This window comes from Methylobacterium oryzihabitans (assembly GCF_004004555.2).
GTDB lineage: Bacteria > Pseudomonadota > Alphaproteobacteria > Rhizobiales > Beijerinckiaceae > Methylobacterium > Methylobacterium oryzihabitans.
The window spans coordinates 447,553-501,355 of sequence record NZ_SACP01000001.1 but is presented as its reverse complement, the minus strand read 5'-3'; the positions used below and the strand labels follow the sequence as shown (position 1 = coordinate 501,355).

General features: G+C 72.1%; 55 protein-coding genes, 1 tRNA gene and 1 pseudogene (2 of these 57 running past the window's edge). 24 read left to right on the top strand and 33 right to left on the bottom strand.

Annotated features, from left to right (window positions below; translation table 11 throughout):
* Both EOE48_RS02360 and EOE48_RS02355 read left to right on the top strand, forming a co-directional pair.
* A protein-coding gene (locus EOE48_RS02360) for an Orn/Lys/Arg family decarboxylase (protein WP_127727150.1) crosses the window boundary here: on the top strand, positions 1-1,275 show its 3' portion. The gene continues 1,071 nt to the left of window position 1, outside the view; 1,275 of the gene's 2,346 nt are visible here — the last part of the coding sequence; the start codon falls outside the window, past its left edge; its stop codon occupies positions 1,273-1,275.
* Positions 1,275-1,880, top strand: coding sequence for a GNAT family N-acetyltransferase (locus EOE48_RS02355; RefSeq protein ID WP_127727149.1), 606 nt, complete (start codon positions 1,275-1,277; stop codon positions 1,878-1,880). Before EOE48_RS02360 ends, EOE48_RS02355 begins: the two co-directional genes overlap by 1 nt.
* A gap of 20 nt (positions 1,881-1,900) precedes the next feature.
* Here the strand turns inward: EOE48_RS02355 and EOE48_RS02350 are convergent, their stop codons facing one another.
* The gene (locus tag EOE48_RS02350) at positions 1,901-2,788 is read right to left on the bottom strand and encodes a LysR substrate-binding domain-containing protein (protein ID WP_127727148.1); all 888 of its coding nucleotides are present in this window, start codon (positions 2,786-2,788) and stop codon (positions 1,901-1,903) included.
* Positions 2,789-2,889: 101 nt separating this feature from the next.
* Between EOE48_RS02350 and EOE48_RS02345 the strand changes: the two genes are divergently transcribed.
* From EOE48_RS02345 to EOE48_RS02330, 4 genes are all read left to right on the top strand, one after another.
* Positions 2,890-3,180: a DUF1127 domain-containing protein gene (locus EOE48_RS02345; protein WP_127727147.1), complete on the top strand. Its 291-nt coding sequence runs from the start codon at positions 2,890-2,892 to the stop codon at positions 3,178-3,180.
* A 75-nt stretch (positions 3,181-3,255) separates the two neighbouring features.
* Entirely contained in the window at positions 3,256-4,380 is a 1,125-nt protein-coding gene (locus EOE48_RS02340; RefSeq protein ID WP_127727146.1) for a zinc-dependent alcohol dehydrogenase family protein, read from the top strand.
* A gap of 161 nt (positions 4,381-4,541) precedes the next feature.
* Positions 4,542-4,979 (top strand): tellurite resistance TerB family protein, encoded by a 438-nt coding sequence (locus EOE48_RS02335; protein ID WP_127727145.1) that lies wholly within the window; start codon positions 4,542-4,544, stop codon positions 4,977-4,979.
* Between the two features lie 51 nt (positions 4,980-5,030).
* Positions 5,031-5,906 carry an NAD(P)-dependent oxidoreductase gene (locus EOE48_RS02330; protein WP_127727144.1) on the top strand — a complete coding sequence of 292 codons (876 nt, stop codon included), beginning with the start codon at positions 5,031-5,033 and terminating at the stop codon, positions 5,904-5,906.
* Positions 5,907-6,073: 167 nt separating this feature from the next.
* Here the strand turns inward: EOE48_RS02330 and EOE48_RS02325 are convergent, their stop codons facing one another.
* The 6 genes from EOE48_RS02325 to EOE48_RS02300 all read right to left on the bottom strand — a co-directional run bounded on the left by EOE48_RS02325 (position 6,074) and on the right by EOE48_RS02300 (position 10,022).
* A complete protein-coding gene (locus EOE48_RS02325; RefSeq protein WP_246153899.1) occupies positions 6,074-6,388 on the bottom strand; it encodes an MliC family protein in 315 nt (104 codons plus the stop codon).
* Between the two features lie 31 nt (positions 6,389-6,419).
* On the bottom strand, positions 6,420-8,075 hold the full coding sequence (locus EOE48_RS02320) for a Na/Pi cotransporter family protein (RefSeq protein WP_127727142.1): 1,656 nt from the start codon (positions 8,073-8,075) through the stop codon (positions 6,420-6,422).
* 119 nt (positions 8,076-8,194) lie between these two features.
* Positions 8,195-8,449, bottom strand: a complete 255-nt coding sequence (locus tag EOE48_RS02315; protein WP_127727141.1) for a DUF6894 family protein — start codon at positions 8,447-8,449, stop codon at positions 8,195-8,197.
* A gap of 96 nt (positions 8,450-8,545) precedes the next feature.
* Positions 8,546-9,433 carry a cation diffusion facilitator family transporter gene (locus EOE48_RS02310; RefSeq protein ID WP_127727140.1) on the bottom strand — a complete coding sequence of 296 codons (888 nt, stop codon included), beginning with the start codon at positions 9,431-9,433 and terminating at the stop codon, positions 8,546-8,548.
* 113 nt (positions 9,434-9,546) lie between these two features.
* Positions 9,547-9,768: a hypothetical protein gene (locus EOE48_RS02305; RefSeq protein WP_127727139.1), complete on the bottom strand. Its 222-nt coding sequence runs from the start codon at positions 9,766-9,768 to the stop codon at positions 9,547-9,549.
* On the bottom strand, positions 9,765-10,022 hold the full coding sequence (locus EOE48_RS02300; RefSeq protein ID WP_127727138.1) for a hypothetical protein: 258 nt from the start codon (positions 10,020-10,022) through the stop codon (positions 9,765-9,767). The genes EOE48_RS02305 and EOE48_RS02300 overlap by 4 nt, the downstream gene beginning before the upstream one ends.
* A gap of 139 nt (positions 10,023-10,161) precedes the next feature.
* Here EOE48_RS02300 and queA point away from each other — a divergent pair, with 139 nt between their 5' ends.
* The 3 genes from queA (at position 10,162) to EOE48_RS02285 (ending at position 12,570) form a co-directional block, all read left to right on the top strand.
* Positions 10,162-11,277 carry a tRNA preQ1(34) S-adenosylmethionine ribosyltransferase-isomerase QueA gene (queA, locus tag EOE48_RS02295; protein WP_127727137.1) on the top strand — a complete coding sequence of 372 codons (1,116 nt, stop codon included), beginning with the start codon at positions 10,162-10,164 and terminating at the stop codon, positions 11,275-11,277.
* On the top strand, positions 11,274-12,407 hold the full coding sequence (gene tgt / locus EOE48_RS02290; protein WP_127727136.1) for a tRNA guanosine(34) transglycosylase Tgt: 1,134 nt from the start codon (positions 11,274-11,276) through the stop codon (positions 12,405-12,407). Before queA ends, tgt begins: the two co-directional genes overlap by 4 nt.
* An 87-nt stretch (positions 12,408-12,494) precedes the next feature.
* Positions 12,495-12,570, top strand: a tRNA-Lys gene (locus EOE48_RS02285).
* Between the two features lie 254 nt (positions 12,571-12,824).
* Here the strand turns inward: EOE48_RS02285 and EOE48_RS02280 are convergent.
* Both EOE48_RS02280 and EOE48_RS02275 read right to left on the bottom strand, forming a co-directional pair.
* Positions 12,825-14,384, bottom strand: a complete 1,560-nt coding sequence (locus EOE48_RS02280; protein ID WP_127727135.1) for a serine hydrolase — start codon at positions 14,382-14,384, stop codon at positions 12,825-12,827.
* 219 nt (positions 14,385-14,603) lie between these two features.
* Positions 14,604-15,605 (bottom strand): helix-turn-helix domain-containing protein, encoded by a 1,002-nt coding sequence (locus EOE48_RS02275; RefSeq protein WP_127727134.1) that lies wholly within the window; start codon positions 15,603-15,605, stop codon positions 14,604-14,606.
* A 788-nt stretch (positions 15,606-16,393) separates the two neighbouring features.
* Here EOE48_RS02275 and EOE48_RS02270 point away from each other — a divergent pair.
* The 3 genes and pseudogenes from EOE48_RS02270 to EOE48_RS29690 all read left to right on the top strand — a co-directional run bounded on the left by EOE48_RS02270 (position 16,394) and on the right by EOE48_RS29690 (position 19,124).
* Positions 16,394-17,245, top strand: coding sequence for a phosphogluconate dehydrogenase C-terminal domain-containing protein (locus EOE48_RS02270; RefSeq protein ID WP_127727133.1), 852 nt, complete (start codon positions 16,394-16,396; stop codon positions 17,243-17,245).
* Between the two features lie 600 nt (positions 17,246-17,845).
* Positions 17,846-18,382, top strand: a pseudogene (locus tag EOE48_RS29695) (group II intron reverse transcriptase/maturase); the annotation flags it as partial.
* 109 nt (positions 18,383-18,491) lie between these two features.
* Positions 18,492-19,124 carry a group II intron maturase-specific domain-containing protein gene (locus EOE48_RS29690; protein WP_342791808.1) on the top strand — a complete coding sequence of 211 codons (633 nt, stop codon included), beginning with the start codon at positions 18,492-18,494 and terminating at the stop codon, positions 19,122-19,124.
* Positions 19,125-19,590: 466 nt separating this feature from the next.
* Here the strand turns inward: EOE48_RS29690 and EOE48_RS02255 are convergent, their stop codons facing one another.
* The 4 genes from EOE48_RS02255 to hflK all read right to left on the bottom strand — a co-directional run bounded on the left by EOE48_RS02255 (position 19,591) and on the right by hflK (position 23,525).
* Positions 19,591-21,108, bottom strand: a complete 1,518-nt coding sequence (locus EOE48_RS02255; protein ID WP_127727132.1) for a Do family serine endopeptidase — start codon at positions 21,106-21,108, stop codon at positions 19,591-19,593.
* A 140-nt stretch (positions 21,109-21,248) separates the two neighbouring features.
* Positions 21,249-21,443 carry a DUF2065 family protein gene (locus EOE48_RS02250; protein ID WP_127727131.1) on the bottom strand — a complete coding sequence of 65 codons (195 nt, stop codon included), beginning with the start codon at positions 21,441-21,443 and terminating at the stop codon, positions 21,249-21,251.
* A 10-nt stretch (positions 21,444-21,453) separates the two neighbouring features.
* Complete coding sequence (gene hflC / locus EOE48_RS02245) at positions 21,454-22,380, bottom strand: protease modulator HflC (RefSeq protein WP_127727130.1); 927 nt, start codon at positions 22,378-22,380, stop codon at positions 21,454-21,456.
* Positions 22,377-23,525 (bottom strand): FtsH protease activity modulator HflK, encoded by a 1,149-nt coding sequence (gene hflK / locus EOE48_RS02240; RefSeq protein WP_127727129.1) that lies wholly within the window; start codon positions 23,523-23,525, stop codon positions 22,377-22,379. The genes hflC and hflK overlap by 4 nt, the downstream gene beginning before the upstream one ends.
* A 337-nt stretch (positions 23,526-23,862) precedes the next feature.
* Between hflK and EOE48_RS02235 the strand changes: the two genes are divergently transcribed.
* Entirely contained in the window at positions 23,863-24,540 is a 678-nt protein-coding gene (locus EOE48_RS02235; protein WP_127727128.1) for a dihydrofolate reductase, read from the top strand.
* 161 nt (positions 24,541-24,701) lie between these two features.
* Here the strand turns inward: EOE48_RS02235 and EOE48_RS02230 are convergent, their stop codons facing one another.
* Complete coding sequence (locus tag EOE48_RS02230) at positions 24,702-25,349, bottom strand: glutathione S-transferase family protein (protein ID WP_127727127.1); 648 nt, start codon at positions 25,347-25,349, stop codon at positions 24,702-24,704.
* Positions 25,350-25,529: 180 nt separating this feature from the next.
* On the opposite strand from EOE48_RS02230, the gene EOE48_RS02225 reads away from it, so the two are divergent.
* Together EOE48_RS02225 and EOE48_RS02220 are read left to right on the top strand one after the other, a co-directional pair.
* Positions 25,530-26,297, top strand: coding sequence for a glucose 1-dehydrogenase (locus tag EOE48_RS02225; RefSeq protein WP_127727126.1), 768 nt, complete (start codon positions 25,530-25,532; stop codon positions 26,295-26,297).
* A gap of 96 nt (positions 26,298-26,393) precedes the next feature.
* The gene (locus EOE48_RS02220) at positions 26,394-26,642 is read left to right on the top strand and encodes a hypothetical protein (RefSeq protein ID WP_127727125.1); all 249 of its coding nucleotides are present in this window, start codon (positions 26,394-26,396) and stop codon (positions 26,640-26,642) included.
* On the opposite strand, the gene EOE48_RS02215 is transcribed toward EOE48_RS02220, so the two are convergent.
* The 3 genes from EOE48_RS02215 to EOE48_RS02205 all read right to left on the bottom strand — a co-directional run bounded on the left by EOE48_RS02215 (position 26,643) and on the right by EOE48_RS02205 (position 31,335).
* Complete coding sequence (locus EOE48_RS02215) at positions 26,643-27,521, bottom strand: 4-(cytidine 5'-diphospho)-2-C-methyl-D-erythritol kinase (protein ID WP_127727124.1); 879 nt, start codon at positions 27,519-27,521, stop codon at positions 26,643-26,645.
* 162 nt (positions 27,522-27,683) lie between these two features.
* On the bottom strand, positions 27,684-29,543 hold the full coding sequence (locus EOE48_RS02210; protein WP_246153898.1) for a tetratricopeptide repeat protein: 1,860 nt from the start codon (positions 29,541-29,543) through the stop codon (positions 27,684-27,686).
* 130 nt (positions 29,544-29,673) lie between these two features.
* A complete protein-coding gene (locus tag EOE48_RS02205) occupies positions 29,674-31,335 on the bottom strand; it encodes an electron transfer flavoprotein-ubiquinone oxidoreductase (RefSeq protein WP_127727123.1) in 1,662 nt (553 codons plus the stop codon).
* A gap of 207 nt (positions 31,336-31,542) precedes the next feature.
* On the opposite strand from EOE48_RS02205, the gene EOE48_RS02200 reads away from it, so the two are divergent.
* The 3 genes from EOE48_RS02200 (at position 31,543) to moaB (ending at position 33,998) form a co-directional block, all read left to right on the top strand.
* The gene (locus tag EOE48_RS02200; RefSeq protein WP_127727122.1) at positions 31,543-32,409 is read left to right on the top strand and encodes a uracil-DNA glycosylase; all 867 of its coding nucleotides are present in this window, start codon (positions 31,543-31,545) and stop codon (positions 32,407-32,409) included.
* 126 nt (positions 32,410-32,535) lie between these two features.
* A complete protein-coding gene (ypfJ, locus tag EOE48_RS02195) occupies positions 32,536-33,450 on the top strand; it encodes a KPN_02809 family neutral zinc metallopeptidase (RefSeq protein ID WP_127727121.1) in 915 nt (304 codons plus the stop codon).
* Between the two features lie 2 nt (positions 33,451-33,452).
* Positions 33,453-33,998 (top strand): molybdenum cofactor biosynthesis protein B, encoded by a 546-nt coding sequence (moaB, locus tag EOE48_RS02190; protein WP_127727120.1) that lies wholly within the window; start codon positions 33,453-33,455, stop codon positions 33,996-33,998.
* Positions 33,999-34,016: 18 nt separating this feature from the next.
* On the opposite strand, the gene EOE48_RS02185 is transcribed toward moaB, so the two are convergent.
* Both EOE48_RS02185 and EOE48_RS02180 read right to left on the bottom strand, forming a co-directional pair.
* A complete protein-coding gene (locus tag EOE48_RS02185; RefSeq protein WP_127727119.1) occupies positions 34,017-35,336 on the bottom strand; it encodes a tetratricopeptide repeat protein in 1,320 nt (439 codons plus the stop codon).
* Between the two features lie 79 nt (positions 35,337-35,415).
* The gene (locus EOE48_RS02180) at positions 35,416-35,931 is read right to left on the bottom strand and encodes a hypothetical protein (protein ID WP_127727118.1); all 516 of its coding nucleotides are present in this window, start codon (positions 35,929-35,931) and stop codon (positions 35,416-35,418) included.
* Positions 35,932-36,007: 76 nt separating this feature from the next.
* Between EOE48_RS02180 and EOE48_RS02175 the strand changes: the two genes are divergently transcribed.
* Entirely contained in the window at positions 36,008-37,162 is a 1,155-nt protein-coding gene (locus tag EOE48_RS02175; protein WP_127727209.1) for a PA0069 family radical SAM protein, read from the top strand.
* Positions 37,163-37,256: 94 nt separating this feature from the next.
* Here the strand turns inward: EOE48_RS02175 and EOE48_RS02170 are convergent, their stop codons facing one another.
* The 3 genes from EOE48_RS02170 to EOE48_RS02160 form a co-directional block, all read right to left on the bottom strand.
* Positions 37,257-38,576 (bottom strand): cystathionine gamma-synthase family protein, encoded by a 1,320-nt coding sequence (locus EOE48_RS02170; protein ID WP_127727117.1) that lies wholly within the window; start codon positions 38,574-38,576, stop codon positions 37,257-37,259.
* A 518-nt stretch (positions 38,577-39,094) separates the two neighbouring features.
* Positions 39,095-40,237 carry a tRNA epoxyqueuosine(34) reductase QueG gene (queG, locus tag EOE48_RS02165; RefSeq protein ID WP_425463614.1) on the bottom strand — a complete coding sequence of 381 codons (1,143 nt, stop codon included), beginning with the start codon at positions 40,235-40,237 and terminating at the stop codon, positions 39,095-39,097.
* Positions 40,234-40,926, bottom strand: a complete 693-nt coding sequence (locus tag EOE48_RS02160) for a glutathione S-transferase family protein (RefSeq protein ID WP_127727116.1) — start codon at positions 40,924-40,926, stop codon at positions 40,234-40,236. The genes queG and EOE48_RS02160 overlap by 4 nt, the downstream gene beginning before the upstream one ends.
* A 327-nt stretch (positions 40,927-41,253) precedes the next feature.
* Here EOE48_RS02160 and EOE48_RS02155 point away from each other — a divergent pair, with 327 nt between their 5' ends.
* The 4 genes from EOE48_RS02155 (at position 41,254) to EOE48_RS02140 (ending at position 45,738) form a co-directional block, all read left to right on the top strand.
* Positions 41,254-42,057: an undecaprenyl-diphosphate phosphatase gene (locus tag EOE48_RS02155; protein ID WP_127727115.1), complete on the top strand. Its 804-nt coding sequence runs from the start codon at positions 41,254-41,256 to the stop codon at positions 42,055-42,057.
* Positions 42,058-42,131: 74 nt separating this feature from the next.
* Positions 42,132-43,349, top strand: coding sequence for a pyridoxal phosphate-dependent aminotransferase (locus EOE48_RS02150; RefSeq protein WP_127727114.1), 1,218 nt, complete (start codon positions 42,132-42,134; stop codon positions 43,347-43,349).
* Between the two features lie 80 nt (positions 43,350-43,429).
* Positions 43,430-44,593, top strand: coding sequence for an ATP-binding protein (locus tag EOE48_RS02145; RefSeq protein WP_127727113.1), 1,164 nt, complete (start codon positions 43,430-43,432; stop codon positions 44,591-44,593).
* A gap of 188 nt (positions 44,594-44,781) precedes the next feature.
* The gene (locus EOE48_RS02140; RefSeq protein ID WP_127727112.1) at positions 44,782-45,738 is read left to right on the top strand and encodes a TIM44-like domain-containing protein; all 957 of its coding nucleotides are present in this window, start codon (positions 44,782-44,784) and stop codon (positions 45,736-45,738) included.
* A gap of 90 nt (positions 45,739-45,828) precedes the next feature.
* Here EOE48_RS02140 and EOE48_RS02135 read toward each other — a convergent pair whose 3' ends face one another.
* From EOE48_RS02135 to ureC, 9 genes are all read right to left on the bottom strand, one after another.
* Positions 45,829-46,230: a hypothetical protein gene (locus tag EOE48_RS02135; protein ID WP_127727111.1), complete on the bottom strand. Its 402-nt coding sequence runs from the start codon at positions 46,228-46,230 to the stop codon at positions 45,829-45,831.
* A gap of 94 nt (positions 46,231-46,324) precedes the next feature.
* Entirely contained in the window at positions 46,325-46,936 is a 612-nt protein-coding gene (gene ureG, locus EOE48_RS02130; protein WP_127727110.1) for an urease accessory protein UreG, read from the bottom strand.
* 12 nt (positions 46,937-46,948) lie between these two features.
* Entirely contained in the window at positions 46,949-47,308 is a 360-nt protein-coding gene (locus EOE48_RS02125; RefSeq protein ID WP_127727109.1) for a tRNA-binding protein, read from the bottom strand.
* A gap of 16 nt (positions 47,309-47,324) precedes the next feature.
* The gene (locus tag EOE48_RS02120) at positions 47,325-48,062 is read right to left on the bottom strand and encodes an urease accessory protein UreF (protein ID WP_246153896.1); all 738 of its coding nucleotides are present in this window, start codon (positions 48,060-48,062) and stop codon (positions 47,325-47,327) included.
* Positions 48,004-48,519 (bottom strand): urease accessory protein UreE, encoded by a 516-nt coding sequence (locus tag EOE48_RS02115; RefSeq protein WP_127727108.1) that lies wholly within the window; start codon positions 48,517-48,519, stop codon positions 48,004-48,006. Before EOE48_RS02115 ends, EOE48_RS02120 begins: the two co-directional genes overlap by 59 nt.
* Positions 48,516-49,007 carry a DUF29 domain-containing protein gene (locus tag EOE48_RS02110; RefSeq protein WP_127727107.1) on the bottom strand — a complete coding sequence of 164 codons (492 nt, stop codon included), beginning with the start codon at positions 49,005-49,007 and terminating at the stop codon, positions 48,516-48,518. The genes EOE48_RS02115 and EOE48_RS02110 overlap by 4 nt, the downstream gene beginning before the upstream one ends.
* Complete coding sequence (locus tag EOE48_RS02105) at positions 49,004-49,480, bottom strand: DUF29 domain-containing protein (RefSeq protein WP_127727106.1); 477 nt, start codon at positions 49,478-49,480, stop codon at positions 49,004-49,006. The genes EOE48_RS02110 and EOE48_RS02105 overlap by 4 nt, the downstream gene beginning before the upstream one ends.
* Complete coding sequence (locus EOE48_RS02100; protein ID WP_127727105.1) at positions 49,480-49,962, bottom strand: DUF29 domain-containing protein; 483 nt, start codon at positions 49,960-49,962, stop codon at positions 49,480-49,482. The genes EOE48_RS02105 and EOE48_RS02100 overlap by 1 nt, the downstream gene beginning before the upstream one ends.
* Positions 49,963-49,988: 26 nt before the next feature.
* Positions 49,989-51,716 (bottom strand): urease subunit alpha, encoded by a 1,728-nt coding sequence (gene ureC / locus EOE48_RS02095; RefSeq protein ID WP_127727104.1) that lies wholly within the window; start codon positions 51,714-51,716, stop codon positions 49,989-49,991.
* Positions 51,717-51,854: 138 nt separating this feature from the next.
* On the opposite strand from ureC, the gene EOE48_RS02090 reads away from it, so the two are divergent.
* Positions 51,855-52,988, top strand: a complete 1,134-nt coding sequence (locus tag EOE48_RS02090) for an RNA ligase (RefSeq protein WP_187371287.1) — start codon at positions 51,855-51,857, stop codon at positions 52,986-52,988.
* Positions 52,989-53,056: 68 nt separating this feature from the next.
* Here EOE48_RS02090 and EOE48_RS02085 read toward each other — a convergent pair whose 3' ends face one another.
* Both EOE48_RS02085 and EOE48_RS02080 read right to left on the bottom strand, forming a co-directional pair.
* Complete coding sequence (locus tag EOE48_RS02085; RefSeq protein WP_127727102.1) at positions 53,057-53,677, bottom strand: urease subunit gamma; 621 nt, start codon at positions 53,675-53,677, stop codon at positions 53,057-53,059.
* An 86-nt stretch (positions 53,678-53,763) separates the two neighbouring features.
* A protein-coding gene (locus EOE48_RS02080) for an urease accessory protein UreD (RefSeq protein ID WP_127727101.1) crosses the window boundary here: on the bottom strand, positions 53,764-53,803 show its final stretch. 749 nt of this gene lie beyond the right edge of the window; 40 of the gene's 789 nt are visible here — the last part of the coding sequence; its start codon lies off the right edge, out of view; it ends in the stop codon at positions 53,764-53,766.

Here is a 53,803-nt window from a genome sequence, read left to right as displayed (position 1 = left end):
GCGGGCTTCATGAAGTTCCACCCGCTGTTCGCCGGCCGCTACGCCATGGGGCTGAAGGGGCTCGACGAGACCTCGCCCGGCATCATCGCGACGCAATCGACCCACAAGCAACTCGCGAGCTTCAGCCAGGCCTCGCAGATCCACACCAAGGACGGCCACATCCGCGGCCAGACCCGCCGGGTCGAGCATCGCCGCCTCAACGAGAGCTTTCTGGTCCACGCCTCGACCTCGCCGTTCTATCCGCTGTTCGCCTCCCTCGACGTCGGCGCCCAGATGATGAAGGGGCGCTCGGGCATGATCCTGTGGGACGACACGATCCGGCTCGGGATCGAGTGGCGCAAGAAGGTGCGGGCGATCCGCCGCGAGTTCGAGGAGCGCGAGAAGGACCCGAAGCGGCGCTGGTTCTTCGAGCCGTTCGTGCCGGACGTGGTCCGGAACGCCGACGGGGCCGAGGTGCCCTGGGAGAGCCTGCCGACCGACGAGCTGGCGGGCAACCCGCGCCACTGGGAACTGGCGCCCGGGGCGCGCTGGCACGGCTTCACCCATGTCGCGCCGGGCTACGCGATCACCGATCCGAACAAGCTCACGGTGCTCACCCCCGGGTTCGACCGGGCGACGGGATCTTACGCCGAGCACGGCGTGCCGGCGCCGATCGTCGCGCAGTACCTGCGCGAGAACCGGATTGTGCCGGAGAAGAACGACCTCAACTCGCTGCTCTTCCTGCTGACGCCGGGCGTCGAATCGTCGAAGGCCGGCACCCTCATCTCGGGCCTCGTGGCGTTCAAGCGCCTGCACGACGACAACGTGCCGTTGGAGGAGGCGATGCCGGACTTCGTCCGGCGCCGGCCGCAGCGCTACGGCGGGGTGCGCCTGCGCGACCTCTGCGCCGACTACCATGCCTTCCACCGCGAGGCCGGCACCTCGCGGCTCCAGCGCCTGCAATTCGCCCCCGAGCATCTTCCCGAGATGGTGATGGCGCCGAAGGCCGCCGCCCAGATGCTGACCCGCAACCACGTCGACTTCGTGCCGATCGCCGAGGCCGAGGGGCGCATCGCCTCGACCCTGATGCTGGTCTACCCGCCGGGCATCGGCACCGTGCTGCCGGGCGAGCGGCTGGACGAGCGGGCCAAGCCCATGCTCGACTACTTCAAGATGTTCGAGGCCGCCGCCAACCTGTTCCCGGGCTTCGAGGCCGAGATCCAGGGCGTCTACCGGCAGGTCGAGCCGGACGGGCGGATCCGGTTCTACACCTACGTCGTCCGCGAGGGCCGCTGATGGACGGACCGGCCAGCAACCCGGGCGTGGTGATCCGGCCGTCGTCGGACGCCGACGTGCCGGCGATGATCGCGATCTACGAGCACCACATCCGCCGCGGGGTCGGCGATACCGGCGACTTCGAGGAGGATCGGCTGGTGCCCGACGACCTCAAGCGCCGGCGCAAGAACATGCGCAGCAAGCGCCTGCCGCACCTCGTCGCCGAGCGCGACGGGGTGGTGGCCGGCTACGCCTACGCGGTGCCGTTCCGCAAGCGTCCGGCCTACCGCTACACCCTCAAGCACTCGATCTACGTCCATCCCGGCCATCTCCACGCGGGGATCGGCCGGCGCCTGCTGCCGGCGCTGATCGAGGCCTGCGCCGCCGGGGGCTACCGCCAGATGATCGGCTACATCGACGCCGAGAACGAGGCCAGCCTGCGCCTGCACGAGGCCTGCGGGTTCGTGCGCGTCGGCCACCTGCCGGCGGTGGCCTACAAGTACGGCCGCTGGGCCGACAGCGTGATGGTCCAGTGCCCGCTCGGCACCGGCGCCGCCGACCAGCCGGCGACGTGGCGCAAGCCGGAGGAGGTGCTGGAGGGCGGGCACGGCTGGCCGGGGGCGTAGGGCCGAGGGTCCACCGCCCGTCACGCCGCGGCCTCCTCCGCCAGCACACGCCGCAGCCAGTCGACGAACGCCGAGGCCGCCGGCGACAGCCGCCGGTCGCGGGCGGGAATCGCCGCGAAGCCGCCAGGGAACTCGTGGAAGCCGCAGGGCGCGACGAGGCGGCCGGCGGCGAGGTCGTCGCGCACCAGCAGGCGCTCCACCAGGGCGACGCCGAGGCCCGACAGCGCCGCCTCCACGCACAGCCCGGTATGCGGGAAGGCGAGGTCGCGCCCCGCCTCGACCCGCCAGCCGGCCTGCGCCTCCCAGGCCGGCCAGGAATGCGGCGTGTAGTCGTGCCCGACCCGGGCCCCGATCCGCAGCACGCCGTCGCGGGCCGTCGCGGCGTAGGCCGGGGCGCAGACCGGCCCGAAGGCGACGTTGCCGAGGCTGATCGCCCGCGACGGATCGCGGATCGGATGCGAGAGCCGGTCCCAGGTCAGGTAGAGGTCTGGGCCGTCGTCGGTGCGGCCCCGGGCCGAGACCATCGCGAGCCGCACCTGCACCGTCGGGCGCTCGCGGTAGAACCCGGCGAGCCGCGGCACCAGCCAGCGCATCGCGAAGGTCGCGCCGCAGGCGAGGTGGACCCCGGGCCCGGCCGCCGCGTCGCGCAGGCGGCGGTAGCCGCGCTCCAGCTCGTCGAGGGCTTGCGACACCACCGCCAGAAAGACCTCGCCCTCGGCGTTGAGGCGCACGCCCGTCCCCGCCTTGTCGAACAGGGCGATCCCGGCATGGTCCTGCAAGGCGCGGATCTGGCGCGAGACCGCGCCGTGGGTGCGCCCGAGTTCCTCGGCGGCCCGGGTGACCGAGCCGAGCCGGGCTGCGGCCTCGAAGGCGCGCAGGGTGGAGAGGGGCGGCAGCGTCCGGGCCATCGGGGTTCGTGAGCTTTCCGCACGAAGGGGGGTGAAGAACTCAATATACGGCCGGGCTGGCGGGGGGTAGCAGAGTCGCGAGACACGAGGAGACTTCACCCATGACCGCGGTCCTGCTTCCGTTCCCGTCGTCGCGCCTCCGGCCGGTCGTGGATCGCGCCGCCGTGAGCAATCCGCACGCAGTCGAGGGCCTGCGGGCGCGCCTCGCCCTGTGGCGGCGGCGCTGGTCGAGCCGGCGGGACCTGGCGCGCGAGCTGCCCGAGATGACCGACGCGATGCTGGCCGATGTCGGGCTGACCCGGTCGGAGGCGCTGGACGAGGTCGGACGGCCGTTCTGGCGCGCCTCGGCGCCGCCGCGGTCACGGACCGCCCATGCGCGCCGCGCGAGTTGACCGGCTCCCACGGCCCTGACAGCTTGGCGCCGAACGGGGCGCGGTGAGCCCCGCCGGGAGGATTGTTTGGCCGCCATGCGCATCCGTGCCGCCGTGCTCCGCCGCGCACCCGTCGAGCGTCCCTACGCCGTGTCGCGCCCGCTCAGCATCGAGACCGTGGAGCTCGACCCGCCCGGACCGGACGAGGTGCTGGTGAAGATCGGCGGCGCCGGCCTGTGCCATTCCGACCTGTCGGTCATCAACGGCGACCGGGTGCGCCCGGTCCCGGTGGCGCTCGGCCACGAGGCCTCGGCGATGGTCGAGGAATGCGGCCCCGGCGTCACCGACCTGCAGCGCGGCGACCACGTCGTGATGTCGTTCGTGCCGACCTGCGGCTTCTGCTCGCCCTGCCGCGAGGGCCGCGGCGCTCTGTGCGAGCCGGGCAACGCCGCCAACGGCCGCGGCACGCTGCTGTCGGGCGCCCGCCGCATCCGCTGCGACGGCGAGGAGCTGAACCACCACAGCGGCGTCTCGGCCTTCGGCGAGTACGCGGTGGTCTCGCGCCGCTCGGTGGTGAGGATCGACAAGGACATCCCGCTGGTCGAGGCGGCCCTGTTCGGCTGCGCGGTGATGACCGGCGTCGGCGCGGTGGTGAACACCTGCAACGTGCGCGCCGGCCAGTCGGTCGCGGTGGTCGGCCTCGGCGGCGTCGGGCTGTCGGCGCTGCTCGGCGCGGTCGCCTGCGGGGCGGCCCGCATCGTCGCGGTCGACCTCTCGCCCGACAAGCTGCGCATCGCCGAGGATCTCGGCGCCACCGACACGTTCCTCGCCTCCGATCCCGAGGTGGCCGAGCAGATCCGCGCGGCGACCGGCGGCGGCGTCGACCACGCCCTCGAGATGGCCGGCTCGGTCAAGGCGTTCGACCTCGCCTACCGGATCACCCGGCGCGGCGGCACCACCGCGACGGCGGGTCTGGCCAACCCCAACCACGTCCTCACCCTGCCGCCGGTCGGGCTGGTCGGCGAGGAGCGGATCGTGCGCGGCAGCTACATGGGGAGCTGCGTGCCGGCCCGCGACATCCCGCGCTACATCGAGCTCTACCGCCGCGGCCGGCTGCCGGTGAACAAGCTGATGTCGGGCACCTCTCCCCTCGACCAGATCAACGAGGGCCTGGACCTGCTCGACCAGGGCAAGGTGATCCGGCAGGTCATCGCGATGTAGAGGACGGCGCGCTGCTCCGTCAGCCGTACGATTCCACACCTGCGTGACGCCGATGGACTTGCCCGCCCGGGACGGGTCGTGCATCGATTCGTCACCGCAACGGCGGGCGGCCGCGTCATGCGGCGCTCCCCTCCTCACGCCCGGCTGACGAGGACCGCAACATGGGGCTGCTCCAGGACGCTTTGACCCGCTTCGGACGGGTGGTGAAGTCCTATGCCGGCGACACCGCTTTCCTGCACGCCGCCTGCTCGGCGGCCGCGAACGTGATCCTGGCCGATGCCGAGATCGACGAGGACGAGATCGAGATCGCGCTCACCGACCTCGGCAACAACCCGATCCTGCACAAGTCCTACGGCGTGCTGAAGCTGGAGCAGGAGCTCTACGAGGCGATCGCCCGGGCGAAGAGCCGGGCCGGGCGGATGGAGAACGTCCGCTACGTCGCCGCCATCGCCGACCGGCCGCTGGAGCAGCGCCAGGACATCTTCCTGATCGCCGCCGACGTCGCCGACCAGGGCGGCGGCATCAACGCCCTGGAGCACAAGGTGCTCGACGAACTCGCCGAGACCCTCGGCCTGGAAAAGGCGACGCTCCTGGGATAGCGGAGCCCGCGCCCCGCCATACATCCCCGGTCTATCCCAGGGGAGGTTGGCATGGATGTCGGATTTCTCGGGCTCGGCCGGATGGGCCGGGCGATGGCGCTGAGCCTCGTGCGCGCCGGCCACCGGGTGCGGGTGTGGAACCGCTCGCCGGAGGCCGCCGAGGCGCTGCGGGGGGAGGGGGCCGAGCCGGTCGCCGACCCCGCCGAGGCGTTCGCCGGCGACGCCGCCGTGACGATGCTCGCCGACGACGCGGCCCTGCGCGCCGTGGTGCTGGACAGCGGCGTGCTCGACCGGCCGACCCGTCCCGGCCTGCATCTCGGCATGAGCACGATCTCGGTGGCGCTCGCCGAGGAACTCGCCGCCCGCCACGCCGCGGCCGGGATCGACTACGTCTCGGCCCCGGTCTTCGGCCGCCCGGACGTCGCCGCGAAGGGCGCGCTCAACATCGTGGCGGCGGGGCCCGGGGCGGCGGTCGAGCGCGCGGGTCCGCTCCTCGACGCGATGGGCGCGAAGACCTGGCCGTTCGGCGCCGAGCCGGCCCGGGCCAACGCGGTCAAGCTCGCCGGCAACTTCATGCTGGTCTCGGCCATCGAGGCGATGAGCGAGGCGGTGTCGTTCGCCGGCGCCCACGGCGTGCCGGCCGCCGACCTCCTCGACATGCTGACCGGGACGATCTTCGCCAGCCCGATCTACAGGAACTACGGCGGCGCCATCGCCGCGGCCCGCTACGAGCCGCCGGGCTTCGGCCTCGCCCTCGGCGCCAAGGACGTGCGGCTGGTGCTGGAGGCGGCCGAGGCCGCGCGGGTGCCGATGCCGTTCGCGGGCGTCCTGCGCGACAACCTCCTCGACGCCCTCGCGCACGGCGACGGCGACAAGGATCTCGCGGCGCTGGCCCGGGTGGCGGCCCGGCGCAGCGGGCGGGGGTGAGACGATTTCCCGACGATCGGTTCCGGCAATCGTCTCAGCAGCCCTCGCGGTGGAGCCGAAGGCTCCACATGCTTGAGCGAAGCCGAAATCCGCTTCGCGTCACGGCACGGCGTTCCTCGTCACGAGCGCCAGGCCGGGCATCACCATCCACGCCCTCCGCCGACCGTCTATCGCCGGCCCGACGTGCAGGCCAGCGGCGGCGCCGCGCCGTCGCTCCAGGTGACGTCGTTGCCGCGGCCGCGCAGCTCGCGCGTTCCGTCGCCGTAGCGGAACCCGTCGGCCGCCGGCTGCGGCTTCAGGCTCACCGCCGGGCCCGAGGGCGGATGCACCACGGCCGGCTGGGTGAAGTCGCCGACCGCGAACTCCACCGACAACCGGGCGCCGCCCGGGCAGGCGAACACGACGGTGTTGCGCTGCGGCTGGGCCAGGGCGGTTGCCGGGATCAGGCCGGCGGCCAGCACCACGATACGAAGCCTCGTCACGATCGATCTCCTGCATCCGCGCGAAAAAAATTCACTCGCCGCGCAGCCGGCTCGGCCGCAGCACGCCCTGACTCTCCAGGATCGGGTAGGCGGCCCCGGAGACGAGGTGGTCGTTGACCCGCTTCAGGTCGCGCACGAGGTCGGGGTAGAGTTCGGTCGCTTCCGCGGTCGGGGTGCCGGCCTCGCGCAGGCGCCGCAGGTGCGCCTCGGTGGCCTTCGCCTCCAGATCGCGAAACACTGCCTTCTCGTCGGCGAGGATCCGGGCGGCGCGCAGGTCCTCGGTCATGAACACCGCGCCCGCGGTGTTGAGGTTGGTCGCCAGCCGGTGCAGCAGGTCGCGGATCTCGGCCTCGCCGTCCTTCGAGAAGGCGAGGCCGCGCTTCAGCCGCTTCGCGGCCAGGGCCATCACGTTGCGGGACAGGATGTCGCCGGCGTGTTCGAGATTGGTGGCGAAGGCGAGCAGCGCCGCCGCCCGCCGCTCGTCGGCCTCGCTGAGCGCGTCCGGGTCGATCCGCACCAGATACGCCTTGATCGCGGTGTTGAGCCGCTCCAGCGTCCCGGACATGCGCTTCGTCGCCGAGACCCGGCTGCGGTCGTCGCCGGTGATCGCCTCCTCGGCGCCGCGGATCATCTCGGCGAGCACCTCGGCCATCCGCAGCGCCTCGCGGCCGGCATTGCCGAGGGCGATCGGCGGCGTCTCCAGGGCGTTGGTGTCGAGGTGGAGCGGCCGGCCGGGATCGTGCGGGTCGACGTGCTCGGGCAGCAGGCGGGTCAGCAGCCGCCCCATCGGCCCGAGCAGCGGCAGGAAGACCGCCGCCACCGCGAGGTTGAACACGGTGTGGAAGTCCGCCAGCGCCCGCGACAGGTTGGGCTGGTACTCGACCATCGCCGGCCCAATCAGGCCGAGGAGCGGCAGGGCGACGACGCAGCCGATCGCCCGGTTGATGAGGTTGCCGAGCGCCACCCGCCGCCCGGTGGCGTCGCCGCCATGGGCGCCCTCCAGCACCGGGTTGATCGCCGAGCCGAGATTGGCGCCGAGCACCAGCGCCATGCCGGCCTCCAGCGGCACCACGCCCTTGACGGTGAACGACATGACCAGCAGCACCACCGCGACGCTCGAATGCGCCGCCCAGGTCAGCGCCGCCCCGAGCAGCACCGCCACCACCCGATCGGTGGCGATGGCCCCGAACAGCATCCGCAGCGACGGCACGTCCTCGTAGGGCGTCATCACGGAAAGGAGCTGGCTGAGCGCGAGCAGCATCAGCCCGAGCCCGATCGCCGCCCGCCCGAGGTCGCGGGTGCGCGGTTCCGAGCCGTGCCGGAACATCATCACGCCGATCAGCACGAAGAGCGGGGTGACCCGGGCGATGTCGAACGACAGGAGCTGGACGATCAGCGTCGTGCCGACGTTGGCCCCCAGCATCACGGCGAGCGCCGGCACGAGGCCGATCAGCCCCTCGCTGGCGAAGGAGGCGACCATCAGCCCGGTGGCGGTGCTGCTCTGGAGCAGCGCGGTGATGCCGAGGCCGGCCGCCACCGCCTTGGCGCGGCTGCTCAGCGCCAGCCCGAGGAACCGGCGCAAGCCCGGCCCGAAGGCGCGCTGCACCCCGGTCTGCACCATGTGGACGCCCCACAGCAGCAGCGCGACGGCGCCGCCGAGGTCGAGCAGGGTGAGCGTGGTGTCCAAGGACGGCCCCGGGTCTTCGTGCGGATCCGACCCCGACGATACGATCCCGGCCACGGCCCGTCACCCGGCGGCGGCGGGCCGCCTGCCGGCACGGTTTCCGGTTGGTGAGGAACCGCCGGTCAGTGCCGCGTGCCGGGCGGGTCGGGCTCGTGCAGCGCCTCGGCGAACGGCATCTCGAACACGATCTCGCCCTCCGCGTCGGTGACCTCCAGGCTGGCGGCGAGCAGCCGGGATTGCGGCCCGCTCTCGCGCAGGAGGTCGCGGATCAGGCGGCGGGCGACCTCCCAGGCGGCGTCCGGGTCGGGCAGGGTCTGCCCGTCCGGGTCGGCGATGCGGTCGTCCCCGACCCGCGTGGCGAAGTAGTAGCGCGGCATGGCTCTCCGGGATCAGTCGAGCGGTGAGCCTATCACACCGCCGGCACGCCGTGGTGCTCCGCTCCTACACCACCGGCACGCCGTGGTGCGTCGTCGTTACACCACCGGCACGCCGTGGTGCTTGGCGTGCTCGTCCGGCTCGACGTGGATCGTCACCACCGCGCCCTCGATCGCGGCCTCGATCGCCTGTTCGACCCGGTCGCAGATCGCGTGCGACTCGGCCACCGTCATCGCGCCCGGCACGACGAGGTGGAAGTCGATGAACACCGCCTGCCCGGCATGGCGGGTGCGCACGTCGTGGGCCTCGAGCGCGCCCTCGCCGTGGCGCGAGATCAGGCCGCGGATCTCCCGCACCATCTCGGCCGGGGCGGCCTGATCCATCAGCCCGTTGATCGAATCGCGCACCATGCCCCAGCCCGACCACAGGATGTTGAGGGCGACGAGGGCGGCGATCACCGGGTCGAGGACGAGCCAGCCGGTCCAGGCGACGAGCCCGAGTCCCACCAGCACGCCCGCCGAGGTGACGACGTCGGCCATGACGTGGCGGCCGTCGGCGATCAGGGCCGGCGAGCGCCACAGCCGGCCGCGCTTGAGCAGCATCGTGGCCCAGACGGCGTTGATGACCGTGGCGAGCCCGTTCACCGCGATGCCGACGAGCGGCATGTCGAGGGCCTTGGGCGCCTGCACGGCGGCGTAGGCGTCCTTCAGGATCAGCACCGCCGCCACGATGATGAGCGCGCCCTCGATCACCGCGGAGAAGTATTCCGCCTTGTGGTGGCCGTAGGGGTGCTCGCTGTCGGCCGGCTGCGCCGCCCAGCGCAGGGCCAGGAACGCGGTCGCGGCGGCGACGACGTTGATGATGCTCTCGAGCGCGTCCGAGTACAGCGCGAGGCTGCCGGTGAGCCACCACGCGCCGAACTTGAGGGCGAGCACGACGAGGCCGAGGCCGGCGCTGACGAGGGCGGCGCTCTGCGCGCGATCCATGGGACGATCCACGATGACGGTGGGACGGACCGCTTCGGGACATCCCCGCCGGGCCGCGGCGCTCCTCTAGGCGACGCCGCTCCGGAAGGCCACGGCACAGGTGTTAGCCGGAGCTATGCCGTGCCGGCATCGCCGCCCGCCTCGGCCGCTCCCCCGCGCCGGGCCTCCTCGCGCACCCGGCTCACCTGCGCCCGCGCCCGGGCCAGCGCGGCCTGCCGCTCGTAGCGGCGGCGCATCCAGCCCCAGCGGGTCGAGGCGGCGAGCGCCGCGAGCCGCTCGGCCTCGCACTCCCACCACGCGATCAACTCGGCGTCGAGGGTCGGATGCCGGCTCATCGGGCGGCTCCTCCCGGCACCGTCGCGGGCGGTCCAGCCTCCTCGACCACGATGGCGTCGGGGTCGTGGTGGATGCTGGCGGTTCCGTCCGGCACCGGCGAGGCCGGCGTGCCGAACGGTGTGCTGGGATAGGCCTCCGCCGCCCGGGCCCGGGCCTCGCGCGCGTCGGCCGCCTGCACGGTCACGCTCGGGGAATGCGGCAGCGGCCAGCGCGGGTCGGCGGGATCGCGGGGACGCAGGGAGAACCACGGCATGCTCGGACGGCTCCTCGAATGCGGCCCCGGGACGGCCGCCCGGCGGTGAGATGGCCCCTGCACGCGCGGGATGCCACCACCCGTTGGTCGGGATGGTGCGGGGCATTGATCCGGCGGTGGATTCCATGCTCATGGCCGCATGCGCGTGGATCTGTTCGATTTCGACCTGCCGGAGGAGCGCATCGCGCTGCGGCCGGCGGTGCCGCGGGATTCCGCGCGGCTGATGGTGGTGCGGCCGGGCGAGCCGCCGGCCGATGCCGGCGTCGCCGACCTGCCCGGCCTGCTGCGGCCGGGCGACGCCCTGGTGTTCAACGACACCCGCGTCATCCCGGCCCGCCTGCGCGGCCGCCGCGAGCGCCCGGACGGAACCGCCGTGCGGGTCGAGGCGATGCTGCACCTGCGCGAGGCGCCCGAGCGCTGGCGCGCCTTCGCGCGGCCGGCCAAGCGCCTGCGGGTCGGCGACCGGGTCGCGTTCGGCGCGGCCTCGGACGGCGCCTGCGACCTCGACCGGCTCGACGCCACCGTGGCGGAGCGGGGGGAGGGGGGCGAGACGGTGTTCGCCTTCGACCTCGCCGGGCCGCTCCTCGACGAGGCGGTGGCGCGGCTCGGCGAACTGCCGCTGCCGCCCTACATCGCGGCCAAGCGCCCGACCGACGCGCAGGACGCCGCCGACTACCAGACCGTCTACGCCCGCGAGCCCGGGGCGGTGGCCGCTCCTACCGCCGGGCTGCACTTCACCCCCGGCCTGCTCGCCCGCCTCGACGCGGCCGGCCTGTCGCGCCACCGGGTCACCCTGCATGTCGGCGCCGGCACCTTCCTGCCGGTCAAGGCCGACGACACCGACGACCACCGCATGCACGCCGAGTTCGGCGAGGTCTCGCCGGAGGCCGCCGACGCGCTCAACCGGGTGCGCGCCACCGGCGGCCGGATCGTCGCGGTCGGCACCACATCCCTGCGCCTGATCGAGAGCGCGGCCGACCCGGACGGCACGATCCGGCCCTTCGCCGGCGAGACCCGCCTGTTCATCACCCCGGGCCACCGCTTCCGGGCGGTGGACGCGCTGATGACCAACTTCCACCTGCCGCGCTCGACGCTGTTCATGCTGGTCTGCGCCTTCGCCGGGCTCGACCCGATGCGGCGCGCCTATGCCGAGGCGGTCGCCCGCGGCTACCGCTTCTACTCCTACGGCGATTCCAGCCTGCTGTTCCGGGCCGACACCCCCATGACCGACACCCCCATGACCGACACCCCATGACCGACACGTTCCGCTTCACCCTCGCGGCGACCGACGGCGCCGCCCGCACCGGCGAGATCCGGATGCCCCGAGGCGTCATCCGCACGCCGGCCTTCATGCCGGTCGGCACCGCCGCCACCGTCAAGGCGATGTATCCCGAGCAGGTGAAGGCGCTGGGCGCCGACGTGGTGCTCGGCAACACCTACCACCTGATGCTGCGCCCCGGCGCCGAGCGGATGGCGCGGCTCGGCGGCCTGCACGCCTTCATGCAGTGGCCCTACCCGATCCTCACCGATTCCGGCGGCTTCCAGGTCATGTCGCTGTCCTCGCTGCGCAAGCTCGACGAGACCGGGGTGACGTTCCGGTCGCATGTCGACGGCACGAGGCACGTGCTGACGCCGGAGCGCTCGATCGAGATCCAGGGGCTGCTCGGCTCCGACATCCAGATGCAGCTCGACGAGTGCGTGCGCCTGCCGGCGCCCGAGAGCGCGGTCGAGGGGGCGATGCGCCTGTCCCTTCGCTGGGCCGAGCGCTGCCGCACCGCCTTCGGCGACCAACCCGGCAAGGCGATGTTCGGCATCGTCCAGGGCGGCGACATCCCGGCTCTGCGGGTCGAGAGCGCGAAGGCGCTCGTCGGCCTCGACCTCAAGGGCTACGCCATCGGCGGCCTCGCGGTCGGCGAGCCGCAGGCGACGATGCTGGCGATGATCGAGGTGGTCGAGCCGCACCTGCCGATGCTGAAGCCGCGCTACCTGATGGGCGTCGGCACGCCCGACGACATCGTGCAGGCGGTGTGCCGCGGCATCGACATGTTCGACTGCGTGATGCCGACCCGGGCCGGTCGCCACGGCATGGTCTATACCCGCCACGGCCGCATGAACCTGCGCAACGCCCGCTTCGCCGAGGACGATACGGTCCTCGACCCGGACTCGACCTGCCCGGCGGCGAACCTCTACACCAAGGCGTATCTGCATCATCTGGTGCGGGCCGGCGAGATTCTCGGCATGATGCTGCTGACCTGGAACAACCTGTCGTACTACCAGGACCTGATGGCCGGCCTGCGCCGGGCGATCGCGGCCGGACGCCTGCAGGATTTCGTCGGCGAGACCCGCGAGGGCTGGGCGCGCGCGGAGCGCGACCGGGCGGCCTGATCCAGGCCCGCCCGGCAGTTGACCGGGCGGCGCCGACCGCCTATCTCCGGCCCTGCTCCGCGCCGCCACCGACCGCGCGCCGGGAGCGAGCGCGTAGCTCAGCTGGTAGAGCAACGGACTTTTAATCTGTAGGTCCTGGGTTCGAGCCCCAGCGCGCTCACCAAATTTCCCACTAGGATCGTCGTCTGGCCCCATGCTGGCGGCACGGCCGAGCCGCGCCTGTTCCACCTTTGCGCCGGCGGTGCCCGGACTCATACGAAATCCGATTGATCGCTTCAGGCGACCGCAAGCCGTCGCTTTCGCGATGCGGATTTCGGCTTCGCTCAAGCGCCGCGCGGGCTGATGATACGATTTTCGGAACTGATCGTCCGAAAATCGTATCATACGGGATCCGGAGGATCGCTTCCGGATTCCGCATCACTCCTTCTCGCGTGCCAGCGTGCCGAGGCCGCTGGCGTCGAGCGGCTCCAGGGTGACGGTTTCGGCTTGGCCGGCGCTGCCGACCGCGAAGCGGACCAGGGAGGGAAGATCGGGCGTCTCGGCGTCGGGATAGTACAGGAACAGGTCGCGGTCGAAGTGGCGCAGGGGATAGATCCGCGCGCCGTCCGGCCCGAGCGTCAGGGTGAGGGCACCTTGCGCCTCCGCCACCACCGCGGGTCCGACATAGGCGTTGGCGTAGCGGCCGGCATAGGCGGCGAGGGGGAGGGCGGCGGTCGCCGGGGTCGGGGGCGCGGCATAGGCGGCCCGGGTCGCGGCGATGGCCGGGCCGAACAGGCCGCGATAGGCATCGCCCCAATCCTTCATCCAGTCGCGACCGACCCGGCCGTCGAACACGAGGTCCATGAGGCTGTCGGCGAGCCCCTCCGGCACGCCCGACGGGAAGGCGTTGGTGAGCACGACGATCCCGAGCTTCGCGCCCGGATGCAGGGAGACGAGCGTCTGCGCCCCGACGCTGAAGGCGCCGGCATGGCCCCAGACGAGGCCGTGGCGGCCGAACTCGACGTTCCAGCCGAGGCCGTAGAACGAGGCCGCTCCGGTCACCGGGTTGCGCCCGCGGGCGGTCAGCGGCGCGTGGGTCTCGGCGAGGGCGGCCGCCGCGACCACCGGCCGGCCCTCGAACCGACCCTCGCCGAGTTCCAGCCGGACCCAGCGGGCGAGGTCGCGGACGGTCGAGCTGACGCCGCCGGCCGGCGCCTGCGCGTCGGCGTCGCGCTTGACCCGGGCGGTCCAGGCGTCGCCGATCCGGACGTGCAACGCCGCGCGGTTCGCCCGGCTCAGAAACCCGGCATGGGTCGTGGTCGTGGCGGCCATGCCGAGCGGGTCGAACAGCCGCTCCCGGGCCACGGCCTCCCAGGTCTTCCCGGTCGGGCGCGCGGCCGCGACGGCGCCCTCGGTGAAGCCGAAATTGCTGTAGGAATAGCCGGCCCGGAAGCTCGACGACGGCGGCACCAGCCGCAGGCGGCGCAGGATCGCGCTCTGGCCGTAGCCGATCGCCTCGAGGTCGTTCCCGGCGCCGCCGGGCAGGCCGCTGCGGTGGGTGAGGAAATCCCGGACGGTGACCTGCGCGGCCGGGTACGGGTCCTGGAGCCGGAAGGTGGGATCGAGGTCGGCGACCGCACCGTCCCATCCGGCGATGCCGGCGCCGACGAGGGCCGCCACGACCGTTGCGGTGACCGGCTTCGACAGCGAGGCGATCTGGAACACCGTGTCGGCGTCGACGGTCTCGGGCCGGCCGCGCTCGCGCAGGCCGAAGCCCTTCACGAACACGGTCTCGTCGCCGAGCACGACGGCGACCGCGAGGCCGGGGACCTCGCCCGCCTCGACCGCGTTCCGCGCCAGCGCTTCGAGGGCCGGCAGCCGCGCCTCGACCTGCGCCCGCGTCACGGTCTGGCCGGCCGCCGCCGTGGCGGCGCAGCTCATCAGGCCGACGAGGCCGCCGATGCGCCCGAGGGACAGGCCCGACCGTTGCCGCTGCATCTGGATCGGTGTCCTGTTCGGGTCGACGCCGGGTGGAAGCATAACGGCAGGAGACCCGGCGGCAAGCCGGTTTCGGCGCTCAGCCAGGGCCATCGGGCTCACCCGATTCCTAAGCGGCCTTGCGGTGGCAAGCCAACGCTTCGTCCGCTTAGGTGTTTGTTCTGCCGCAGATTTTTGTCGCAAAACCGGCAACCACTTCTGCGGAATCTGCTTAGGCGCTCAGCGCGTCTCGCGCAGCCAGGTCCAGAGCTGCCGGCTCTCGTGGCCGCCGGCCAGGGCCGCCCGCCGCTCGGTCCGCCACGCCCGCGGCGACACGCCGTAGCGGTTGCGGAAGCCGCGGCTGAGCTGGGACGGGCTGGTGAGGGCGAAGACCTCGGCCAGCCGCGCGAGGCTGCGCGTTTCCAGGGGATCGGCCAGGGCGTTGCGCACCGCGTGCAGCCGCTCCCCCTGCACGAAGCGCATCACGCCGTCCTCGCGCTCGAACAGGCGGTAGAGGGTGGCGCGCGAGACGCCCATCTGCCCGGCGACGAAGTCCGGCGACAGGTCGGGGCGGGTCAGGTACGTGCGCACGACCGACTTGGCCAGGGCGAGCAGGCCGCCGTCGAGCTCGCGGCCTTCGAGGGCGTCGCCGGCGCGGGAGCGGTCGAGCAGGCGGTGCAGGAAGGCGATGAGTTCGCCGGCGAGGGCCGGGATGTCGTCGCGGCTCGCGGCCGGCAACTGCCGGTGGAAGCTCGTCAGGCGCGCGCCGAGCAGCCGGTTGCGGGCCGCATCGAGCCGCAGCCCGTGGGCCTCGACGGTCGGGACGTGGAGGCGGTCGCGGGGCACCACCACGCCGAGCGTGTCGGTCCGGTCCAGCATGCCGTCGACGAGGTTGCGCCGGTCGAGGATCGCCACACCGCCGGTGGTCATCGTGAGCGGCTGGCCGGCGATGCTGCCCGTGAAGCGGCCGCTGCGCCAGAGCTGGATCAGGAAGTGGTCGGGGCCGGCCTCGGTACGGCGGCGGTCGCGCCGGATCCGCTGGGTCGTGAACAGCGTGCGATGGGCGATCAGGTCGCCGACCTGGTAGGCGACCGTGCTGCCGGAGGGCAGGCGCACGGACGGGGCCGCCGGACCGATCTCGTACATCGGCCCCATCAGGTCGCGCCACTGCTCGAAGACCTCGCCGGCGGGCTGCCCCGACGGCCGGTAGTAGAAGCTCGGAATGCTCGCAACTGCCGTCATCGGTCCGCATCCAGAGCGCCGGACCGGGGCCGGCATGCACCGGCGCGGTCGTGCGCGAGGTTAGGCAGCCCCGGTGCGGCGACGCAAGGGAGCGGCGGCGGAATCGCAGGGCCATCGCATCAGCGATTGTTCTGCGGCCGCCCGTCGGGCGACGCTCGATGGCGGGCGCGGGGAGCGCCCCGCGGAGCGGGTTCGAGGGGACGAAGGTCCGCTCGAACGCGTAAGCGGAGCGAGAGCCGAGTGAGCGGATGCGAATGCCGGCGCCTGAGGCCAAGCAAAACGAGCAAGAACCAAAAAACTAGGGCAATCGCTCTCAAGCGACTGCCCTGGGCGGAGTCGGTTGTGGGGGCGACCGCCGGCCGCGCCGTAGCGATCGTGTGCCGTGGCCCGCCGCGGTCTCCGCACGGTTCCGGCCGGTCCGGCACCGTCGTCCCCGTGCCGGCGGGCCCATGCTGGACGGACGCGATGCGCCCGGCGGTCGTGGCTCTGGATCGCAGGGCTGATGCCGGCATGACCCGGCCCATGACGCTCCTGGCGGGAGGCGCCTCGGTCCGGGAGATCGGCCGGTGGCGCGTTCGAAGAGGATTGTCGTTGCCCGCCGCCGGGTGCACAGATCGGGGAACGACGAGCGGGCCGATCGAGCCGCACCGGGACGAAACGACCATGGCGCAACGCTCCCGCCCGGCGCAGGGCGGACGATCGTCGTCCTGCGCGGCGAGATCGACGACGCGATGGCCCGGCCGGATCGCAGCGGGAGCCGATGGCCGGCGCAGTGAGGGAGCACGAGCATGACGCGGATCGCGCTGTTGGGGGCGGGCGGCAAGATGGGCGTTCGACTGGCAACGAACCTCAAGGGTTCGCGGTTCGCCGTCGATCATGTCGAGGTGTCCGAGCCGGGCCGGGAGCGCCTGAAGTCGCTCGTCGGCACGGAGTGCGTTCCCCTCGACGAGTCCCTCGCCCGGGCCGACGTCGTGCTCATGGCGGTACCCGACCGGATGATCGGCAGGATCGCCCACCAGATCGTCGACAAGGTCCGGCCCGGCACCGCCTTCATCGTCCTCGATGCCGCCGCTCCCCACGCCGGCGAGATGCCGGAGCGCGCCGACGTGACCTACTTCGTCACGCATCCCTGCCACCCGCCGCTGTACAACGACGAGATCGACGAGGCGGCCAAGCGCGACTTCTTCGGCGGCGTGCTCGCCAAGCAGCACATCGTCTGCGCGCTGATGCAGGGCCCCGAGGAGCATTACGCCCTGTGCGAGGAGATCGCGCGCGAGATCTACAAGCCGGTGATGGACGCCCACCGCTGCACGGTCGAGCAGATCGCGATCCTGGAGCCGGCCTTGTCGGAGACGGTGGCGATCACCCTGTGCATCGCCCTGCGCGAGGCGACCGACGAGGCGGTGCGGCGGGGCGTGCCGCGAAAGGCGGCCATCGACTTCGTCATGGGCCACATCAACATCGGCCTTGCGATCGCGTTCGGGATCTTCCCCGAGGGCCGGTTCTCCGACGGCGCCCTGCACGCGATCGCCCAGGCCAAGCCGGTCATCTTCCGCGACGATTGGAAGGAGCGGGTGTTCGACCCGCAGGCCGTCCTCAAGTCGGTTCGCGACATCTGCGACCCGCCTGCGGCGGCCTGACCGCGCCCTGCGGGAGGAACCTCCGCCGTGCCGGAGACGATCCACGAGGGCGCGCATGGACCGGTACGGTCGGCCACCAGAGCGGCCCGGTCGGACACGGCCGGGACATCGGGGGGCGTAAGGAAACGACGGATCGCTTGAACCGGTCGATCGGATTTTGCATCAGACCGGCGGTCCTCGACAACGACGATCCCTCCGGGATCGCTTCGCAATGGTGCGCCCAGCATGGGCGCGTTCTTGAGGGTGGAAGTCTCTCCGTGAGCTGGTCACGGCGAGCGAAGCGAAGCGCAACTGCGGAAGGGTGACCGACCGTGGGGAGGAAGCGTGGAGCGAACCTGCGGGCCGATGAACAAGAACCGGATACGAGGCAGCGCCGAGCAGGGCGAGCGGGCCATTCGCCGCGAAGCTCTCGTGACCAAGGCGAGGCGCTGTAGATCCGGCGGTCGTGAAGGGACGGAACGTGCTCTTACCTGGGGAGATCTCGCCTCGTGCCTGAAAGGGCCACGGCGTCGAGCCGGAGCGAGAAGTCAGCAAAGGTCGTAGTAGGGCGCGGTTTGCTCCCGAAGGACCGAACGAGGAGGAGTGGCCGCGGCCGTGACGATGCAGTCGGCAAGGCGTCAGATGCCCGCGCGAGCGGGGCGGTCGGAGCCGGCGCGGGGTGAAGCCTCGCGTCGGTCCGGCAGCGACGAAGCCGGCAGCCCGCGTCGCGCACCGGGTGCCACGGGGCCGGGGCTGCTGGACGCGGCCCTGGCGCGCGAGAACGTGCAGCGCGCCTGGAAGCGGGTGAAGGCCAACAAGGGTGCGGCGGGGATCGACGGTCTGGACATTGCCCGGACGGCGGCTCTCCTGCGCACGGCGTGGCCGGCGATCCGCGATCAGGTGCTGTCGGGGACGTACCGGCCCCAGCCGGTGCGTTGTGTGGCGATCCCCAAACCGGGGGGCGGCGAGCGCGAGCTCGGCATCCCGACGGTGACGGATCGCCTGATCCAGCAGGCGCTGCTGCAGGTGCTGCAGCCGCTCCTGAACCCTCACTTCAGCGAGCACTCCTACGGCTACCGTCCGGGCCGCAGCGCACAGGATGCGGTTCTGGCCGTGCAAACCTGCGTGCAGGCGGGCCGGCGGGTGGTGGTGGACGTGGACCTGGCGACGTTCTTCGACCGGGTGAACCACGACATCCTGATCGACCGGTTGCAGAAGCGGATCGGGGACGCCGCAGGGCGGGCCTCTGTCGCCGCTCCTGGCCAACGTGCTGCTGGACGAGGTGGACCGGGAGTTGGAGCGACGCGGCCATCACTTCGTGCGCTATGCGGACGATGTGACCGTCTACGTGCGCAGCCGCAAGGCGGGCGTGCGGGTGATGGACGTGCTGCGGGGCCTGTTTGGCCGGCTGAAGCTGTCGCTGAACGAGGCCAAGAGCGCGGTGCGCAGTGCGTTTGGCTGCGTGGTCCTGGGCTTCACCTTCTGGATGGCCCCGGGCGGCGTGGTCAAGCGCCGGGTGGCATCGGCGTCGCTTGGCCGGTTCAAGCAGCGGGTGCGGGATCTGACGCGTCGCTCGGGCGGGCGCAGCCTGCTGGCGGTGGTGGATCGGCTGCGGATCTACCTGCTGGGCTGGAAGGGCTACGACCGGTTGGCGCAGACGCCGACGGTCTGGCGCAAGCTGGACGGGTGGATCCGTCACCGGGTGCGAGCGATCCAGCTCAAGCAGTGGAAGCGGGGCCCGACCATCCACCGGGCCTTGCTGGCGCTGGGCGCCCGTCCTGATGTGGCGCGACGGGTGGCGGCCAACAGCCGGCGCTGGTGGCGCAACAGCGCGATGGCGCTCAACGACGTCCTGAGTGTGGCCTGGATGGACAAGCTCGGCCTGCCCCGTCTCGCCTGACCTCAACTCCTCGAACCGCCCGGTGCGGACCCGCATGCCAGGTGGTGTGGGAGGGGAGCAGTCCCAAAGGACTGCCCCCTATCCCGATCGGATTTCGGCTTCGCTCAAGCGCCGCGCGGGCCGATGGAACGGTTTTTGAACGAACCGTCCAAAAACCGCATCACTGGCGGCCTGAGAGCCTGTTTGAGCGATGGTCAATCGTATTGACCGCGCGAAGCTCCCCTTTCCCGGACGACTGAAGCGATAGCGGAAGGAGATCCGGGATCCAGACTTCAGATGTGCCGCGAAGCGGCTCCGTGTGCCGGCACTGTCGCTGCATATGGACGCTTCGCGACTTCTTGTGCTGGATCCCGGATCTCCTTCCACTGCGTTCCAGTCGTCCGGGAAAGGGGAGCTTTTTCTTTAGATCGAGAGTCACAGGCTCTGAGTGCCGGAGACCACCGATCGCCGTCTCCGGCGGCTGCCCTCACTCCACGCCGAGCGCGACGAAGCGGACCTCGCCCTGGGCGTTGGAGACCAGCAGCAGCGCCGACTTGCGGCCGTCCTTCTTGATCTGATCGAGGCGCCGCGTCACGTCGGACGGAGTGCTGACCGCCTCCTGGCCGACCTCGACGATCAGGTCGCCGGGCTGGATCCGCTTGTCGGCGGCGTTGGAGTTCGGGTCGACCCGGGTGACGACGACGCCCTTGACCCCGTCCTTGATGCTGAAGCGGCGGCGCAGGTCGTCGGTGAGGCCCGACATGTTGAGGCCGAGCGCCTGACGGGTCACGTCGGCCTCCGGCTGCGGCCGGGTGAGGGCGGCCTGCTGCTGGGGCTTGTCGTTGTCCTCCAGGCGGCCGAGGGTGACCTGACGGTTCACCTCCTGGCCCTTGCGCATCGTCATCACGTCGACGGTCTTGCCGACCGGGGTCTGCGCGACGATGCGGGGCAGGTCGCTCGAACTCTTGACCTCGGTGCCGTTGAACTTGGTGATGACGTCGCCGACCTCGAGCCCCGCGGTCTTGGCCGGGCCCTTGTCGTCGACGCCGGCGACCAGCGCGCCGCGGGTGCCGCCCTTGAGGCCGAGCGCCTCGGCGGTGGTCTCGTCGACGTTCTGGATCTTGACGCCGAGCCAGCCGCGGCGGGTCTCGCCGAACTGGCGCAGCTGGTCGATCACCGGACCGGCGGTGGCGGTCGGGACCGCGAAGCCGATGCCGACCGAGCCGCCGGTCGGCGACAGGATCGCGGTGTTGATGCCGATCACCTCGCCGTCCATGTTGAACAGCGGACCGCCGGAATTGCCCTTGTTGATGGCCGCGTCGGTCTGGATGTAGTTGTCGTAGGGGCCCGACTCGATGTTGCGGCCCCGCGCCGAGACGATGCCGGCCGAGACCGAGCCGCCGAGGCCGAACGGGTTGCCGATCGCGATCACCCAGTCGCCCGGCCGCATCTTCTCGGAATCGCCGAGCGGCACCGCCTTGAGCGGCTTGTCGGGATCGGGCTTCACCCGCAGCACCGCGAGGTCGATCTTCGAGTCCTTGCCGACGAGCTCGGCCTTCAGCCGGCGCCCGTCGTGGAGGATGACCTGGATGTCGTTGGCGTCGCCGATGACATGGTTGTTCGTCACCACGATGCCCGAGGCGTCGATGATGAAGCCGGAGCCGAGCGAGTTCGAGCGCCGCGACGGGCGCTGCTGCTGCTGCTCGCCGCCGCCGCCCTGGCCGCGCCGGTTGAAGAACTCCTCGAACAGATCCTCGAACGGCGTGCCCTGCGGCAGTTGCGGCAGGGTGCGCCCGCGCGCCTCGACGGTGGTCGAGGCGGAGATGTTCACCACCGCGTCGGTCACCTGCTCGGCGAGATCGGCCAGCGAGGCCGGGCCCTTGGCCTGGACGGGCGAGGGGAGCGACGCGGTGCCGACGGACAGCGCCAGCAGCGCGCCCGCCAGGGCCGGCAGGCGACGACGGGCGAGGGGGCGCCGCGCGGGAGTGCCGTGGACATCGGCCATCGGGGACCTCGTGGGGGAGAAAGGCGGGAGAATCGTCATCGAACGAGGCCGTCTCGCGAAGTCTCGGAACTGTCCCGCAGCGGGACGCCGCGCGGAGGCTCCTTAGATCGGGCTTCGCGCGGACGCTTCAAGGGAGAGGGTCAGGCGAACAGCAGCCGCACGACCCCGACCACGATCACCCCGGCCACCGCCGAGGCGATGCCGACGAGCCGCATGCGCTCGACCGGCGACTGCGCGGCCTCGGCCATCGCCCGGCGCATCGCGCCGGGAAAGGCCGCGCAGAGAAGGCCCTCGATCGCGAGCGCGAGGCCGAGGGCGGCGACGAGATCCTTCACGGTGCATCAACTATTGTCCGGAGGCGGCCGGGGCCGGAGTGCCGGCCCGTGCCCGGCCCGCCGGATCGTTGAAGTAGCGGAAGAACTCGGAGTTCGGGCTCATCACCAGCCGGGTGTCGGCCCCGGTCAGGCCCTTCTCGTAGGCCTGCATCGAGCGGTAGAAGGCGAAGAAGCCGGGATCCTGGCCGAAGGCCTCGGCGAGGATGCGGTTGCGGTCGGCGTCGCCCGAGCCGCGCAGCTGGTCGGATTGCTGCTGCGCCTCGGCCAGCAGCACGGTCACGTCGCGGTCGGCCTTGGCCTTGATGGTCACGGCGACCTGCTGGCCGTTGGCGCGCAGGTCCGCCGCCTCGCGCTGCCGCTCGGTCTGCATCCGCTGGTACACGGCCTGGCTGTTGGCCGCCGGCAGGTCGACGCGGGTCAGGCGCAGGTCGATGATCTCGACGCCGAGATTCTTGGCCTGCCGGTTCACGTCCTCCTGGATCCGGTTCATCAGGCCCTCGCGGTCGGTCCGCACGATGGCGTCGCGCGAGGCGCTGGCCAGGACGTTGCGGGTCGCCGCGTTGGTGAAGCTCGACAGGCGCTGGTTGGCGAGCGCGATGTTGTTCACCGACTGGTAGAACCGCAGCGGATCGCTGATCTTGTAGCGCGCGAAGGCGTCGACCTCGAGGTTCTGCCGGTCGGCCGACAGCACGGTCTGCACCGGCAGGTCGAGATCGAGCAGGCGCTTCTCGAACATCACCACGGTCTCGAGGAACGGGATCTTGAAGTACAGGCCCGGCCTGTCGGTGCCGGCCTGGTTCAGCACCGTGCGGACGCGGCCGAGCTGGAGCACCAGGGCCTGCTGGGTCTGGCCGACCGTGAAGGCCGAGGCGTAGACCAGGACGACCAGGACCGCCGAGAGCGCGATGAGGGTGGTGCGAAGGGTCTGCGCGTTCATCGGGCGGTCCCCTGGGTCTGGGCGCCCTGGCGGACCGGCGCGAACTCGTTGAGCGGCAGGACCGGCACCACGCCGGTCGCCGATCCGGCGGAGGCGTTCTGGTCGATGATCACCTTGTTCACGCTGCCGAGCACCTTCTCCATGGTGTCGAGGAACATCCGCTCGCGGCTGACCTCGGGCGAGACCTTGTACGACTCGTAGACCTCGCGGAAGCGCGCGGCCTGACCGGTCGCCTCGGCGGTGGCCTGGGTCTTGTAGGCCTCGGCCTGCTGCACGATCTGGGACGCCCGGCCGCGCGCTTCCGGCACGACGCGGCTGGCGTAGGTCTCGGCCTCGTTGCGGGCGCGGGCGGCGTCCTGCTGCGCCGCGTTGACGTCGATGAAGGCCTGACGCACCTCGGGAGGCGGGCTGACGCCCTGGAGCTGCACGACGTTGATGAGCACGCCGGCGCCGTAGGAATCGAGCGCCTTCTGGATGATCTCCTGGACCTCCTGCGACACGCTCGACTGCTCGGTGGTGAGGATGCGCTGGATCTGCCGGCGCCCGATCACCTCGCGCATCGCGCTCTCGGCGACCGACTTGATCGTGCCCTCCGGGTTCTGGAGGTTGAACACGAACTCCTCGGCCTTGGCCGGGTTGACGCGCCACTGCACGTCGAAGTCGATGTCGACGATGTTGTCGTCGCCGGTGAGCATCAGGCTCTCCTCCGGCACGTCGCGGGAGCGCTGCGCGCCGGCACCGGCGCGGTAGCCGATCTGGATGCTGTTCACCTGCCCGACATTGGGCTTCACCACGGCCCCGACCGGATAGGGGAAGTTGTAGCGCAGGCCCTCGCCGGCCTGCCCGGTGTAGCGCCCGAACACCGTGTTGATGCCGACCTGGTTGGGCGCGACGGTGTAGAAGCCGGTCGCGAGCCACAGCACCGCGACGACGAGAACCGCGAGCCCGACGCCCTTGGCGCCGACCGGACCGCCGCCGGGGACGAGGTTGCGCAGCCGGTCCTGGCTGCGGCGCAGCAGGTCCTCGAGGTCCGGCGGCTGGTTGCCGCCGCCGCCGCCCCAGGGGCCGCCGCCTCCGCCGCCCCGGCCCCAGGGACCGCCCCCGTTGCCGCCGCCGCCACCGCCGCTCTGATTACTCCAAGGCATGCTCGCCCGCGTCCTTTCCTGGCCGGCACGCCCCGCGCTGGCGCGTCCCGCGCGGCTCTCGAATGGATGTCCGCACTCGTCGAAGCTGCGATATCGGCCGCCCGTGGCCCGAAAGCAACCTCTGCCGGCGGCGCCACCCTCAAGGTTCTGCCGCCCGCGGGCGGTTTCATCGCCGCACCGTCCTTGATGAGATGGAGACGGCGCGCGGGACGTGCTTGCCGGACACTCCGGTGCAGCGGAGTGTCCGCGGGGCGGAGACCGCCCGCATACGCGTTCTTAACCGAACCGGACGAAGCCTGGGCGGCCGGCCGGCAGGCTCGCCTGGACATGCGCAACGATGAAGCCGACCCGACGCCACCTGCCCACGATCGCCTGCATCGTCGCCCGCAGCCACCCGGACGGCGTCATCGGGCGCGACAACGCGCTGCCCTGGCGGCTGAAGACCGATCTGCGGTTCTTCCGCTCGGTGACCATGGACCACGTCGTCGTCATGGGGCGGTCGACCTACGCCTCCCTCGGCCGTCCGCTGCCGGGCCGGCTGAACATCGTGCTGTCGCAGTCGGGCGGCGAGGATCGGGGCAACCTGGTCTGGACGTCGAGCCGGGACATGGCGGTCGCGCTGGCAGATCTCGTCTCGGTCGAGCGCAACAAGCGCAGCGTCTTCGTCATCGGCGGCGCCCGGACCTACGGCCTGTTCGAGGATCTGTTCACCCGCATCTACCTCACGGAGGTGGAGATGCGCGTTGCGGGCGGCGATGCGTTCTTCACCCGCCGCTTCGATCCGGCGACCTGGGTCGAGCGGGAGGCACGGTCCTATCCGCGGTCGGAGGGCGACGACGCGCCGTTCCGGATCCGCGTGCTGGACAGGCGGGAGGCGCCGGATCGGGAGATCGATGCGGACGCGGACGCCCTCGCTCACCGGGTCGGGCGGCCGCTGCCGCGGCTCCCGGAGCACCTCGCCAGCATCACCGCCGAGCCGGACCGGCCGATTCCGCTGCCGCCCGTCCTGGCGTGACCGGGTCCGGGACCTCGCCGCACCGATCCGCCGGACGGGCACGACCCGGCCTCGGCGTCATAGGGCTTCCGAGATGGGTCAACGGCCCTGTCGATCTCGGGCAAGCCCGAGATCGACGTTGATGCGATACGGATCTCGGACCGGATCGTCCGAAATCCGTATCACTCCGGCAGCGCGAGGCCCTCGCGGGCGAAGACCCGCTGCACCGCCGGTCGCTGCGCCATCCGGCGCGCATGCGCGGTCCAGTGCGGGAACAGGGCCGCCATGTCGTAGCCCAGCACCGGGCCGCGGCCCCAGGTCCAGAAGGTGAGCAGGTAGGGATCGGCCACGCTGTAGCGCTCGCCGACCGCCCAGCCGCCCCGCGACAGCCCGACCTCGACCATCGTCCACAGGTCGGCGCAGCTCTCGCGGCCCTTCTGCTGCACGTCGCGGATCGCCGCCTCGTCGGAGGCGTAGCGCTCGGCCCGGCGGATATGCGCGTAGGCGACGTGGACGGTCGAGGCGAGCCAGGCCAGCCACTCGGCGCAGGCCGCCTCTTCGCGCGGGTCCTCCGGCCACAGCCCGGCCTCCGGGAACCGGCGGGCGATGGTGCGCAGCACGGCGGGATTCTCGGTCACGACCCAGTCGCCCTCGGCGAGCGCCGGAACCCGGCCCTTCTGGTTGATCGCGAGATAGGCGCCGCTCTTCTGCTCGCCGGTCGCGAAGTCGATCCGCACCGGCTCGAAGGCGGCGCCGGTCTCCTCGAGGGCGATATGGGGTGCCAGCGAGCAGGCGCCCGGCGAGTAATACAACTTCAAAGACTCCGACATCGGCGCGGTCCTCCGGGTTCCTCCATGCCGGATCGCCGTCGAGCGCGCCAGACTTGCTGGAAGGTTGCTGTCGAGGATCGTCGCGACGGATCGACTCTCTCCGATTGCGTCCCACGGGCCGGCGGAATTACGTTGGCGCCAGCCGGCCGCTGCAGAGCCGGCATGGGGAAGGAACGCGCCATGCAGCGCTTGGCGGGTAAGGTCGCCCTCGTCACCGGGGGGGCGCGCGGCATCGGGCTGGCGACCGCCCACCGCTTCGCCCGGGAGGGCGCGGTCGCGGTGGTGCTGGCCGACATCGACGAGGCGGTCGGGCGGATGGTGGAGGCGGAGCACCCGGCCTTCCGCTTCGAGGCCCTCGACGTCACCGACGAGGGCGGCTGGACCCGGGTGGTCGACGGCGCCATGGCGCGCCACGGCGGCCTCGACGTCCTGGTCAACAGCGCCGGCATCGCGGTGGTCGGCACGATCGAATCGGTGAGCCTGGAGGAGTGGCGCCGGGTGCAGGCGGTCAACGTCGACGGCACCTTCCTCGGCTGCCGCCACGCGGTGCGGGCGATGAAGCCGCCGGCCGGGCGCGGCGGGTCGATCATCAACCTGTCGTCGGTGTCGGGGATCGTCGGCGGCCACAACCTCGCGGCCTACAACGCCTCCAAGGGCGCGGTGCGGCTGCTCACCAAGTCGGTCGCCCTGCACTGCGCCCGCCAGGGCTACGGCGTGCGCTGCAACTCGATCCATCCCGGCTTCACCGAGACCGAGCTGCTGCACTCGCTCGCCGGCGGCGGCCGCGACCCGGATGCCCTGCGCGAGAAGCTGCGGGCCTCGGTGCCGGTCGGGCGCAACGCCCGGGCCGAGGAGGTCGCCGCGATGGCCGCCTATCTCGCCTCCGACGAGGCGGGCTTCGTGACCGGCTCGGAACTGGTCATCGACGGCGGCGTGACGGCGCAATGATCCGTCAACCCTGCGGCGGCGTCGCCGGCCGCCGTTAAGCCGCCGGTGGCGGGGCATCGGGTTGGATCGGCGGCCGATGCCGCCGGAACACCCGCCATGCACCGCCTTCTCGCCGCCGCCACCCTGACGGCCCTGCTCGCCGCGCCCGCCCTGGCCGGGGGGCAGCCGCTCCCGCCACGGGCCGGGCATCCGCCGGTCGTGCGCTCCGCCGCCATTCCGGTGCCCGCGCCGCCCCGCGCGTTCGGCTACAGCGAGCCCGACGGCGTGATCGTCGAGGCGTGGCTGCCGCGCAACGAGCGGCTGCCGATCTACAACATTCCGCCCCGGGTGTTCCCCGAGTGGTGATCAGCGCAGGATCGTCGGCCGCACCCACCAGCCCGGCGCCGCGGCGCGGATCGCCCGCGCCGCCCGCGCCGCCTCGCTGCGGTGGCCGAACAGGCCGAACACCGTCGCGCCCGAGCCCGACATCCGGGCGAGCCGGCAGCCGGGCTGGTCGCGCAGCGCCGCCAGCGTGTCGCCGATCACCGGCGCCACCGTCAGGGCCGGCGCTTCGAGGTCGTTGCGGGCCGGACCGATCCGGTCGAGGAGCGTCGCGAGGTCGTCGCCCCGGATCTCCGGGTGCCCGCAGGCCGCGGCCGGATGCGCCTCGCCGGCTTTGAGGCCGAGCGCCCGGAACACCGGCGCGGTCTCGACCGGAACGCCGGGATTGATGAGCACCGCCGGCAGGCCCGGCAGGACGATCCGAGGGCCGACCGTCTCGCCGGCGCCGCGCATCATCCGGGCGGTCGGATCGAGGCAGACCGGCACGTCGGACCCGGCGGCGCGGGCGGAGTCCGTCACCGCCGGATGGTCCGGCGCGAGATCGTTGAGCCGGGCGAGCAGGCGCAGGGCCGCCGCCGCGTCCGACGAGCCGCCGCCGATGCCGGCGGCCACCGGCAGCCGCTTGACCAGACCGAAGCGCCCGACCCGCAGGCCCGGCAGCCGGTCGGCGAGGTGGCGGGCGGCGCGCATCACGAGGTTGTCGGCGAGCGGCCCGGCCGGTCCGGCGGTCGGTCCCGACACCACGAGGTCGAGCGCCGGCCCCGGGTCGAGCCGCAGGGCGTCGCCGACGCCCGCGAACACCACGAGGCTTTCGAGCACGTGATAGCCGTCGCCCGGCCGGCGGCCGAGGACGTGCAGGGTCAGGTTGATCTTGGCGGGGGCGCGGGTGGCGAGGGTGGTCACGGGGGATCGGGGGGAGAGGAGTGGGACAGGGGCGCGGCTGGGTGGAGGCGGCTTTGCGCTTCGAGTGTCAAGCGCGGAATCCCCTCTCCCCATCGGGAGAGGGGGCCAGCTCCCTGACCATGCTCGCCGGCGCGCTGGATCTCGGCGGGAGAAAAGCCCCCCTCATCCCCCGTTCTTCGGCTCGGTGCCCATCGCCGGAGGCTCGGTCGGGGCTGGGGCGCCCTTCGGCATCTCGGGCTGGTCGGGAGTCGGCTTGCCCTCGGCGGTGGCGGCCGGCTTGTCGAGTTCCGGCAGGCCGTCCTTCAGCTTCGCCTCGATCTTGGCGAGATCCTCCGGCTCGGGGTTGAGGTCCTTGGCGTGCTGCCACTGGAACTTGCCTTCGAGCCGGCGCCCCGCGCGCCAGTAGGCGTCGCCGAGGTGGTCGTTGATCGTCGGGTCGCCGGGCTTCAGCTCGATCGCCTTTTCCAGTTCCCGCACCGCGTCGTCCCAGCGGCCGAGGCGGTAATAGGCCCAGCCGAGGCTGTCGATGATCATGCCGTCGCGCGGCTGGAGGTCGACCGCCTGCTTCAGCATGCGGAACGCCTCGTCGATGTTGATGTTCTGGTCGACCCAGGAATACGCGAGGTAGTTGAGCACCTGCGCCCGGCCGGTCGGCTGCTGGGCCGGCACCAGCTCCAGCGCCTTCTTGAGGTCGGCCTCGGCCTTCGGCCAGTCCTTGGCCCGCTCGTAGGCGGTGCCGCGGAAGTAGAACAGCGTCCAGTAGTTGCGCGCCGGCTCGGTGCCGATCAGGTTGATCGCCTTGCTGTAGGTCTCGGTCGCCTCGGCGTACTTCTTGCGCGAGCGCTGCACGTTGGCGAGCGCCGAGATCACGTCGACGTCGTTGGGATAGGTCTTGGCGACCTGATCGAGGTGGGCGATCGCCTCCTCGCCCTTGCCCATCTGCTCGAGGTTGAGCCCGATCTGGATCTCGGCGTTGAGCTTCAGCGGCGAGCCCGCCGGCATGCGGGCGAAGACCTCGTTGGCACGGTCGGGCATCTTCATGCGCTCGAGCGTGTCGGCGAGGGTGAGCAGCGCCAGCGGATGCTCGGGCGCGAGGTAGAGGGCGAGGCGCAGGTAGACGACCGCGGGCAGCTCGTCGCCCTGCGAGGTCCCGGCCGAGCCGAGCCCGTACAGCACCTCCGCGGCACCTTCCTGGGCGCTGGTGACGAGCTGGCCGAGGCTCTTGCCGGCCTTCAGCTTGTCGAGGGCGTCGCGCACGATCGGGTGGCGCGGCAGGACGGCGTCGAAGTCCTGGTAGGCCTGCACCGCGAGGTCGGGCCGGCCCGACTCGGCCTCGAAACGGGCATAGGCGTCGACGATGCGCAGGGTGTTGCGGTCGGCGTCGTAGGCCGCCTTGAGGCGGCGCTCGGCCTCGACCTTGTCGCCGACGAGGATCGCGATCAGGCCGGCATGGTAGTCGCGGAAGACGTTGTAGTAGCGCTCGCCGCGCAGCTTGTTGATGGTCTCGAACGCCTTCTTGGCGTCGCCCGCCCCGGCGAAGGACCACGCGGTGAGCAGGGTCGAGGTCAGGTCGGCGGCGGCACCCCGGCCGCCGCGCTGCAGGTTCTGGCGCGCGCCCTGGTACTGCTTGGCCTTGATCTTCTGCACGCCGAGGGAGAGCTGGGCGAGGCCGTTGGAGCCGTCGCGGCTGGTCAGCCGCTCGGCGGCGCGGAACGCCTCCGGGATCGCGCCGTCCGCCAGCAGGGCGACGAAGGAGCGTTCCAGCAACTCGGCATTGCGGGGGTCGCCCTTCACCGCCTCGCGGTAGTAGCTCGCCGCCGCGGCGGTGTCGCGCGAGGCGCCGGCGATGTAGGCGGCGAGGTAGTTGCCCTCCAGCGAATCGGCCGGCTCGTAGGCCTGCGGGGCGGCCACGTCGCGGGCCTGCAACCGGGCCGCCAGCGCCGGCGCCGGCGTCGCGAGCAGCAGGGCCAGCGCGGCGAGCGCGCCCCGGCGGGGGAGGGGAATTCGGGTCGTGGATACCACGCGAAGGACTCCGTCCGGCGCGTCCGGCCGCGGCGCCGGCGCGCAATCGGCACCGACATTGGACTCCCGCCGGGGCAGCGGCAAGACCAAACCGCGGCGCCGGGGTGGCGCCGCGGTCGGCACGGGCCGGTCACATGTTGGTGTAGGTCGGCCCGCCCGGGCCCTCCGGGGTGACCCAGTTGATGTTCTGGTTCGGATCCTTGATGTCGCAGGTCTTGCAGTGGACGCAGTTCTGCGCGTTGATCTGGTAGCGCGGCTCGCTCCCCTCGGCGATCCACTCGTAGACGCCGGCCGGGCAGTACCGGGCCGAGGGACCGCCGAACACGTCGTGCTCGGAGCGCTTCTGGAGCGCGATGTCCTTGACCTGGAGGTGCGGCGGCTGGTCCTCCTCGTGGTTGGTGTTCGAGAGGTAGACCGAGGACAGCCGGTCGAAGGTCAGCACCCCGTCGGGCTTCGGGTACTTGATCGGCGTCACGTCCTTGAGCGGCTTGGTGCAGGCGTAGTCCGGCTTGCCGTGGGCGAGCGTCCCGAACAGCGAGACGCCGGCGAGTTCGTTCAGCCACATGTCGAGGCCGCCGAGCCCGACGCCCACGAGGGTGCCGTATTTCGACCACAGCGGCTTGACGTTGCGCACCCGCTTGAGGTCGTAGCCGATCGGGCTGTCGCGCCAGCCGTCCTCGTAGGCGGTCAATTCGTCGCCCTGGCGGCCCTCGGCGAGCGCGGCGTGGATCGCGCCGGCGGCCTGCATGCCGGACAGCACCGCGTTGTGCGAGCCCTTGATGCGCGGCACGTTGACGAAGCCGGCCGAGTCGCCGACGAGGCAGCCGCCCGGGAAGACGAGCTTGGGCACCGACTGCCAGCCGCCCTCCATGATCGCGCGGGCGCCGTAGCCGATGCGCTTGGCGCCCTCGAACACGTCGCGGATCATCGGGTGGGTCTTGAAGCGCTGGAACTCGTCGAACGGCGACAGGGTCGGGTTCTCGTAGTTCAGGTGCGTCACGAAGCCGACCGACACGAGGTGGTCGTCGAAGTGGTACAGCCACGAGCCGCCGCCGGCCTTGTTCGGCAGCGGCCAGCCCATGCTGTGCTGGACGAGCCCGGGCCGGAACTTCTCCGGCTTGACCTGCCACAGCTCCTTGACCCCGAGCCCGTACTTCTGGTGGTCGGAATGCTGGTTGAGCGCGTAACGGTCGATCAGGCGCTTGGTCAGCGAGCCGCGGGCGCCCTCGCCGAACACCGTGTACTTGGCGCGCAGCTCCATGCCGCGGGTGAAGTCGTCGCGCGCCTCGCCTGACCGGCCGATGCCGAGGTCGCCGGTGGCGATGCCGACCACGGTGCTGCCGTCGAACAGCACCTCGGCGGCCGGGAAGCCGGGATAGATCTCGACGCCGAGCTCCTCCGCCTTGCGGCCGAGATACTTCGTGACGTTGGAGAGCGAGCCGACGAAGTTGCCGTGGTTGCTCATCAGCTTGGGGAAGGCGAAGTTCGGCATCGCCACGCCCCCGGCCGGGCCGAGGAACATGAACTCGTCCTTGACCACCGCGGTCTTCAGCGGCCGGTCCGGGTCGTCGCGCCACTCCGGCACCAGGGCGTCGAGCCCGGACGGGTCGATCACCGCCCCCGACAGGATGTGGGCGCCGATCTCGCCGCCCTTCTCGACCACCACCACCGAGACCTCGGCCCCTGATTCGGCCGCGAGCTGCTTCAGGCGGATGGCGGTCGCGAGGCCGGCCGGCCCCCCTCCGACGATCACGACGTCGAAGTCCATCGCCTCGCGTTCCGGCAGCTCCATCCCGAATCCTCCCACGTATCCGCCTGCAGCCCGGCGCGGCGTCGCGCGCCGGCCACCGATCGTTCACATATAAACGATCTCCGGCAGGCTCAACCGGTTCCAATCTGCCGAGCGTGCGACGCCATGTCCGCGCGCGCAAGCAACGAAAGCCGCCGCCGCCGGGTTCGGCGTGTTGTCCACAGGCGGTCCGCCCGCCACATCTCCGGCATGACGACGGACGCCGCCCCCGACCGCAGCCTGCTCTCCCTGCTCGACTTCCACGTCGAGGCCGGGGCCGACGCGGCCCTGGACGAGACCCCGCGCGACCGCTTCGCCGAGGGCGCCGCCCCGCGGGCGGTGCGTGCCGAGGCCGCCGCGGCGCCCGCGGAGGCCCGGCGCGCGTCGCGCCCGGAGGCTCCGGCGGCCCCGCAGCCCCGGCCGGCCCCGCCGGCCCAGACCTTCGGCCGCTCGGCCGAGGCGGCGCCCGGCGAGGCGCAGGAGGATGCCCGCGCGCTCGCCCGCAACGCCGCCACGCTGGAGGACCTCGAAGGGCTCCTCGCCCGGTTCGAGAGCTGCGCCCTGCGCTTCACCGCCAAGAACCTCGTCTTCGCCGACGGCAACCCGGCCGCGAAGGTGATGTTCGTCGGCGAGGCGCCGGGCGCCGAGGAGGACCGGGCCGGCAAGCCGTTCATGGGCCGCTCGGGCCAGCTCCTCGACCGGATGATGCGGGCGATCGGTCTCGACCGCGGCAACGCCTATGTCGGCAACGTCGTGCCGTGGCGCCCGCCGGGCAACCGCAACCCGACCCCGCAGGAGATCGCGACCTGCAAGCCGTTCATCGAGCGGCAGATCACGCTCGCCGACCCCGACATCCTCGTCTGCCTCGGCGGCGTCGCCACCCAGGCCCTCGCGGGGACCAAGGACGGCATCCTCAAGTCGCGCGGGCGCTGGTACCCCTACCGCACCGACCGGCGCGAGATCCGGCTGCTGGCCACGCTGCATCCGGCCTACCTGCTGCGCCAGCCGCTCCAGAAGCGCCTCGCCTGGCGCGACTTCCGGGCGCTGCGCGCCGCCCTCGACGAAGCCGGATCGTGAGCCCGACCGGCGCGTGGGACGCGGCGCAACCGGAACCGTATCGCCCGCCGGAAGATTTCTCTTGAGCCGGTGCGTCGTCCTGCCTAGCCGTCGGGCGCGACCGTAGCCGAGAGCGGGTGGGACGACATGCGTTGGGAAGACTTCCGAACCTCCGACAACGTGGAAGACCGCCGCGGCGAGGGCGGCGGGGGCGGAGGGTTCGGCTTTCCCGGCGGCGGCGCCGGCGGGCTCGGCATTGGCACCATCGTGATCCTGTGCATCATCGGCTGGGTCACCGGCATCAATCCGGCGATCCTGATCGGCGGCGCCGAGACCATGACCCGGCCGCGGGCGCCCCAGGAGCAGGGCCAAAGCCAGGGTCAGCAGGGCCCCGACCGCCGCACCGGCGCGCCGAGCGACCAGACCGGCAAGTTCGCCGCCGCGATCCTCGGCAACACCGAGGACGTGTGGAAGGAGGTGCTGCCGAACCAGACCGGCAAGGCCTACACCCCGACCACGATGGTGCTCTACACCGGCGGCACTCGCAGCGGCTGCGGCATGGCCCGGGCCGCGATGGGGCCGTTCTACTGCCCGCTCGACAAGAAGGTCTATCTCGACACCTCGTTCTTCAAGGAGATGGAGCAGAAGTTCAAGGTGAAGGGCGACTTCGCCTACGCCTACGTCATCGCGCACGAGGTCGGGCATCACGTCCAGGACGTGCTCGGCATCCTGCCCAAGGTGCAGCGGCGCCAGCAGCAGGTCGACCAGACCGAGGCCAACCGGCTCTCGGTGCGGGTCGAGCTGATGGCCGACTGCCTCGCCGGCGTCTGGGCCAAGAACTCCGACGACCGCTTCAACGCCCTGGAGCAGGGCGACATCGAGGAGGCGATGCAGGCGGCGAGCGCGATCGGCGACGACCGGCTCCAGAAGCAGAGCCAGGGCTACGCGGTGCCGGATTCGTTCACCCACGGCTCCTCGGCCCAGCGCATGCGCTGGTTCCAGACCGGGTTCCGCAGCGGCCAGACCCAGTCCTGCGACACCTTCCGCGCCTCGCAGCTCTGACCATGGCCGGCCTCGACACCGCCCGGGCCTTCGTGCCGTTGCGGATCGCCGTCCTGACCGTGTCGGACACCCGGAGACTCGCCGACGACCGATCCGGCGACACCCTGGCCGACCGGCTGACCGGCGCCGGCCACGTCCTCGCCGACCGCGCCATCGTCCCCGACGACGTGGCGGCGATCCGCGGCCGGGTCGCGGCCTGGATCGCCGATCCGGGCGTCGACGTGATCCTCACCACCGGCGGCACCGGCTTCACCGGCCGCGACGTGACGCCGGAGGCGGTCGAGCCGCTGTTCGAGAAGCGCATGGACGGCTTCTCGATCGTCTTCCACCGCATCTCCTACGACAAGATCGGCACCTCGACGCTGCAGTCGCGGGCGACCGCGGGGGTGGCGGGCGCGACCTACGTCTTCTGCCTGCCGGGCTCGCCCGGGGCGTGCCGGGACGCCTGGGACGGCATCCTGGCGGCGCAGCTCGACTATCGCCACCGGCCGTGCAACTTCGTCGAGATCCTGCCCCGCCTCGACGAGCACCTGCAGCGCGGGGCCTGACCGGGCGGTCCGAACCGGTCAGGCCGGAAGCCTCTCGCGCCAGCGCGCGTCGCGCGGCGACGGGCGGCGGTGGAGCCGGCGGTCGAGCAGGGTGCGGGCCCGGGCGCTCTCACCGCTGCGCATCAGCGCGACCAGCAGCGTGTCCTCGATCACCTCGCGCTGGGCGCCGCTGCCGCCGATGCGCGCGACCTCCGCGGCGACCGGATCGAGGATGCGGATGCAGGCGGCGTCGTCCCCGTCGACGAAGGCGAGGGCGGCGCGGCAGATCGCCGGCACCACCTCGCCCGCCGCGAGCCGGCCCGCCGCGACGAGCCCGGTCAGCGCCGCGATGCGCGCCTGCGCCCCCTCGCGGTCGCCGGTCGCCGCCGCGAGCAGCCCTCGATGCACGTCGGCGAAGGCGAAGCCCGGCCCGGCGAAATGCCGGTCGGCATGGGCCGCGACCTCCTCCCAAAGCCCGTCCGGGACCGCGTGACCGTAGGCCCGCAGGCGCCAGAGCAGCGACACGGTGTCGGTGAGCACGTTGAGCGGCAGCCCGGCGGTGACCGAGGGGCCGACATGCGCGGCGTAGACGGCGAGCGCCTGCCCCGGGTCGTCGCGTTCCAGCGCCGCGAGCGCGGCGTGCCACGCGATGTGCCCGTGCAGGATGCCGGACCGGTCGTAGCTCGGCAGCCAGCCCTCGATCAGCGCCTCGGCCTCCGCGCCCGCACCCTGCTCGAACAGCGCGTGCGACAGGGCGTGGGCGCCGTTGGCGTTCTCCCGCCGGAGCGCGAAGCCGCGCTCGGCGAGGTCGCGCCCGAGCGCCAGCGCGCCGTTCTCGGCGTGGGACCAGCCGCGATAGGTCAGGAACCACCAGTCGTCGGCGTCGTAGTGCCGGGCGTGGCGCTCGCACAGGTCGACCCGGGCCCGGTCGTGATCGGCCATGCCCGAGAAGGCGAGGAGCCCGAAGGCGCCGAGGGGCAGCGACAGGATCAGGGCGTCCCGCGGCCACGCCTCGACGTGGGCGAGGCCCTGCGCCAGCGCCTGCGGCGCCCGACCGTCGATCGCCAGCGCGAGCACCGCGACGTGGCCGCGCTCGCGCCCGGTCCCGTGCCGGGCGACGCATTCGGTCGCCGCGGCGATCCGGGTCCGCGCCGCCGCCGGTTCGGCGCGCATCGCGTGCAGGCGGGCCCGGGCCGCGTGGGCGAGGGCGAAGTCCGGGTCCTCCGCGATCGCCGCGTCCAGACGCTCCGCCGCGCCGGGCCACGCCGCGAGCAGGAGGTCGACGCCGTCCCGGTACAGCGCGGCGGCACGGTCGGAGGAGGTCGAGAGCGGCAGGCCGCGGCGGTCGGCGTGGGCCATCTGGTGTCCTGGGACTGTCCTGCGTGGGACGATCATGTAGCCGCCCGGCGCCGGGCCCGGCTACTCCCCGCGTCCGGGATCAGCCCCGGGTCACCGAGGCGCGCAGCGGCCACGCCTTGACCCGCTTCAGCGGAAGGCCCGCCCGCACCGCGTCGCGGCGGACCACGTCGCCGGCCCGCACGGTGCGGGTCCCGGCCAGCGCCTCCCGGCGGGCGGCGAGGCGCTCCAGCACCGTCGCGCCCGGCCGGGCGAGGCGGGCCAGCACGATCTGCGGTCCGGCGGTCGCGGCGAAGCGGTCGAGGGTGCGGACCCATCCCTCCGCCGGAACGTCCCCGGCATCGAGGCACAGCAGCCAGGCGCGGCGGGCCACGGCGGCGGCGGCAGTCCAGGGCGTGGCGCCGCAGGCGACCAGGATCGCCCCGGTGCTCTCCGCGATGGTGACGTAGTCGGGGTCGCGGGCATGGGCGGTCGCGATCACGGCGTCGCCGATCACCCCGGCCGCCACCCCGTCGACGAGCGCCGACAGCGTGTCCGCTAGGGCATCGACGGTGGACGGGCTTCCTGCACCCGCGACGTGGACGACGGCCGTGAACATGGCCGGCCCATAACGCATGTGAACGTCGTCGTCCTGCCTCGATCGACGTCACTTGCAAATGTTCGCGTTTTGTTCGATGCTGGCGGGCAAGTCGAACGCCGCATCCGGGGACATCGTGACATCGGACGAGGTTCAACCGGACCGCTTCCGCCTTGCCGCCGCGATGCCGGACCCCGCCGCCCGGCGCGGCCGCGGCGCCACCGCCAACCCGACCGGCCGCCACGAGCCGACCCGGCGCGAGCGCTTCGCCGACGGCTGGGACCGCGACGAGGCGCCGGCGCGCCTGCGCACGGAGGTCGTGCCGGAGCGCAGCCGCCGCATCATCACCCGCAACGCCTCGCCGGATCTCGGCTTCGACCGCTCGATCAACCCGTATCGCGGCTGCGAGCACGGCTGCGTCTACTGCTTCGCCCGGCCCAACCACGCCCATCTCGGCCTGTCGCCGGGGCTCGACTTCGAGACCCGGCTGTTCGCCAAGCCGGACGCCGCCATGCTGCTGGAGCGGGAATTGTCGGCGCGGGGCTACCGTCCCGCCACGATCGCGCTCGGCACCGCGACCGATCCCTACCAGCCGGTCGAGCGCGAGCACCGGATCACCCGCGCGGTGCTCGAGGTGCTGGCGCGCTTCCGCCATCCGGTCGGCATCGTCACCAAGTCCGACCTCGTTCTGCGCGACCTCGACCTGCTCGCACCGATGGCGGCGCAGGGTCTCGTCCGGGTCGCTGTCTCGCTGACCACCCTCGATCCGGTCCTCGCCCGCCGCATGGAGCCCCGGGCGGTGCGGCCGGGCCGGCGGGTCGAGACGATCCGGGCGCTCGCCGCGGCCGGAATCCCCGTCTCGGTCCTGATGGCGCCGGTGATCCCCGGCCTCAACGACCACGAGATCGAGGCGGTGCTGGCCGCCGCCCGCGAGGCCGGCGCCGTCGCGGCCGGGAGCACGCTGCTGCGGCTGCCGCACGAACTCGCCGACCTCGTGCGCGACTGGTTCGCCGAGCACTATCCCGGCAAGGCCGAGCGTGTCTTCGCGCTGGTCGCCGACACCCGCGGCGGCGGCACCTACGACGCCGCCTTCGGCCGGCGGTTCACCGGAACCGGCCCGTATGCCGAGATGATCGCCCGGCGCGTCCGCCTCGCCCGCGTCCGGCTCGGCTACCCCGCCGCCGTCGCGCCGCTGCGCACCGACCTGTTCGCGGTCCCGCGCGAGGCCGGGCCGCAACTGAGCCTGTTCTGACACCGAGCCCCGCTCGGGAGGGAGGGTCTCGCGCCCGGGAGAGGCTCCCGAGCCCGAGATCCGGCCCTCGGAGCCACAGCCGCGGGCGCGATCCTCAGGGTGCGTCGCCCGGGCCCCGGCGATCCTCCGGCCCGAGGGTCGCCAGCGCGGCTTCGAGATCCGCCACCAGATCCTCCGGATGCTCGATGCCGATCGAGACCCGGATGGTGGCGTCGCTCACGCCGAGCCGGTCGCGGACGTCCTTGGGCACCCCGGAATGGGTGGTCGAGGCCGGGTGGCTCGCCAGGGACTCGGTGCCGCCGAGGCTGACCGCGAGCTTGAACAATTGCAGGGCGTTGAGCACCCGGAACGCCTCCGCCTCGCCGCCCGCGACGTCGAACGAGAAGGTCGAGCCCGGTGCCGAGCACTGCGCCGCGTAGACCCGCCCGGCCGCCGAGTCCGGATCGAGATGGCCGAGATGGTGGACCCGCGTCACCTGCGGATGCGCACGCAGCATCGCGGCGACGACCTCGCCGTTGCGGTTGGCCTCGCGCATCCGCAGCGAGAGGGTCTCCAGCGAGCGGCCGAGCATCCAGCACGAATGCGGGTCGAGCTGGGTGCCGATCGCCGAGCGCAGCATCCGCACCGGCTTCATCCGCGCGACCGAGCCGAGCGCGGCGCCGGCGATGAGGTCGGAATGTCCCCCGACATACTTGGTCAGCGAGTAGACCGAGATGTCGGCGCCGTGGCGCAGCGGGTGCTGGAAGAGCGGGCCCAGCAGGGTGTTGTCGCACACCACCACTGGCGCCCCGCCCTGATCCGCGCCGATCTCGTCGGCGACCGCCCGCACCAGGGCGAGGTCGACCAGGGTGTTGAGCGGGTTCGAGGGCGTCTCGACCATGACGACCGCGACCCGGCCGGCCGTCCGCGCCCGGGCGGCGGCGGCCCGCACCGCGTCCGGGTCCGTGCCGTCGCCGAAGCCGACCGCCGCGATACCGAAGCCGGCGAGCGTCTTGGCGATCAGGGTCTCGGTGCCGCCGTAGAGCGGCTGGGAGTGCAGCACCACGTCGCCCGGGCGGGCGTAGCTCAGGATCGTGGTGGCGATCGCCGACATGCCGGAGGAGAACAGCAGCGCGCTCTCGGCCTCCTCGAACACCGCGAGCCGGTCCTCGACGATCTCGCTGTTGGGGTGGTTGAAGCGCGAATAGACGAGCCCGGCCGCCTCGCCCGGCGGCGGCTCGCGCCGGCCCGAGACGTAGTCGAAGAACGCCTTGCCGTGCTCGGCCGAGGTGAACACGAAGGTCGAGGTCAGGAACACCGGCGGCTTCACCGCGCCCTCGGACAGGGCCGGGTCGTAGCCGTAGCCGAGCATCAGCGTCTCGGGGTGCAGGCGGCGGTTGCCGAGCCTGTCCTTGTGGTAGCGGTCGTCCGGCATGCGGCTCTCCTGCGCACCAGCCCCTCCGGAGGGACACGAGATCCGGAAGGTCACGTCCGGATCTCGTATCACAAGCCCGGGCGGCGACTGAGCGCCTGTTTGAGCGATGGTCCATCGTATTTATCGCGCGCAGCACCCCTTTCCCGGACGACTGAAGCGATAGCGGAAGGAGATCCGGGATCCAGACGTCAGATGTGCCGCGAAGCGGCTCAGCCTGACAGCACTGTCGCTGAGTATGGACGCTTCGCGACTTGTTGTGCTGAATCCCGGATCTTCTTCAACTGCGTTCCAGTCGTCCGGGAAAGGGGGAGCTTGTTCTTTGAATCGAGAGTCAAACGGGCACTGAGCGCAGCCGGTGTCCGCATCGCTCGGCGACGGCAACGCAGTCGCCGAGCGATCACTCGAAAATCGTCTTACATGAAGTCCGCTCGTTCGCTTTCGCGATGCGGATTTCGGCCTCGCCCGGGCGCCGCGCGGACTGTGATGGGGAATCCGGAAGCGGTCTTACTGCTTCCGTCTCACGTCGCCGGGCCTCGCCCGGCCCGCCGCCATTCCGCCCGGACCTCCGGGTCCAGCTCGCCGGGAGGCATCTCGGGCAGGCGGTCGGGGGCGAGGCGGGCGAGCGCCCACACCGCCATCCCGCGCACCAGCGGCGAGGCGGCGGCGAGATGGCGCCCGGCCTCCCCGGCGAGGCCGGGATCGCCGGAATTGCCGATCGCGATCAGCACGTTGCGCAGGAAGCGGGCGTGGCCGGTACGCTTGATCGGCGTGCCGGAAAAGCGCGCGCGGAACCCGGCCTCGTCGAGCCGCGCCAACTCCGCGAGCGGGATCGCGGCCAGATCCTCGCGCGCGGCGAGCCGGGCCTCGCGGGCGGCGGCCGCGAACTTGTTCCACGGGCAGACCGCGAGGCAGTCGTCGCAGCCGAATACCCGGTTGCGCATCGGGACGCGGAATTCCTCCGGGATCGCGCCCTGATGCTCGATGGTGAGGTAGGCGAGGCAGCGCCGCGCATCGAGGCGGTAGGGGGCCGGGAAGGCATCGGTCGGGCAGGCGTCGAGGCAGCGCCGGCACGAGCCGCAATGGTCGCTCTCCGGCGCGTCGCGGGGCAGTTCGGCGGTGGTGTAGATCGCCCCGAGCAGCAGCCAGTTGCCGAAATCCCGCGAGACCAGCACGGAGTGCTTGCCCTGCCAGCCGAGCCCGGCCGCGGCGGCGAGCGGCTTTTCCATCACCGGGGCGGTGTCGACGAACGCCTTCACCTGCGCGCCCGCCTTCGCGGCGAAGAAGCCCGCGAGTTCCTTCAGCCTGCCCTTGACGACGTCGTGGTAGTCGCGTCGGCGGGCATAGAGGGCGAGCGAGGCGCGGCCGGGCCGGGAGAGGGTCGCGAGCGGGTCGCCGTCGGGTCCGTAATTGACCCCGAGCATCGCGATGCTGCGGACCTGCGGCCACAGGGCGGCCGGGTCGGCGCGCTCGGCCGTGCGCTCGTCCATCCAGGCCATGCCGCCGTGATGCCCGGCGGCGAGCCACGCGGCGAGGTGACGGGGCAGGTCCGGCACCGCGTCGGGGCCGGTGACCGACAGCGCGTCGAAGCCGAGGAGCGCCGCCCGCTCCGCGAGGAGGCGCCGCAGGGCGGCACCGTCGCGCTTCGCCGCGTCGGTCTTCAGAAGTCCAGGTCCGCGTAATGATCCGCCGGCGCCATCCCGGGCACCCGGTCGGCGAGCAGGCTGCGGAACGACGGCCGCGACTTCAGCCGCACGTACCAGTGCTTCGCCATCTCGTCCTCGTCCCATGGCACGTCGCCGAGGTAGTCCACGCACGACAGATGGGCCGCCGCGGCGAGATCCGCATAGGTCAGATGGTCGCCTGCGAGCCAGTTCCGGCGCGCCGCGAGGTAGCCGATATAGGTGAGGTGATAGCGCACGTTGGAGCGCGCCGCCCGGATCGCGTTCATGTCCGGCGGGCCGCCGCCGAGGCTCGAGGTCATGAACCGCTTGTGGATCTTCTCGGTGACGAGGTAGCCAGTCACCTCCTGGTCGAACTTGTTCAGGAACCAGTCGAGCAGGCGGCGGACCTCGACCCGGGCGCCGGGCGCCTCCGGCAGCAGCCGGCGGCCGGTGAGGCCGAGGCCGCGGGTCTCGTCGAGATACTCGGCGATCACGGTCGCGCCCGGCACCGTCAGGCCGCCCTCCTCGACCAGCACCGGCGTGGTTCCGGCGGGGTTGAGCAGCAGGAACTCCTCCCGCCGCTCCCAGGTCCGCTCCTCGGCGAGGTGCGGCTCCATGCCCATCTCGGCCAGGACGAGGCGGATGAAGCGCGAATGCGGGCAGAACGGGGAATGGTGGAGCGTAGCCATGCGGGCCGTGTCACGCTGAAGGTTGGCTGCCTCGGGGAAGGCCCGGCGGGGCGCCGCCTCGGACCGGCCCCGTCCTGGATGAACAGCCGGTCACTTTTGTCGCGAAAATCTCAACCCTTCCTTAACACGCGCCGCTCGGGCGGGTAACGGGTCGGCGGCCGTCCTTGGGGCCGTGGTCTGCGCCCGGCGCTCGGCTCCGAGCTTGGCGGCACGGGTCCTGCGATGGCATGACGACCGCGGCCGGCCCAAGCCCCGGCCGCGGTGGAACGCGGGAGCACGGGATGACGACACCGAACGCGCACGGACGGGCCGGAGGCGCCGCCTGAGATGGATATCGCCAGCATCGGCAAGGCCGTCCTGCTCGCCCTCGTGGAGGGCGCGACGGAGTTCATCCCGGTCTCCTCGACCGGCCACCAGCTCCTGGTGGGGCACTTCATCGGGTTCGAGTCGCCCAACAACACCTTCGAGGTGCTGATCCAGCTCGGCGCCATCCTGGCCATCGTCGGGGTGTACTTTCGCCAGCTCCTCGACCTCGCCCGGCGCGCGCCCTCCGACCCGAAGGCCCGCCGCTTCATCCTGGCCGTCCTGATCGCGTTCCTGCCGGCGGCGATCGTCGGCGGCCTGTTCTCGAAGTACATCAAGTTCTACCTGTTCAACCCGTGGATCATCTGCGCCACGCTGATCGCCGGCGGCCTCGTGCTGCTGGTCGTCGACGACACCGAGATCGAGCAGCGCTACGATGACGTGCACGACTACTCGCTGCCGATGGCGCTGAAGATCGGCCTGTTCCAGTGCCTCGCGATGATTCCCGGCGTCTCGCGCTCGGGCGCCACCATCGTGGGCGCGATGCTGATGGGCTCGGGCAAGCGCGCCGCCACCGAGTTCTCGTTCTACCTCGCGATGCCGACCATGGCGGGCGCCTTCGCCAAGGACCTGCTCGACAACTACAAGAACCTGTCGAAGGACGACGTCGGGCTGATCGCCATCGGCTTCGTGGTGGCGTTCCTGTCGGCGCTGTTCGTGGTGCGCAGCCTGCTCGGCTACGTCTCGCGGCACGGCTTCGCGCTGTTCGCGTGGTGGCGGATCATCGTCGGGGCGCTGGGCTTCGCCGGGCTCATCATCTTCGGGTGAGGGGCCGGCCGGGCTTGTGTCCCGCCGCCGGCGGGGGCAAGTCTCGGCCGTCCGCCACAGCCGCGAGCGCCTTCATGATCCCGATGCCGAGCCACCCGTCGATGCCGCCGGTGAGCGCCGAGGCCGCCGGCGTCCTGCCGAGCGGGATCGGCGAGGTGTTCGCCTACGGCTTCGACCGGCCGGGGCTGATCCCGCTCTGGGTCGGGGAGGGTGACCGGCCGACGCCGGACTTCATCGGCGAGGCCGCCGGCCGCGCGCTGCGCGACGGCGCCACCTTCTACACCCGCCAGCTCGGCATTCCCGCCTTGCGCGAGGCGCTGGCCGAGTACGTCGCGCGGCTCTACGGCGGCGCGGCCGATCCCGGCGGGTTCTTCGTCACGGTCGGCGGCATGCACGCCTTCCAGATCGCCGTGCGCATCGCCGCCGAGCCCGGCGACGAGATCGTGATCCCGACCCCGGCCTGGCCGAACTTCTTCGGCGCCATCGCGGCCCAGGGCGCCTGCACCGTCGCGGTGCCGATGCAGTTCGACGCCGCCGCCGGCTGGTCGCTCGACATCGCCCGCATCGCCGCGGCGGTGACGCCGCGCACCCGGGCGATCGTGCTCAACTCGCCGTCGAACCCGACCGGCTGGACCGCCACGCCGGAGGATTACGCCGCCGTGCTGGCGATCGCCCGGAATCATGATCTCTGGATCATCGCCGACGAGATCTACGGCCGGTTCTCGTTCGATCCCGCCCACGCGGAACTCGGGCGCGCGCCCTCGATCCGCGACGTATGGGAGGCGGAGGACCGCGACCGGGTGCTGTTCGTCCAGACCTTCTCGAAGAACTGGGCGATGACCGGCTGGCGCGTCGGCTGGCTGGAAGGCCCACCGGCGCTCGGCCGCATCGTCGACGGGCTGATCCTGTACGCCACCTCGGGCGTCGCCACCTTCCTCCAGCACGCCGCCGCGACTGCGATCCGCGACGGCGAGGATCTCGTGCGCAGGCAGGTCGCGCAGGCGCGCGAGGGCCGGCGCATCCTCACCGAGGGACTCGGGGGCCTGCCCGGCGTGGACCTGCCGCCGCCCCCGGGCGCGTTCTACGCCTTCCCGAAGGTGAACCACGAGCCGGATTCCCGCGCGCTCGCCCTGCGCCTCGTCGACGAGGCCAATGTCGGGGTCGCGCCCGGGACCGCCTTCGGTCCCGGCGGGGAGGGGTTCCTGCGGCTGTGCTTCGCCCGCAGCGCCGACGATCTGCACGAGGCGGTGCGCCGTTTGTCCCCAGCCCTGTCCACACCCGCCGGCCGGTGACTCGGCGAAAGGCCGCAACCTCTGCTAAGGTGACGGGGACGGCCGTTCCCGCCGCCCGCGCCTCCTGCGGAGACCAGCCGGTGCCGGACCTGCGCGCACCCGACGAGACCCCGGACGCCACGCTCCGCGCGGCGCTCGCGGCCGCGCCGCTGCCGAGCGTGCTGCTCGACCCCGCCGGCGCCGCTTGCCCGGTCGTGTACGCCAACCCGGCCGCGCTCGCCCTCACGGGCGAGACCGAGGCGGAGTGGTGCGGGCGCGGCCTTCCCGATCTCGGCGCCGACCGCGAGGGGCAGGCGGCCCTGCGCGTCCTGGTCGCGGCCGGCGGCCCCGGCCGGACCGAGGCGCTGATCCGGCGGGGCGACGGCGCCACTCTGTGGGCCGGCCTGCACCTGTCGCCGGTGCCGGGCGCGGGCCTGCTCCTCGGGCAGTGGGTCGAGCTGTCCCGGGCCCGCGACCTCGAAGCCGCCCTGGCCCAGGCCCAGCGCCGCGAGACCCTCGGGCAACTCACCAACGGCGTCGCGCACGAGTTCAACAACCTGCTGCAGATCCTCGTCGGCTACGTCGACGGGCTCAAGCGCCGCCTCGGCGACCATCCCGATCCGTTCGTGCAGCGGGCGCTGCTGCGCTCCACCGACGCCGCCGAGCGGGCCTCGACCCTGACCCGGCACCTCCTCGCCTTCTCGCGCAAGCACCGGCCGGAGCCGCGCCCGGTCGACCTCGCCCGGCTGCTCGCCGACTACGCGCCCCGCGCCCGCGACCTGCTCGGCCCCGGCATCGTGCTCGACATCCGGGCCGAGCCCGGCCTGTGGACCGCCTGCGTCGACCCGATCCAGACCGAACTCATCCTCCAGATCGTCCTCGCCAACGCCCGCGACGCGATGCCGGAGGGCGGCAGCGTCGCCCTGTCGGCCGCCAACCACGGCGGCGAGGGGCTGGCCGAGGACGGCACCCTCGGGCGCCACGTCGTCCTGACCGCGGTCGATACCGGGACCGGGATGGCGCCGGAGGTGCTGGCGCGGGCGCTCGAACCGTTCTTCACCACCCGGGAGCCCGGCCGCGGCACCGGCCTCGCCATCCTCAACGCCCTGGTGAAGCGCCAGAACGGCACCGTGATCTTGCGAAGCGGCGTCGGCACGGGCACGCTGCTGCGCCTCACCTTCCCGGCCGTCGAGGAGGCGGCGCCCCGCCGGGCCGTCGTCCGTACCGCCGCCGTCGAGATCACACGGAAAGACGCGGCCCTCTAATCCCGCGTAGCGCAAAAAAATCGCGCTTGGCTTCCCCCGTGTCTGTGGTCGATTGTTAAGCGGCCGGAAGTCATGAAACCCGCAGGCCGGCGGCCACACCTCCCTTTTACTGCGCAGGTGTGGTTCCCATATGCGATCCGGGCGATCCGGCCCGGTAGCGATCCTGGTGCGTGAGGCGAAACGAACCGATGATGACCACCTTCTCCCGCGGCCGCCGCTCGGCGGCGGCCTTCGGCCTGGCGGCTCTGATGGCCGTGGCGGCCACGGCCGGCGAGGCGCGTCCCGGAAGCGGCGGCTCGATGGGCTCGCGCGGCTCGAACACCCATTCGGCGCCGGCTCCGACCGCGACCGCGCCCGGCGGTGGCGCGCCGATGCAGCGCTCGATGACCCAGCCCGGCCCGCAGATGGGCAATCCCGGCCTCGCCGGCGCGGCGCAGCCGGGGCGGCGCTTCGGCGGCGGCTTCTTCGCCGGCCTGCTCGGGGCCGGCCTGCTCGGCGCGCTGATCGGCGGCGGCTTCTTCGGCGGCCTCGGCGGCATCGCGTCGTTCCTCGGCCTGCTGCTCCAGGTCGGCCTGATCGTCGGCCTGATCTTCCTGGCGGTGCGGTTCTTCCGCCGGCGCCAGCAGCCGCAGCCGGCCATGGCCGGCGGCCCGTCGCCCTACGCCCGCGATGCGGTTCCGCCCCAGGGCGGGCCGTCCTTCGGCTTCGGCGGCAACGGACCGGGCGCCGCTCCCGTCCGGATGGAGAAGATCAGTGTCGCGCCGCAGGACTTCGACGCCTTCGAGCGCACCCTCGGGCAGGTCCAGCTCGCCTACGGCAACGAGGACGTCGCCACCCTGCGCCGCCTGACGACGCCCGAGATGGCCGGCTACTTCACCGAGGAACTGCAGGCCAACGCCGCCCGCGGCGTGGTCAACAAGATCGCCGACGTGAAGCTCCAGCAGGGCGACCTGTCGGAAGCGTGGCGCGAGGGCCCGACCGAGTACGCCACCGTGGCGATGCGCTACACCCTGCGCGACGTCACCCTCGACCGGGCCAGCGGCCGCGTCGTCGAGACCGGCGCGCCGGAGGCGACCGAGATCTGGACCTTCCGCCGCGACCGCGGCGGGCCGTGGGTCGTCTCGGCGATCCAGCAGACCCGCTGATCGCGGTAGCGAGTGTTTGAACGAGGCCGGCCCGGGGCGACCCGGGCCGGCCTTTTTTCTGGCCGGGTCGCGGCTCGTTTGCTGGCCGGGTCACGGCTTGGGCGCGGTGCCCTCGGCGGCCGGGGGCGCCTCGACCGCCGCCGGCAGGAGCACGCCCTTCTCGACGCTGCCCTCCGGCCCGTACTCGCCCGCCACCGCGAGGCAGGCCGCCTCGCGGTTGAGCATCATCTGGTTCGACATCAGGGCGAACAGCGTCTGGACCTTGGCGCCGAACGGGCCGCGGGGCGGGCGCACGTCCTCCATCGTCACGCCGTAGCGGCCGAGCACGCCCTCGAACGGCGCCACGCCGATCCGGTAGCCGCAGACGTTGGCGGCGGCGAAGATGTAGGCGGCGGTCTCCAGCGAGCGCGGCGGCGGGGAGTTGCGGATCTGCGCCTGGGCCGGCACGGCCAGGACCAGGGCGGCGGCCAGCGTCGGGATGCGAATGGACATGGCGCGGGGCTTCCTCCGGGGGCGGGGCTCTGACGGCCCGACGCCTCGCAGATAGGCGATCGCCGGCGGGCCGGCGACCCGCCTCTTGGTCGCCCTACAGCCCCCCGGCCTCGACGACGAACCGCGCCACCGCCTCGACCCCGTCGCCGTTGCGGATGCTGGCGAACACGTAGGGGCGGTCGCGCCGCATCCGCTGCGTGTCGGCCTCCATCACGCCGAGATCGGCCCCGACCATCGGGGCGAGGTCGGTCTTGTTGACCACGAGCAGGTCCGAGCGGGTGATGCCCGGCCCGCCCTTGCGCGGGATTTTTTCACCGCCGGCGACGTCGATGACGTAGATCGTCAGGTCGGCGAGTTCCGGCGAGAACGTCGCCGCGAGGTTGTCGCCGCCGGATTCGATCAGGATCAGGTCGAGGGCCGGGAAGCGCCGGCGCATCTCGGCCACCGCCGCGAGGTTGATCGAGGCGTCCTCGCGGATCGCGGTGTGCGGACAGCCGCCGGTCTCGACGCCCATGATCCGCTCCTCCGGCAGCGCGCCGGCCACGGTGAGAAGGCGGGCATCCTCCTTGGTATAGATGTCGTTGGTGATCGCGCACAGGTCGAAGCGGTCGCGCAGGGCCTTGCACAGGCCCTCCATCAGGGCGGTCTTGCCCGACCCGACCGGGCCGCCGATGCCGACCCGCAGGGGTCCGTTGGCGTTGGACATCTCAGGCTCCCCTCAGAACAGCCGCACGCCGTTCGGCACCGCGCGCTCGGGCACCGCCAGCACCACCGCGCCCTCCGCGTCCGGCACGCCGAGGGTCAGCACCTCGGAGCGCACCGGCCCGACTTGGCGCGGCGGCAGGTTGACCACCGCCAGCACCTGCCGGCCGACCAGTTCGTCAGCGGCGTAATGCACGGTCACCTGCGCCGAGGATTTCCTCAGGCCGAGTTCGGCCCCGAAATCGATCACCAGCCGGTAGGCCGGGCGGCGCGCCTGCGGGATCGGCGCCGCCTCGACGATCGTGCCGGCCCGCACGTCGAGCTTGAGGAAATCGTCGATGCCGATCGGGTCCGGCGCGGTCGTGTCGGTGCTCACGGGACGGGAATCCTGCTCAGGAACGGAAGATGCGGGTGTACTGGGTCTCGTGCCGGAACGAGCCGAGGTCGAGCCGGACCGTCGCGGTACCGAGGGCGTCGAGGCCGAGGGATTCGACCTCCTGCGCGAGCGCAGCGACCCGCGGCGTCAGCGCCGCGACGACCCGGGTGCCGGCGCTCTGGCCGATCGGGGCGCAGCGCAGGGCCGCCGAGACGAGGTTCTGCACGAAGGCGCCGAGGAAGCCCGACAGCATCGTGGCGCGGGCGATCCCGTGCGCGCCGGCCGCGAGCCCGACCGCCACCGGATAGGCGACCGGCCCGTCGAGGCCGGCGGACAGGGCGGCGAGGGGCGGCACCGGCCACGCGGCCGCGGTCGCGTCGAGGAACGAGCGCCCCTGCTGGCTGGTCTCCAGGTGCAGCTCGCGGGACGGCGCCAGGGCGAGGGCGAGGTGGTTGACCGCCGCCAGCGCAGGGGCGTCGCCCGCCGCCGCCGCCCGGTGGGCGTGGGCGGCCAGGATCGTATCGTTGCGCCCGGCCCCGTGCGCCAGCACGTCGGCGAGCCAGTCGCGCAGGCTCGCCTCGTCGCACACGTCCCCGGCCTCCACCGCCCATTCGAGCCCGTGCGAATAGGCGTAGGCCCCGACCGGATAGCCCGGCGAGAGCCACGCCAGCAGCAGCAGCGCGTCGCGGACCGCCTCAGCCATGCGGGTGATGATGGCCGTGCGCGTGGCCGTGGTCGTGATGGTCGTGGTCATGATGGCCATGGGAGTGCCCGTGACCGCCCGCATAGGCGCCGCCCTCGGGCCGGAACGGCCGCTCGACCGGCGTCGCTGTGCCGCCCAGCCCCTCGACCATCGCTGCGAGCACGTGATCGTGGGCGATCCAGACCGCATCGGCGCCGATCTCGGCCGGGATGTGGCGGTTGCCGATGTGCCAGATCAGCCGCTTGAGGGCGTGGTCGTCGGCGGCGCGGATCTCCAGCAGCCGCTCGGGCGCCGCCTCGACCCAGATCAGCCGGCCGTCCTCCAGCCGCAGGGCGTCGCCGTCGTCGAGCAGCACCGGCTCGGGCAGGTCGAGCAGGAAGGCGGTGCCGCCGAGCCCGCGCATCGCCATTCGGCGGCGATGGCGGTCACCGTGGTCGAGGACGATGCGGTCGACGATCTCGCCGGCCCCGAGATCGGCGCGGCGGACGACGCGGGTGGCGCGGATCACCGGATCACCTCGCGCTGCCACCAGCCGGCGCCCCGGACGAGGTCGTCGCCGTGGGGATCCGGCAGCCAGGATTCGTCAAAAATCTCCGCTTCGGAGAAGGGGCACGACTCGGAAAAGCTATCGTCGAACAGGGCGCTCTCCAAAACGGCACGGGCCTTGGCCTCGGGATAGACGGTGGCGATCAGGTCGGGAAGGGCGGATCGCAGGCTCGGGCTGTCCCGCAGCAGCCGCAGCACCCGCCGCCGCTGGGTGCCGATCGTGACGGCCCAGCCGTGACAGCGGAGATCGACCTGAACGGCCCAGCGCAGGAGGCCGGTCAGGATGACACCGAGCCGGTCGCGGACCTCCTGCCGGTCGCGGTCGCCGAGATCGCGGAGCAGGCCGGCGAGATGCGGGTGGTCGAGGTCGTCGAGGCGCCCCTCGGCGAGGGCCTGCGCCTGTTCCTCGGCCCAGGCGGCGAGGTCGGCCTCGAACGCCACACCGGTCATGGCTCGAAATCCGGATCGAGGATCCGGGCGAGCGGGAAAGGGCAGGATCCCGGGAAACGCTCCTGCGGAAGCCTCGTCTCCCGGGCCGCATCTTCCACGGCGTCGCGATAGACCTCGGCCAGGATTTCGGCGGGATAGCCGCGCAGGCTGGGATTGCGCCGGATCAGGCGCGTGATCGCCCCTCGCTGCGCCCTCAGCGTGTGTCGCCAGCTCGGCGACGCGCGCTCCGGCTGAACCTGGAACTTGAGCAGATGCATCAGAAGCACCCGCAGGTGGGATTCGATCGCGTTGCGCTGGCTGCGGCCCACGCTCTCGACCTCGTCGATCAGGTTGCGGATGTCGAGCGCGGCGTGGTCCCGCACGTCCAGGGCCCGCGCCTGTTCCTGCGTCCAGCGATGGAAGTCGGCTTCGTAGAGCCCGGCCGGTCGCCGGCGGGTGGTGGCCGGCCGATCGTCGAGGTCGTGCAGGCCCATCACACCACGTCCCGTTCCTCGGGCCCCGGATAGAACCCGTCGTCGAGGATCCGGTCGAGGCTGTAGGGGCAGGCCGCCGGAAAGGCTTGCTCCGGCAATCCCGTCTCTTCGGCCGCCCGCACCCGGGCGAGGCGGTAGGCCCTCGCCAGAACCTCTCCCGGCCAGCGTCCCAGGCTCGGGCTCATCTCCAGGACGTCGGCGAGGCTGACCCGCTGTTCGATGATCGTCGCCCGCCAGCCGTATTTCCGATGCTGTGGCTGGAACTCCCATTTCAGCAAGTGCTGGAGGAGGACGGTGAGGCGGCTGCGGATCTCCGACTTCTGCGATCCGCCCAGATCGGCGATCTCCTCCGCCAGCGCGTCGCGGTCGAGCGCCGACCAGCGCCCGGCCCGCAGCAGGGCCGCCTGCTCCTGCGTCCAGCGGTAGAAGTCGGCCTCAGACGAGGCCGCGGCCCCGGGCGGCCTCTCGGCGAGCTTGGGCATCGGCGGGCTCCTCGCCCTATCCTATCTCAGAACAGGAAGTAGCGCTGCGCCATCGGCAGCACCTCGGCCGGCTCGCAGACCAGCAGCTCGCCGTCGGCGCGCACGTCGTAGGTCTCGGGATCGACCTCGATCACCGGGGTGGCGTCGTTGTGGATCATGCTCTTCTTCGAGATGCCGCCGCGGACGTTCTCGACCGCCACCATCTGCTTGGCGACCCCGAGCTTCTCCCGGAGCCCGTCCTCGATCGCCGCCTTCGACACGAAGGTGAGGGCGGTCGAGGCCGGCACCCGGCCGAAGGCGCCGAACATCGGCCGGTAATGCACCGGCTGCGGCGTCGGGATCGAGGCGTTTGGGTCGCCCATGGGAGCCGCCGCGATGGCGCCGCCCTTGACCACGAGGTCGGGCTTGACCCCGAAGAAGGCCGGCGACCACAGAACCAGATCCGCGAGCTTGCCGACTTCGACCGAGCCGACATGGCGCGAGATGCCGTGGGCGATCGCCGGGTTGATCGTGTACTTGGCGACGTAGCGCTTGGCCCGGGCGTTGTCGTGGCCCGACGCGTCGCCCGGCAGGGCGCCGCGCTGGCGCTTCATCTTGTCGGCGGTCTGCCAGGTGCGGATGACGACCTCGCCGACCCGGCCCATCGCCTGGCTGTCCGACGACATCATCGAGAGCGCGCCGATGTCGTGCAGGATGTCCTCGGCGGCGATGGTCTCGCGGCGGATCCGGCTCTCGGCGAAGGCGAGGTCCTCCGGGATCGACGGCGACAGGTGGTGGCACACCATCAGCATGTCGAGATGCTCGTCGATGGTGTTGCGGGTGTAGGGCCGGGTCGGGTTGGTGGAGGAGGGCAGCACGTTCGCCAGCCCCGCCACCTTGATGATGTCCGGCGCGTGGCCGCCGCCCGCGCCCTCGGTGTGGAAGGCGTGGATGGTGCGGCCCTTGAACGCCGCGATCGTGTCCTCGACGAAGCCCGATTCGTTGAGCGTGTCGGTGTGGATCATCACCTGGATGTCGTGGGCGTCGGCGACCGACAGGCAGCAATCGATCGCCGCCGGGGTGGTGCCCCAGTCCTCGTGCAGCTTGAGCGCGCAGGCGCCGGCCCGGATCATCTCCTCCAGGCTGTCGGGCTTCGAGGCGTTGCCCTTGCCGGCAAACGCCAGGTTCATCGGGAAGGCGTCGGCCGCCTCGATCATCCGGGCGATGTGCCAGGGGCCCGGCGTGCAGGTGGTGGCGAAGGTGCCGTGGGCCGGGCCCGTCCCGCCGCCGAGCATCGTGGTGACGCCGGAATTCAGCGCCTCGTCGATCTGCTGCGGGCAGATGAAGTGGATGTGGCTGTCGAACCCGCCCGCCGTGAGGATCTTGCCCTCGCCCGCGATGACCTCGGTGCCGGGCCCGACCACGATGGTGACGCCGTCCTGGATGTCCGGGTTGCCGGCCTTGCCGAGCGCCGCGATCCGCCCGCCCTTCAGGCCAACGTCGCACTTCACGATGCCCCAATGGTCGAGGACGACGGCGTTGGTGATGACCGTGTCGACGGCGCCGCCGGCATTGCTGGCTTGGCTCTGCCCCATCCCGTCGCGGATCACCTTGCCGCCGCCGAACTTCACCTCCTCGCCGTAGCGGGTGTGGTCGTGCTCGACCTCGATGACGAGCGCGGTGTCGGCGAGGCGGATCCGGTCGCCCTTGGTCGGCCCGAACATCGCCGCGTAGGCGTCGCGGGAGAGGCTGGCGGGTTTGGGCGTGTTGGACATGGGCCGGGGACCTCAGGATGCGTGAAGAGAGTTGCGAGCCGCGGCGAAGCTCAGGAACCTAGCGGAAGGTCGGCCCGGTGTCCTACGATGACGGCGTCTCGTTGGGGACACGGTCGAGACCGGAATGAGGAGATCTCCGTGGATTTTGCGGCTATCCGTAGCCTTGAGGACGTCGAGCCCTTCATCTCCTTCGAGCGCGGGTTCGTGGTGTCGCGCCGGGCCGATCACACCGTCGTGGACTACGTCTACGCGGTCCCGGAGACGTTCAGTTGCGGGGTGTCGCTCGAATGCCGGGGCTTGAAGTTCGACCGCTCCGGCAGGATCATCGGACGTCCGTTCCACAAGTTCTTCAACATCGGTGAGCGGGAACGGATCGAGGATACCGACTGGTCGGCGCCGCACGGACTGCTCGCCAAGCTCGACGGATCGATGATCCACCCGGTGATCCTCGATGGTCGTCTCGCGTTCATGACCCGCAAGGGAGAATCGGCACAAGCGATCATGGCCCGGCATCATGCCGAGCCGGGAACTCTGGACCTGTCGCGCTTCCTGATCGAGGGCGGCATCACGCCGATCTTCGAATTCACGTCGCCGGACAACCGGGTCGTCGTTGCCTACGATTCTCCGGCGCTCACTCTGCTGGCCGCGCGGGAGATGGTGTCGGGCCGGTATCTTCCGCGTGCCGAGATCGTGCGCCTGGGTGAACGTTTCGGCGTCCCTGTCGTCGTCGAAGTCGACCCGATCGCGGACGCGGCAGCGTTCATCGCGCAGGCGCGCAGGGAGGCCGGGATCGAGGGTTACGTCGTCTGCTTCGAGAGCGGGCACCGGCTGAAGCTCAAGACCGATGGGTACGTCCTGCGCCATCGCGCCATCGCCGGCATCCATCTCGAGAAGAACGTCCTGGCCTGGGTGGCCACCCAGGCCGTCGACGATGTCGTGGCGATCCTCCCGCCCGACATTGCCGCCCGGGTTCTGGCTTATCAGGCCGCGGTCAATGCGGGCATTGCCGCCCATGCGGGGGCGATCGCCGATTTCGCGGCGGAACATCGCGACCTGCCGAGGAAGGAGTTCGCGGCTCTGGCCCTGTCCCGCTTCGATCGACGCCTGACGGGAGCGGTATTCGCTGCATTCGACGGTCGCGATCCTGCCCGGGTGATTGTCGATATGCTGGCTCAGGCTGCAAAGAGCGACCCGAAGGTCGATGCGATCCGGGATCTGTTCGCCTTGACGTGGTCCGTGGAAGGGCTGGCCCTGCCGGAGTTGGAGACGTGAAACCCGGTGCCGGGGATACTGCCTCCTCCCCGGCACCGGCCGCCACACGACCGTCTGGGCCATCAGACTCACAGCGACCCCATCACGTCGCCCCGGAACCCGTACACCGCCCGCCCGCCGCCCAGCGGCACCAGCGACACCTCGCGGGTCGAGCCGGGCTCGAACCGCACCGCGGTGCCGGGGGCGATGTCGAGGCGCTGGCCGCGGGCCTTGTCGCGGTCGAAGCGGAGTGCCGGGTTGACCTCGAAGAAGTGGTAGTGCGAGCCGACCTGGATCGGCCGGTCGCCGGTGTTGGCGACCTCGATCAGCGTGCGGGGCGCCCCCTCGTTGAACACGATCTCGCCGTCCGGCGTCGTCACGGCGCCCGGCACCTCGGCCGAGGGCGCGCCGCGGATCGGGTGGTGCACGGTGACGAGCTTGGTGCCGTCCGGGAAGGTCGCCTCGACCTGGATGTCGTGGATCATCTCGGGCACGCCCTCCATGACCTGATCGGCGGTGAGCACGCCGGCGCCCGCCTGCATCAGCTCGGCGACGGTGCGGCCGTCGCGGGCGCCCTCGACCACGAAGTCGGTGATGAGCGCCACCGCCTCGGGATGGTTGAGCTTGACGCCCCGGGCCAGACGGTTGCGGGCGACCATCGCCGCCATGGCGACGAGGAGCTTGTCCTTCTCGCGGGGGGTCAGCAGCACGGTCGGTGTCCTCGTTGTCGCGGGTGACGCAGGGATGGCCCATCCTTCACGCGGCCGGGCGGTCAAGCAAGACGCGAGCCGGGATTTCAGGTCTGCCAGACCCGCGGCAGCGGGCGGGCGCGAAAC

What these genes read in the sequence shown, in the direction of transcription:
- ureG (WP_127727110.1), bottom strand. Translation starts at nt 46,936, where the DNA reads ATGTCCAACGCCAACGGACCCCTGCGGGTCGGCATCGGCGGCCCGGTC.
- EOE48_RS02350 (WP_127727148.1), bottom strand. Translation starts at nt 2,788, where the DNA reads ATGGCCCGGACGCTGCCGCCCCTCTCCACCCTGCGCGCCTTCGAGGCC.
- EOE48_RS02205 (WP_127727123.1), bottom strand. Translation starts at nt 31,335, where the DNA reads ATGGAGCTGCCGGAACGCGAGGCGATGGACTTCGACGTCGTGATCGTC.
- EOE48_RS02300 (WP_127727138.1), bottom strand. Translation starts at nt 10,022, where the DNA reads ATGCCGTGGTTCTCCCTGCGTCCCCGCGATCCCGCCGACCCGCGCTGG.
- EOE48_RS02335 (WP_127727145.1), top strand. Translation starts at nt 4,542, where the DNA reads ATGGGGCTGCTCCAGGACGCTTTGACCCGCTTCGGACGGGTGGTGAAG.
- EOE48_RS02185 (WP_127727119.1), bottom strand. Translation starts at nt 35,336, where the DNA reads ATGGCCCACGCCGACCGCCGCGGCCTGCCGCTCTCGACCTCCTCCGAC.
- EOE48_RS02345 (WP_127727147.1), top strand. Translation starts at nt 2,890, where the DNA reads ATGACCGCGGTCCTGCTTCCGTTCCCGTCGTCGCGCCTCCGGCCGGTC.
- EOE48_RS02340 (WP_127727146.1), top strand. Translation starts at nt 3,256, where the DNA reads ATGCGCATCCGTGCCGCCGTGCTCCGCCGCGCACCCGTCGAGCGTCCC.
- EOE48_RS02200 (WP_127727122.1), top strand. Translation starts at nt 31,543, where the DNA reads ATGACGACGGACGCCGCCCCCGACCGCAGCCTGCTCTCCCTGCTCGAC.
- moaB (WP_127727120.1), top strand. Translation starts at nt 33,453, where the DNA reads ATGGCCGGCCTCGACACCGCCCGGGCCTTCGTGCCGTTGCGGATCGCC.
- EOE48_RS02105 (WP_127727106.1), bottom strand. Translation starts at nt 49,480, where the DNA reads ATGGGCCTGCACGACCTCGACGATCGGCCGGCCACCACCCGCCGGCGA.
- EOE48_RS02150 (WP_127727114.1), top strand. Translation starts at nt 42,132, where the DNA reads ATGATCCCGATGCCGAGCCACCCGTCGATGCCGCCGGTGAGCGCCGAG.
- tgt (WP_127727136.1), top strand. Translation starts at nt 11,274, where the DNA reads ATGACCGACACGTTCCGCTTCACCCTCGCGGCGACCGACGGCGCCGCC.
- hflC (WP_127727130.1), bottom strand. Translation starts at nt 22,380, where the DNA reads ATGAACGCGCAGACCCTTCGCACCACCCTCATCGCGCTCTCGGCGGTC.
- EOE48_RS02155 (WP_127727115.1), top strand. Translation starts at nt 41,254, where the DNA reads ATGGATATCGCCAGCATCGGCAAGGCCGTCCTGCTCGCCCTCGTGGAG.
- EOE48_RS02170 (WP_127727117.1), bottom strand. Translation starts at nt 38,576, where the DNA reads ATGCCGGACGACCGCTACCACAAGGACAGGCTCGGCAACCGCCGCCTG.
- EOE48_RS02255 (WP_127727132.1), bottom strand. Translation starts at nt 21,108, where the DNA reads ATGGCCGATGTCCACGGCACTCCCGCGCGGCGCCCCCTCGCCCGTCGT.
- ypfJ (WP_127727121.1), top strand. Translation starts at nt 32,536, where the DNA reads ATGCGTTGGGAAGACTTCCGAACCTCCGACAACGTGGAAGACCGCCGC.
- EOE48_RS02135 (WP_127727111.1), bottom strand. Translation starts at nt 46,230, where the DNA reads ATGTCCATTCGCATCCCGACGCTGGCCGCCGCCCTGGTCCTGGCCGTG.
- EOE48_RS02175 (WP_127727209.1), top strand. Translation starts at nt 36,008, where the DNA reads ATGCTGGCGGGCAAGTCGAACGCCGCATCCGGGGACATCGTGACATCG.
- EOE48_RS02230 (WP_127727127.1), bottom strand. Translation starts at nt 25,349, where the DNA reads ATGTCGGAGTCTTTGAAGTTGTATTACTCGCCGGGCGCCTGCTCGCTG.
- EOE48_RS02180 (WP_127727118.1), bottom strand. Translation starts at nt 35,931, where the DNA reads ATGTTCACGGCCGTCGTCCACGTCGCGGGTGCAGGAAGCCCGTCCACC.
- EOE48_RS02120 (WP_246153896.1), bottom strand. Translation starts at nt 48,062, where the DNA reads ATGACCACGACCATCACGACCACGGCCACGCGCACGGCCATCATCACC.
- EOE48_RS02280 (WP_127727135.1), bottom strand. Translation starts at nt 14,384, where the DNA reads ATGCAGCGGCAACGGTCGGGCCTGTCCCTCGGGCGCATCGGCGGCCTC.
- EOE48_RS02270 (WP_127727133.1), top strand. Translation starts at nt 16,394, where the DNA reads ATGACGCGGATCGCGCTGTTGGGGGCGGGCGGCAAGATGGGCGTTCGA.
- EOE48_RS02355 (WP_127727149.1), top strand. Translation starts at nt 1,275, where the DNA reads ATGGACGGACCGGCCAGCAACCCGGGCGTGGTGATCCGGCCGTCGTCG.
- EOE48_RS02310 (WP_127727140.1), bottom strand. Translation starts at nt 9,433, where the DNA reads ATGGATCGCGCGCAGAGCGCCGCCCTCGTCAGCGCCGGCCTCGGCCTC.
- EOE48_RS02220 (WP_127727125.1), top strand. Translation starts at nt 26,394, where the DNA reads ATGCACCGCCTTCTCGCCGCCGCCACCCTGACGGCCCTGCTCGCCGCG.
- hflK (WP_127727129.1), bottom strand. Translation starts at nt 23,525, where the DNA reads ATGCCTTGGAGTAATCAGAGCGGCGGTGGCGGCGGCGGCAACGGGGGC.
- EOE48_RS02305 (WP_127727139.1), bottom strand. Translation starts at nt 9,768, where the DNA reads ATGAGCCGGCATCCGACCCTCGACGCCGAGTTGATCGCGTGGTGGGAG.
- ureC (WP_127727104.1), bottom strand. Translation starts at nt 51,716, where the DNA reads ATGTCCAACACGCCCAAACCCGCCAGCCTCTCCCGCGACGCCTACGCG.
- EOE48_RS02110 (WP_127727107.1), bottom strand. Translation starts at nt 49,007, where the DNA reads ATGACCGGTGTGGCGTTCGAGGCCGACCTCGCCGCCTGGGCCGAGGAA.
- EOE48_RS02275 (WP_127727134.1), bottom strand. Translation starts at nt 15,605, where the DNA reads ATGACGGCAGTTGCGAGCATTCCGAGCTTCTACTACCGGCCGTCGGGG.
- EOE48_RS02100 (WP_127727105.1), bottom strand. Translation starts at nt 49,962, where the DNA reads ATGCCCAAGCTCGCCGAGAGGCCGCCCGGGGCCGCGGCCTCGTCTGAG.
- EOE48_RS02160 (WP_127727116.1), bottom strand. Translation starts at nt 40,926, where the DNA reads ATGGCTACGCTCCACCATTCCCCGTTCTGCCCGCATTCGCGCTTCATC.
- EOE48_RS02140 (WP_127727112.1), top strand. Translation starts at nt 44,782, where the DNA reads ATGATGACCACCTTCTCCCGCGGCCGCCGCTCGGCGGCGGCCTTCGGC.
- EOE48_RS02330 (WP_127727144.1), top strand. Translation starts at nt 5,031, where the DNA reads ATGGATGTCGGATTTCTCGGGCTCGGCCGGATGGGCCGGGCGATGGCG.
- queA (WP_127727137.1), top strand. Translation starts at nt 10,162, where the DNA reads ATGCGCGTGGATCTGTTCGATTTCGACCTGCCGGAGGAGCGCATCGCG.
- EOE48_RS02225 (WP_127727126.1), top strand. Translation starts at nt 25,530, where the DNA reads ATGCAGCGCTTGGCGGGTAAGGTCGCCCTCGTCACCGGGGGGGCGCGC.
- EOE48_RS02235 (WP_127727128.1), top strand. Translation starts at nt 23,863, where the DNA reads ATGAAGCCGACCCGACGCCACCTGCCCACGATCGCCTGCATCGTCGCC.
- EOE48_RS02315 (WP_127727141.1), bottom strand. Translation starts at nt 8,449, where the DNA reads ATGCCGCGCTACTACTTCGCCACGCGGGTCGGGGACGACCGCATCGCC.